Annotated in this window: 48 protein-coding genes (2 of these 48 cut by a window edge); 20 read left to right on the top strand and 28 right to left on the bottom strand. The window is 74.4% G+C overall.

Translation table 11 applies throughout. The features are described 5' to 3' along the window. Together ACGF0J_RS13460 and ACGF0J_RS13455 are read left to right on the top strand one after the other, a co-directional pair. A protein-coding gene (locus tag ACGF0J_RS13460; RefSeq protein ID WP_393145287.1) for a hypothetical protein crosses the window boundary here: on the top strand, positions 1–589 show its end. It extends 836 nt beyond the left edge of the window; the window shows 589 of its 1,425 coding nt (coding positions 837–1,425); the start codon falls outside the window, past its left edge; its stop codon occupies positions 587–589. Between the two features lie 141 nt (positions 590–730). Next, entirely contained in the window at positions 731–1,633 is a 903-nt protein-coding gene (locus tag ACGF0J_RS13455) for a hypothetical protein (protein ID WP_393145285.1), read from the top strand. A 24-nt stretch (positions 1,634–1,657) separates the two neighbouring features. On the opposite strand, the gene ACGF0J_RS13450 is transcribed toward ACGF0J_RS13455, so the two are convergent. Beyond that, the gene (locus tag ACGF0J_RS13450) at positions 1,658–2,791 is read right to left on the bottom strand and encodes a glycosyltransferase (protein ID WP_393145283.1); all 1,134 of its coding nucleotides are present in this window, start codon (positions 2,789–2,791) and stop codon (positions 1,658–1,660) included. A gap of 4 nt (positions 2,792–2,795) precedes the next feature. Continuing rightward, positions 2,796–3,611 carry a formylglycine-generating enzyme family protein gene (locus ACGF0J_RS13445; protein ID WP_393145847.1) on the bottom strand — a complete coding sequence of 272 codons (816 nt, stop codon included), beginning with the start codon at positions 3,609–3,611 and terminating at the stop codon, positions 2,796–2,798. Between ACGF0J_RS13445 and ACGF0J_RS13440 the strand changes: the two genes are divergently transcribed. From ACGF0J_RS13440 to ACGF0J_RS13430, 3 genes are all read left to right on the top strand, one after another. Then, a complete protein-coding gene (locus tag ACGF0J_RS13440; RefSeq protein ID WP_393145859.1) occupies positions 3,580–3,783 on the top strand; it encodes a hypothetical protein in 204 nt (67 codons plus the stop codon). The genes ACGF0J_RS13445 and ACGF0J_RS13440 overlap by 32 nt on opposite strands. Positions 3,784–3,917: 134 nt before the next feature. Then, entirely contained in the window at positions 3,918–4,868 is a 951-nt protein-coding gene (locus ACGF0J_RS13435; RefSeq protein WP_393145281.1) for a Ppx/GppA family phosphatase, read from the top strand. Between the two features lie 58 nt (positions 4,869–4,926). Beyond that, on the top strand, positions 4,927–5,124 hold the full coding sequence (locus tag ACGF0J_RS13430) for a hypothetical protein (RefSeq protein ID WP_393145279.1): 198 nt from the start codon (positions 4,927–4,929) through the stop codon (positions 5,122–5,124). Here ACGF0J_RS13430 and ACGF0J_RS13425 read toward each other — a convergent pair. Both ACGF0J_RS13425 and ACGF0J_RS13420 read right to left on the bottom strand, forming a co-directional pair. Further along, positions 5,119–5,607 carry an ATP-binding protein gene (locus ACGF0J_RS13425; RefSeq protein ID WP_393145277.1) on the bottom strand — a complete coding sequence of 163 codons (489 nt, stop codon included), beginning with the start codon at positions 5,605–5,607 and terminating at the stop codon, positions 5,119–5,121. The two genes, ACGF0J_RS13430 and ACGF0J_RS13425, sit on opposite strands and share 6 nt — an antisense overlap. 64 nt (positions 5,608–5,671) lie before the next feature. Beyond that, the gene (locus ACGF0J_RS13420) at positions 5,672–6,217 is read right to left on the bottom strand and encodes a TetR/AcrR family transcriptional regulator (protein ID WP_393145275.1); all 546 of its coding nucleotides are present in this window, start codon (positions 6,215–6,217) and stop codon (positions 5,672–5,674) included. 122 nt (positions 6,218–6,339) lie between these two features. Between ACGF0J_RS13420 and ACGF0J_RS13415 the strand changes: the two genes are divergently transcribed. Continuing rightward, positions 6,340–7,911 (top strand): MDR family MFS transporter, encoded by a 1,572-nt coding sequence (locus ACGF0J_RS13415; RefSeq protein WP_393145273.1) that lies wholly within the window; start codon positions 6,340–6,342, stop codon positions 7,909–7,911. A 45-nt stretch (positions 7,912–7,956) separates the two neighbouring features. Here the strand turns inward: ACGF0J_RS13415 and ACGF0J_RS13410 are convergent, their stop codons facing one another. Continuing rightward, entirely contained in the window at positions 7,957–8,277 is a 321-nt protein-coding gene (locus tag ACGF0J_RS13410) for an STAS domain-containing protein (RefSeq protein ID WP_393145271.1), read from the bottom strand. 69 nt (positions 8,278–8,346) lie between these two features. Here ACGF0J_RS13410 and ACGF0J_RS13405 point away from each other — a divergent pair, with 69 nt between their 5' ends. After that, positions 8,347–9,276, top strand: a complete 930-nt coding sequence (locus tag ACGF0J_RS13405) for a GNAT family N-acetyltransferase (RefSeq protein WP_393145269.1) — start codon at positions 8,347–8,349, stop codon at positions 9,274–9,276. An 82-nt stretch (positions 9,277–9,358) separates the two neighbouring features. Here ACGF0J_RS13405 and ACGF0J_RS13400 read toward each other — a convergent pair whose 3' ends face one another. The 9 genes from ACGF0J_RS13400 to ACGF0J_RS13360 are packed head-to-tail and all read right to left on the bottom strand — an operon-like array spanning position 9,359 to position 26,930. After that, positions 9,359–10,702, bottom strand: coding sequence for an AAA family ATPase (locus tag ACGF0J_RS13400; protein WP_393145267.1), 1,344 nt, complete (start codon positions 10,700–10,702; stop codon positions 9,359–9,361). Next, positions 10,699–12,126 carry a hypothetical protein gene (locus ACGF0J_RS13395; protein ID WP_393145265.1) on the bottom strand — a complete coding sequence of 476 codons (1,428 nt, stop codon included), beginning with the start codon at positions 12,124–12,126 and terminating at the stop codon, positions 10,699–10,701. Before ACGF0J_RS13395 ends, ACGF0J_RS13400 begins: the two co-directional genes overlap by 4 nt. A gap of 40 nt (positions 12,127–12,166) precedes the next feature. After that, positions 12,167–13,267 (bottom strand): hypothetical protein, encoded by a 1,101-nt coding sequence (locus tag ACGF0J_RS13390; RefSeq protein WP_393145263.1) that lies wholly within the window; start codon positions 13,265–13,267, stop codon positions 12,167–12,169. Beyond that, the gene (locus tag ACGF0J_RS13385) at positions 13,264–14,202 is read right to left on the bottom strand and encodes a hypothetical protein (protein ID WP_393145261.1); all 939 of its coding nucleotides are present in this window, start codon (positions 14,200–14,202) and stop codon (positions 13,264–13,266) included. The genes ACGF0J_RS13390 and ACGF0J_RS13385 overlap by 4 nt, the downstream gene beginning before the upstream one ends. A gap of 50 nt (positions 14,203–14,252) precedes the next feature. Then, the gene (locus ACGF0J_RS13380) at positions 14,253–15,203 is read right to left on the bottom strand and encodes an alpha/beta fold hydrolase (RefSeq protein WP_393145259.1); all 951 of its coding nucleotides are present in this window, start codon (positions 15,201–15,203) and stop codon (positions 14,253–14,255) included. Continuing rightward, entirely contained in the window at positions 15,200–16,207 is a 1,008-nt protein-coding gene (locus tag ACGF0J_RS13375; protein WP_393145257.1) for an NAD-dependent epimerase/dehydratase family protein, read from the bottom strand. The genes ACGF0J_RS13380 and ACGF0J_RS13375 overlap by 4 nt, the downstream gene beginning before the upstream one ends. After that, the gene (locus ACGF0J_RS13370; protein WP_393145256.1) at positions 16,204–18,009 is read right to left on the bottom strand and encodes an AMP-binding protein; all 1,806 of its coding nucleotides are present in this window, start codon (positions 18,007–18,009) and stop codon (positions 16,204–16,206) included. The genes ACGF0J_RS13375 and ACGF0J_RS13370 overlap by 4 nt, the downstream gene beginning before the upstream one ends. Positions 18,010–18,013: 4 nt before the next feature. After that, positions 18,014–19,033, bottom strand: coding sequence for a 3-oxoacyl-ACP synthase III family protein (locus ACGF0J_RS13365; RefSeq protein ID WP_393145254.1), 1,020 nt, complete (start codon positions 19,031–19,033; stop codon positions 18,014–18,016). Positions 19,034–19,070: 37 nt separating this feature from the next. Further along, positions 19,071–26,930: an SDR family NAD(P)-dependent oxidoreductase gene (locus ACGF0J_RS13360; protein WP_393145252.1), complete on the bottom strand. Its 7,860-nt coding sequence runs from the start codon at positions 26,928–26,930 to the stop codon at positions 19,071–19,073. Positions 26,931–27,226: 296 nt separating this feature from the next. Between ACGF0J_RS13360 and ACGF0J_RS13355 the strand changes: the two genes are divergently transcribed. After that, positions 27,227–27,847: a DUF6230 family protein gene (locus tag ACGF0J_RS13355; RefSeq protein ID WP_393145250.1), complete on the top strand. Its 621-nt coding sequence runs from the start codon at positions 27,227–27,229 to the stop codon at positions 27,845–27,847. 5 nt (positions 27,848–27,852) lie between these two features. Further along, positions 27,853–28,839 carry a DUF6114 domain-containing protein gene (locus tag ACGF0J_RS13350; protein ID WP_393145248.1) on the top strand — a complete coding sequence of 329 codons (987 nt, stop codon included), beginning with the start codon at positions 27,853–27,855 and terminating at the stop codon, positions 28,837–28,839. Between the two features lie 134 nt (positions 28,840–28,973). On the opposite strand, the gene mctP is transcribed toward ACGF0J_RS13350, so the two are convergent. From mctP to ACGF0J_RS13335, 3 genes are all read right to left on the bottom strand, one after another. Then, positions 28,974–30,584, bottom strand: a complete 1,611-nt coding sequence (mctP, locus tag ACGF0J_RS13345) for a monocarboxylate uptake permease MctP (RefSeq protein WP_393145246.1) — start codon at positions 30,582–30,584, stop codon at positions 28,974–28,976. Then, a complete protein-coding gene (locus tag ACGF0J_RS13340) occupies positions 30,581–30,790 on the bottom strand; it encodes a DUF3311 domain-containing protein (RefSeq protein ID WP_101789366.1) in 210 nt (69 codons plus the stop codon). Before ACGF0J_RS13340 ends, mctP begins: the two co-directional genes overlap by 4 nt. Positions 30,791–30,928: 138 nt before the next feature. Further along, the gene (locus ACGF0J_RS13335) at positions 30,929–31,885 is read right to left on the bottom strand and encodes a helix-turn-helix transcriptional regulator (RefSeq protein WP_393145244.1); all 957 of its coding nucleotides are present in this window, start codon (positions 31,883–31,885) and stop codon (positions 30,929–30,931) included. A gap of 156 nt (positions 31,886–32,041) precedes the next feature. Between ACGF0J_RS13335 and ACGF0J_RS13330 the strand changes: the two genes are divergently transcribed. Next, positions 32,042–32,284: a DUF6289 family protein gene (locus ACGF0J_RS13330; RefSeq protein ID WP_393145242.1), complete on the top strand. Its 243-nt coding sequence runs from the start codon at positions 32,042–32,044 to the stop codon at positions 32,282–32,284. Positions 32,285–32,287: 3 nt separating this feature from the next. On the opposite strand, the gene ACGF0J_RS13325 is transcribed toward ACGF0J_RS13330, so the two are convergent. Continuing rightward, positions 32,288–33,733: a glycosyltransferase family 39 protein gene (locus ACGF0J_RS13325; RefSeq protein ID WP_393145240.1), complete on the bottom strand. Its 1,446-nt coding sequence runs from the start codon at positions 33,731–33,733 to the stop codon at positions 32,288–32,290. A gap of 204 nt (positions 33,734–33,937) precedes the next feature. Between ACGF0J_RS13325 and ACGF0J_RS13320 the strand changes: the two genes are divergently transcribed. The 4 genes from ACGF0J_RS13320 (at position 33,938) to thyX (ending at position 39,539) form a co-directional block, all read left to right on the top strand. Further along, positions 33,938–36,097 (top strand): anthranilate synthase component I, encoded by a 2,160-nt coding sequence (locus tag ACGF0J_RS13320; RefSeq protein ID WP_393145238.1) that lies wholly within the window; start codon positions 33,938–33,940, stop codon positions 36,095–36,097. 330 nt (positions 36,098–36,427) lie between these two features. Further along, a complete protein-coding gene (locus ACGF0J_RS13315) occupies positions 36,428–37,243 on the top strand; it encodes an SGNH/GDSL hydrolase family protein (protein WP_393145236.1) in 816 nt (271 codons plus the stop codon). A 123-nt stretch (positions 37,244–37,366) separates the two neighbouring features. After that, positions 37,367–38,512: an amidohydrolase family protein gene (locus tag ACGF0J_RS13310; RefSeq protein WP_393145234.1), complete on the top strand. Its 1,146-nt coding sequence runs from the start codon at positions 37,367–37,369 to the stop codon at positions 38,510–38,512. 244 nt (positions 38,513–38,756) lie between these two features. Further along, positions 38,757–39,539 carry an FAD-dependent thymidylate synthase gene (gene thyX, locus ACGF0J_RS13305; RefSeq protein WP_393145232.1) on the top strand — a complete coding sequence of 261 codons (783 nt, stop codon included), beginning with the start codon at positions 38,757–38,759 and terminating at the stop codon, positions 39,537–39,539. 13 nt (positions 39,540–39,552) lie between these two features. Here the strand turns inward: thyX and ACGF0J_RS13300 are convergent, their stop codons facing one another. Next, positions 39,553–39,861 (bottom strand): hypothetical protein, encoded by a 309-nt coding sequence (locus ACGF0J_RS13300; protein ID WP_393145230.1) that lies wholly within the window; start codon positions 39,859–39,861, stop codon positions 39,553–39,555. A 3-nt stretch (positions 39,862–39,864) separates the two neighbouring features. Continuing rightward, on the bottom strand, positions 39,865–40,944 hold the full coding sequence (locus ACGF0J_RS13295) for a WD40/YVTN/BNR-like repeat-containing protein (RefSeq protein ID WP_393145228.1): 1,080 nt from the start codon (positions 40,942–40,944) through the stop codon (positions 39,865–39,867). Positions 40,945–41,158: 214 nt separating this feature from the next. Here ACGF0J_RS13295 and ACGF0J_RS13290 point away from each other — a divergent pair, with 214 nt between their 5' ends. The 6 genes from ACGF0J_RS13290 to ACGF0J_RS13265 all read left to right on the top strand — a co-directional run bounded on the left by ACGF0J_RS13290 (position 41,159) and on the right by ACGF0J_RS13265 (position 46,382). Continuing rightward, complete coding sequence (locus ACGF0J_RS13290) at positions 41,159–42,766, top strand: FAD-dependent oxidoreductase (RefSeq protein WP_393145226.1); 1,608 nt, start codon at positions 41,159–41,161, stop codon at positions 42,764–42,766. Between the two features lie 21 nt (positions 42,767–42,787). Beyond that, positions 42,788–44,044 carry a cytochrome P450 gene (locus tag ACGF0J_RS13285; RefSeq protein ID WP_393145224.1) on the top strand — a complete coding sequence of 419 codons (1,257 nt, stop codon included), beginning with the start codon at positions 42,788–42,790 and terminating at the stop codon, positions 44,042–44,044. Between the two features lie 237 nt (positions 44,045–44,281). Further along, the gene (locus ACGF0J_RS13280) at positions 44,282–44,770 is read left to right on the top strand and encodes an RNA-guided endonuclease InsQ/TnpB family protein (RefSeq protein WP_393145222.1); all 489 of its coding nucleotides are present in this window, start codon (positions 44,282–44,284) and stop codon (positions 44,768–44,770) included. Then, a complete protein-coding gene (locus tag ACGF0J_RS13275) occupies positions 44,767–45,261 on the top strand; it encodes an RNA-guided endonuclease InsQ/TnpB family protein (protein WP_393145220.1) in 495 nt (164 codons plus the stop codon). The genes ACGF0J_RS13280 and ACGF0J_RS13275 overlap by 4 nt, the downstream gene beginning before the upstream one ends. After that, positions 45,230–45,469 (top strand): zinc ribbon domain-containing protein, encoded by a 240-nt coding sequence (locus ACGF0J_RS13270; RefSeq protein ID WP_393145218.1) that lies wholly within the window; start codon positions 45,230–45,232, stop codon positions 45,467–45,469. The genes ACGF0J_RS13275 and ACGF0J_RS13270 overlap by 32 nt, the downstream gene beginning before the upstream one ends. Positions 45,470–45,569: 100 nt before the next feature. Next, entirely contained in the window at positions 45,570–46,382 is an 813-nt protein-coding gene (locus ACGF0J_RS13265; protein WP_393145216.1) for a helix-turn-helix domain-containing protein, read from the top strand. Positions 46,383–46,422: 40 nt separating this feature from the next. Here ACGF0J_RS13265 and ACGF0J_RS13260 read toward each other — a convergent pair whose 3' ends face one another. The 8 genes in view from ACGF0J_RS13260 to ACGF0J_RS13225 are tightly spaced (at most 4 nt apart) and all read right to left on the bottom strand, a layout consistent with a single transcriptional unit that may run on beyond the window. Then, a complete protein-coding gene (locus ACGF0J_RS13260; protein WP_393145214.1) occupies positions 46,423–47,988 on the bottom strand; it encodes an amidohydrolase family protein in 1,566 nt (521 codons plus the stop codon). Further along, positions 47,985–49,886, bottom strand: coding sequence for a prolyl oligopeptidase family serine peptidase (locus tag ACGF0J_RS13255; protein WP_393145212.1), 1,902 nt, complete (start codon positions 49,884–49,886; stop codon positions 47,985–47,987). Before ACGF0J_RS13255 ends, ACGF0J_RS13260 begins: the two co-directional genes overlap by 4 nt. Next, complete coding sequence (locus tag ACGF0J_RS13250; RefSeq protein WP_393145210.1) at positions 49,883–51,271, bottom strand: serine hydrolase domain-containing protein; 1,389 nt, start codon at positions 51,269–51,271, stop codon at positions 49,883–49,885. The genes ACGF0J_RS13255 and ACGF0J_RS13250 overlap by 4 nt, the downstream gene beginning before the upstream one ends. Then, entirely contained in the window at positions 51,247–52,266 is a 1,020-nt protein-coding gene (locus ACGF0J_RS13245; RefSeq protein WP_393145208.1) for an ABC transporter ATP-binding protein, read from the bottom strand. The genes ACGF0J_RS13250 and ACGF0J_RS13245 overlap by 25 nt, the downstream gene beginning before the upstream one ends. Further along, complete coding sequence (locus ACGF0J_RS13240) at positions 52,263–53,228, bottom strand: ABC transporter ATP-binding protein (RefSeq protein WP_393145206.1); 966 nt, start codon at positions 53,226–53,228, stop codon at positions 52,263–52,265. Before ACGF0J_RS13240 ends, ACGF0J_RS13245 begins: the two co-directional genes overlap by 4 nt. Beyond that, entirely contained in the window at positions 53,225–54,097 is an 873-nt protein-coding gene (locus ACGF0J_RS13235) for an ABC transporter permease (protein ID WP_393145204.1), read from the bottom strand. Before ACGF0J_RS13235 ends, ACGF0J_RS13240 begins: the two co-directional genes overlap by 4 nt. After that, a complete protein-coding gene (locus ACGF0J_RS13230) occupies positions 54,094–55,062 on the bottom strand; it encodes an ABC transporter permease (protein WP_393145202.1) in 969 nt (322 codons plus the stop codon). Before ACGF0J_RS13230 ends, ACGF0J_RS13235 begins: the two co-directional genes overlap by 4 nt. Positions 55,063–55,066: 4 nt before the next feature. Beyond that, positions 55,067–56,692, bottom strand: the 3' portion of a protein-coding gene (locus tag ACGF0J_RS13225; protein ID WP_393145200.1) for an ABC transporter substrate-binding protein. The gene runs 18 nt beyond the window's last position; the window shows 1,626 of its 1,644 coding nt (coding positions 19–1,644); its start codon lies off the right edge, out of view; the stop codon is at positions 55,067–55,069.

Below are 56,692 nucleotides of genomic sequence, written 5' to 3'. Positions count from 1 at the left end.
CTGGGCGCCCACCGCCTCGCTCAACCGGCTGCCCGGCGGCCGGTTCGCCCACAACGACCTGGCCAGGTCCTTCGCCGTGCGGGTCATCACCGCCCAGCCGCTCGACTACCTGGCCGAGGTCGTCAAGGACACCTCCCTCGCCTTCACCTGGGAACCGGTGCCGCACCCGCGCCGGATGAACCCCACCACGTCCTTCCCGCGCGGCTCCTGGGCGCTGCCCGAGCAGCACGCCCTCATCGGCGAGGTGCGGCGGGCCTACGACACCGACATCCGCGGCATGCGCTCGGTCGAGCCGTTCGCCTCCCTGCTGGCCGCCTACCCCTACCCGTGGTTCCTGCACGGCACCCTGTTCGGCGTGCTGCTGCTCGCCGGCGGCATCGGGTCCGTCGGCCGCCGCCGGCCGGCGCTGCTGCCCTGGGCGTTCGCGATGTTCCTGCTCGTCGCCCCCGTCGCCGCCCTCGACTTCGACCACCGCTACGTGCTGCCCGCCATCCCGCTCGCCTGCGTCGCCGCCGCCCTCGCCCTCGCCGGGACGCCGCGTCCGCGCCGTCGCCCGGCCCCGCGGGAGGAGACCACCGCGCCGCGGTGAGAGGGACGCTCGCGCTGCCCGGCGGCCGGCCGCCCCCGCGATCGCCGAGCCGCCGCTCACGCGGGACTGTCCCTCGCGAGGCTGACACTGGCGCGCAATCTTCCGTACTATTCGGACATCACGAGCGTTGGGGGCGCCAGGGTGCCGAGGCAGAGCGTGGGTGTGGTCGTCGATCCGGGAGTGCCCCCGGAGATCGCCGGGTTGCTGCGCGCGAACGCCCCCCTGCTGGTCCGGATCAGGTCCGGCTGGACGCCGCCCGCCGAGCCGCCGCAGCCGCCGCGGCGCGGCCCGTCCAGCGTGGCGCTGCTCGCCGCCACCCCCGTGGTGCTCGCCCTGATGACCCTGCTGCTCGAATCCCCGCTGGCGCCGCTCGGCTTCGTCCTGCTGGGCGGCTTCGTCTTCGTCGTCCTGCTCAGGATCGCCTCGATGAGCGAGACCGTCGAGCGGGAGCGGCCCCACGCGCGCGGCGTGTACGAGCAGGCCCGCCTGCACGACGGCCGCTACCTGCTGCCCGAGGACTTCGACGAGGAGGCGGCGGACGTGCTCGGCCGGGCCCAGCGGGCCATCGGGACCGTGCTGCGCTCCCACGTCAACGCCGAAGGGCTGCTCGACGGGCCCCGCAACGCCATCCTGCTGCCCGAGCAGGAGTGGGAGGTCGCCCGCCTGCTCGCCAAGCTGTCGGCCCTGCGCGCCGAGCATCGCGCGCTGCTGGCCCGCGGCGTCGCACCCGAGGTCGCCGCCGTCGTGCGGCCGCTCGAACGGGCCCTGGCCGACAGCGAGGCGGCGGTCGTCGCCCGCGTCGAGGCGCTGGAACGGTACGCGGCCCACGTCACCGAGGCCGAGCGGGCCTACCACGCCCGCGACCAGATCGAGGAGCTGCGCGCCCGGCTGCCGCGCTACGAGGAACTGCTGGCCGAGTCGGGCGCCGACGCCCTGTCCGTGCCGGAGATCGAACGCCTCACGCAGGACGCCGACCAGCTCGAACGGCTGCTCAGGCGCAGCGTCAGCTCGGCGCACGAGGCGTTCCGCCACCTTGAGGGCTGACCTCCCCGCGCCGCCGGCCGCACGTCAGTGGGACACCGCCGCCGTCTCCAGCAGCAGGTCGCACAGCACGTCGGCCGCGTCGAGGCGGCCCAGCTTGCGCGCCGCCTCCGCCATGGCCGCCCGCAGCCCGGGATCGGCCAGCAGCGGCATCAGCTCGGCCAGCAACTGCTCGGGCCCCGGACGCGGCTCCAGCAGCGCCCGCGCCGCGCCCGCCGACACCAGGTAGGAGGCGTTCTTGCGCTGCTCGTCGCCGCCCGTCGGGATGAGCGGCACGAGCACCGACGGCTTGCCGATGGCCGTCAGCTCCGAGACCGTGCCCGCGCCGCTGCGCGAGATCACCACGTCGGCCGCGGCGAACAGGTCGGCCAGCTCCGCTCCCACGTACGGCACCGGGTGGTAGCGCTCGGCCAGCTCCGGCGGCAGCCGCACGGCGCGCATCTGGTCGATCCACGCCGGACCGCACTGGTGCACCACCTGGGCGTGCGGCAGCAGCCGGGGCAGGATCTCCGCGATGAGCGTGTTGATCTGCTTGCTGCCCTGCGCACCGCCCGTCACGTAGACCAGCGGCACCTCGAACGTCAGCCCGAACAGGTCGTAGGCCGCGGCCCGGTCGCCGCGCAGCAACTCGGGCCTGATCGGGTTGCCGGTCACCACGGCCCTGGCCCGCGCCGACGGCGGCAGGTGCTCCAGCGACGACTCGTGCGACAGCGCGATCCGCGTCGCCAGCCTGGCCAGGATGCGGTTGGCCAGCCCCACGACCGTCGTCTGCTCGTGCATGACCAGCGGCCGCCTGATCAGCTTGGCCGCCACGCCGATCGGCACGGCCACGTAGCCCCCGGTCGACAGCACCACGTCGGGCAGGTAGCGGGCCGCGTGCCCCACCGCCTGCGCCACCCCCACCGGGATGCGGAACAGGTCGGCCAGGTTGGTGCCGAGCTCACGCAGGTTGGGCCGGCGGCGCAGCTTGCCCGTCGTGATCGCCTTGAACGGGATGCCGTGCTCGGCCGTGATCCTGGCCTCCAGGCCGTTCGCGGTGCCCACCCAGAGCACGTCGTGCGGCACCTGACGCCGCTGGACGGCCTGCAGGGTCGTCAGGGCCGGATAGGTGTGACCGCCGGTGCCGCCGCCGGTGATCAACAGTCGCAGGGTACGAGACATGCGATCAGGGTATGGCCGCGCAGCGGAAACCCGTGTGTCCGGTCGAGGAGTCAGGGGTGTTCGACGTGCGCGCCGCCACCCGGTAGCGGTTGCAGTAGGAGTCGTGGCACAGGTAGGAGCCGCCCCGCATCACCTTCGCCGTGCCCTCCGCCGGGCCCGCCGGGTCCTCGGCGAACGCCTCCCACGCGGTGCCCCACCAGTCGGCCGTCCACTCCCACACGTTGCCCACGACGTTGTGCAGGCCGTACCCGTTCGGCTGGAACGACTTGACTGGCATCGTCCCCTTGCTGGGCGCGGCGGGGAAGGGGCCCCGCCAGATGTTGCACCGCTGCCTCCCGTTGGGGGACAGCTCGTCGCCCCACGGGTAACGCGCCCGCTCCAGGCCGCCGCGGGCCGCCATCTCCCACTCCGCCTCGGTCGGCAGCCGCTTGCCCGCCCACGCCGCGTAGGCTGCGGCGTCGTGCCACGACACGTGCACCACCGGATGGTTCTGCCGGTCGCCGATCGACGAGCCCGGGCCCTCCGGGGAGCGCCACGTCGCCCCCGCCACGCCGGCCCACCACGGCGCCCCCGGCACGCCCGCGTCCATGACGCCGCCGGTGGCGAACCGCCGGAACACGAACGACCAGCCGATCCTCTCGGCCTGCGTCACGTACCCGGTCTCCTTGACGAACCTGGCGAACTGGGCGTTGGTCACGCACGCCGGGTCGATGAGGAACGGCCGCAGCCGCACCTCGCGCACCGGGCCCTCACCGTCGGCGGGGTGCCCGTCGGGGTCGTCGCCGCCCATGCGGAACGTGCCGCCGGGCACCCGCACCATCCCGCGCGGCGGCTCCCGCCGCGCCGGTGCGGCAGGTGCCCCCGGCACCGGACGCGCCCCCGACACGGTCGCCGACACGGTCGCCGGCGCGGTCCCCGGCGCGGTCCCCGACACGGTCTCCGGCCGGCTCGGCCCGCAGCACGCGCTCAACGCTTCCCTCCCCGCTCGGTGACCTCTGTGCCGCCTCGTGGCATCTGAAGCCTCGCGACATCTGGAAGGGTAGTGGCCCCCCAGGACGGGCCGGCCGGGTTCGCCGGTCAGGTCCCGCCTTCGCGGTGCCGGGCGGCGGCCTGTAGCGTCGTCCCCATGCGACTCGGCGTGCTGGACATCGGCTCGAACACGGTGCATTTACTGGTCGTCGACGCCCACCGGGGCGCCTGCCCGATCCCCGCCTACTCCCACAAGGAGGAGCTGCGGCTCACCGCGCACCTCGACGCCGCCGACGAGCTGTCCGCCGAGGGCATCGAGCTGCTGGGCGCGTTCGTCGAGGAGGCGCTGCGGCTGGCCGAGGACAAGGGGGTGGAGGAGTTCATCGCCTTCGCCACCTCGGCCGTGCGCGAGGCCGCCAACGGCGAGCAGGTGATCACCCAGATCGACGCGCGCTGCGGCGTGGACATCGAGGTGCTGTCCGGGCCCGACGAGGCCAGGCTGACGTTCCTGGCGGTGCGGCGGTGGTTCGGCTGGTCGGCGGGCCGGCTGCTCGCCTTCGACATCGGCGGCGGCTCGCTGGAGATCGCCGCGGGGGTGGACGAGGAGCCCGACGTGGCCGTGTCGCTGCCCCTCGGCGCGGGCCGGCTGACCCGCGACTGGTTCACCGCCGACCCGCCGCCCGCCACCGAGGTGCGCGCGCTGCGCAGGCACGTGCGCGCCGAGATCGCCCGCACGGTCGGCAGTATCGCCCGCTACGGCGGGGCCACCCGAGCGGTCGCCACGTCCAAGACGTTCAAGCAGCTCGCCCGGATCGCGGGGGCCGCCCCGTCGAGCGACGGGCCGCACACGCCGCGCTCGCTGGCCCGGCAGGACATGGCCTACTGGGCCGGCAAGCTCACCACCATGGACTCCGCCGCGTGCGCCCAGCTCCCGGGCGTCTCGCCGGGCCGGGCGGCGCAGCTCGCGGCCGGCGCGCTGGTCGCCGACGCGGTCATGGACCTGTACGAGGTGGACCGGCTTGAGGTCTGTCCGTGGGCGCTGCGCGAAGGGGTCATCCTGCGCCGGCTGGACCTGCTCCCCGGTCCGGGGGATCTTCCCTCCCGGTGAGCCGGATCTATCGCCGCGTCAAGGCATAGGCCGGGCCCGGGCGGGAACGTCTGGGCGGATGTTGGAAGCTCTCGGCGCGCTCGCCTCCGTGGCGATCGCCTTGTCCCTGGTGTTCCTGGCAGTGGTGCTCATCGCGGTGGTGTTCCTGCTCGCGCTCGCGTGCATGGTGGGGGCCACCACCCGGCTCTCGCACGGTCCGGGCCGCGCGGTGTTCAGCCGTACGGCTCTCCGGACGGTGCTCAGAGGGGTCTCATAGGGGCCTGCCCGGGCGCGGCCCCGCCGCTTCGCCGTTCATGGGGGCGGCACCCTCCGCCTCCATGAACGTCGAGGCCGCCGCCCCGGGCAGGAAACGCAGTCGCTTCTCCAGGCACACCACCGCCCCGTGCTCGGCCCTGTTGGTGAACCGGATGTCGTCGGCGAGTGCCCGCATGATCTGGATGCCCCGGCCGTGCTCGGCCTCCGGCGGCGCCTGCCCCACCAGCCGGGGGTCGAAGCCGTTCCCCATGTCGATCACCTTGATCACGCACAGGTCGTCGTGGACCCCCGCGCTGACCGTGTACTCGTCGCCGGCGCCGGCGTGCCTGATCACGTTGGAGCACGCCTCGCTCAGCATGAGCTCGATGTCGTCGCGGATCTGCTCCTCGACGCCGAGGGTGTTGAGGGTCGCCTCGAGGATCTGCCTGATCAGCGGGACGCTCGCCGCATCCCTGGGCAGCCGGAGCGCTATCGTCGCCTCCACCTGCTTCTCCTCCCGTTCGGATGCGTGACAGCCCCATGCCCGCGATCGATCGTCCCAATCGCCACTACGGCTCCACCAGCTTGAGCGCCACCTCCACCGCCGCCTCGCTCAGCTCCTCCTCCGGCAGTTTCTCGCCCTGCATCAGCCACTTGCCGGCGTGCAGCGCGAACAGCGACATCGCCCGGCTCAACTTGACGGCCGGCGGGTCGTCGGGGTCGCTCAGCTCCACGGTGATGTCGAGCAGCGCCTCGCGGATGCGGGTGAACGTGGGGTTGTCGCGCAGGGCCGTCTGGTTGCGCTCCAGGAAGCGGGTGATCTGCACGTAGCGGCGCTCCTGGAGCAGCCCGGCGTAGCGGACCACCACCTCGTGCCGCGTGCGCGGCGTCCTCGGCTGCGACCGGACCCAGGTGAGCAGCTTCTCGAGCTCCTGCACGCGCACGTCGACGAGGCTCGTGAGGATGTCGTCCTTGGTCTTGAAGTGGTAGTACAGCGCTGCCTTGGTCACGCCGAGCTCCTCGGCGATCTCGCGCAACGACGTTGCCTCGTAGCCCTGCTCCGTGAAGAGCCTGAGCGCTATGTCCTGGATACGGGTCCGGGTGTCTTCGGGCACTGTGCACCTGTTTCCCACTGAACTACCGCTGAGAGAGTCAGCTTGACGGCCGGCTGGTAAGTACCTAGCTTAGTGGACGCTTGCCGGTCGGCAAGTAAGGACCAGCGAATCATGGGGGTCACATGTCGGAAGCGGGAGGACGTCGCCGCGAAGTCATGGTGGTGCTGCCCGGGCTGATGCTGACGATGATCCTGGCCATGCTCGACAACATGATCGTGGGCACGGCGATGCCCCGCATCGTGGGCGAGCTCGGCGGGTTGTCGCAGCTCTCCTGGGTCGTCACCGCCTACGTCCTGGGCACGACCGTCTCCACGCCCATCTGGGGCAAGATCGGAGACCTCTACGGCCGCAAGACCATCTTCATGGTCTCCATCGTCGTCTTCATGGCCGGTTCCGCCCTGTGCGGCATGGCCGGCTCGGCCCTACTCGGCGGCCCCGAGAACGGCATGGCGCAGCTCATCGCCTTCCGCGCGCTCCAGGGCCTCGGCGCGGGCGGGCTGATCGTGAACGTCATGGCGATCATCGGCGACCTCGTCCCGCCCCGCGAGCGCGGCCAGTACCAGGGCCTGATGGCGGGCACCATGTCCCTCGCCATGATCGCGGGACCGCTCGTCGGCGGCTTCATCACCGACCACCTCGACTGGCGCTGGGCCTTCTACGTGAACCTGCCCATCGGCGCCGTCGCGCTGGCCGTGCTCGCCGTCAGGCTGAAGCTGCCCCGCCACGACCGCGGGCCGGTGCGCATCGACTGGCCGGGCGCGATCCTGCTGTCGGTCAGCATCACCGCCATGGTGCTCGTGACCACCTGGGGCGGCACCGACTACGCCTGGAGCTCCTGGCAGATCCTCTCCCTGGCCGCCGTCGCGGTCGTCACGCTGGCGGCCTTCGTCCACGTCGAACGCGGCGCCGCCGAGCCGATCATGCCGCTCCAGCTCTTCCGCAACCGCAACTTCACCCTCGTCTCCGCCATCGGCTTCCTGCTCGGCTTCGCCATGTTCGGCGCGATCAACTTCCTGCCGCTGTTCCAGCAGACGGTCCAGGGCGCCTCGGCCACCGACTCCGGACTGCTGCTCCTGCCCATGATGGGCGCCGCCATGGTGATCTCCCTGGTCGTGGGCCGGGCCATCACCACGACCGGCCGCTACAAGATCTACCCCGTGATCGGCGGCGCCGGCATGGTCGTCGGCATGTGGCTGCTGTCGACCATGGGCGTCGGCACGCCGAGCTGGCAGACCGGCCTCTACATCGCCGTGCTCGGCTCCGGCATGGGCTTCCTCATGCAGACCACCGTGCTGATCGCCCAGAACAGCGTCGAGCAGAAGGACCTCGGCGTCGCCAGCAGCACGTCCACGTTCTTCCGCTCCATCGGCGGCTCGTTCGGCGTGTCCCTGTTCGGCGCGGTGTTCAACCACGGATTCGCCGAGGGGCTCACCGAACGGCTCGGCCCGCAGGCGGCGGACCGGCTCGTGCGGGGCGGCGGCCGGATGGACCCCGCCACCCTGGCCGCCATGCCGCCCCAGGGCCGCTCGGCGATCCTGGAGTCCCTGACCTCGTCCCTGTCCACCGTCTTCTGGTGGGCGATCGTGTTCGCCGTGGCCGTGCCGGTGCTGGCGGCGTTCGTCAAGGAGATCCCGCTGCGCGGCGCCGCGCCCTCGCCGGACGGGGACAAGGAGCCGGTCGCCCCGCCCGCCTGAATGGCGGGACGCGGCGCGTGCGGGAGCCGCGTCAGTCGGGCCGCGTCAGTCGGGCGGCAGCGCGAACAGGCGGTCCATCGCCGTCATCCGCAGCACGTCGCGCAGGTAGGGCGTCAGCGCCACCACCCGCATGGCGCCGCCGTCCTGCTCGGCCCGGCGGTGCAGGCGGATCAGCGCCGCCAGCCCCGAGGAGTCGAGGAACGTCACGCCCGACAGGTCGACGTCGAGCCGCCGGTAGCCGGCGGGCAGCTCCAGCCCCGTCAGACCGGCGACCGTCTCGTAGTCGAGGTCGCCGCCGAGCACCAGCCGGACGACGTCCGGCTCCGGCGCCTCGACGCCGATGCTCAGCGGCGTCTTGTCGAGCATCTCTCCAGCCTAGCCAGCGGCGCCGAAAATGAGCGGCGCGCCCCGGCCGGTCCGTGCACAATCCTCCTCATGACCTCACTGAGCCGGCCGCGGGCGGCGGACGCCGCCGCCATCCACGAGCTCGTGGCCGCGTGCGACCTGGCCGTCCTCGGCAGGGTCGACACGACCCTCGACGACATCGCCGACGAGCTGGCCGAGCCCGGCTTCGACCCCGGCCGCGACGGCTGGCTGGCCCACGACGCCGGCGGCCGCCTGGTGGGCTGGGCCTCGGCCTACGCGCCGGGCGACGACGACCTCGTGCAGATCGACGTGTACGTCCGGCCGGGCGCCGAGAGCCGCGCCGACGAGCTGTGGGGGCTCGTCCTCGGCCGGGCCCGCGAGCTGGGCGCCGAGCGCGGCCGCGACCGCGTCACCGTGGACGTCGGCGTCCACCGGGTGGACGAGGCCAAACGCGCGCTGGCCCACCGGCACGGGTTCGGCCCCGGCACCACCTACCACCGGCTGCGCATCGACCACGACGGCCCGGCCGCCCCGCCCGCCCCGCCGCCCGGGATCACCCTGCACACCGGCGAGGGCGACGAGGTGCGCAGGCAGGCCCACCAGGTCCACCAGGCCGGCTTCGCCGACCACTTCGGCTTCGTCCCCGTCTGCTACGACGACTGGTACGAACGCCGTCAGGCGCGCAGCACCACCGACTGGAGCCGGCTCACCCTCGCCCGGATCGACGGCCGCCCCGCGGGGGTCGTCATCGGCAACGACCAGTTCGTCGCCGACGAGGGCTGCGGCTACGTCGCGACGCTGGCCGTCCTGCCCGAGTTCCGGGGCAGGGGCCTCGGCCGGTTCCTGCTGCTGCACGCGTTCGCCGCCGACGCCGACCGCGGCCGCCAGGGCACGATCCTGCACGTCGACTCGCACAACACCACGCCGGCCCTCGATCTCTACCTGTCGGCGGGCATGCGCACGATCATGGTCATCGACGTCCTGCGCCGCCGCCTGTGACCCGCCGGGCCCGCGCGGACCGGCCTGCGACCCGCCGGGCCCGCGCGGACCGGCCTGCGACCCGCCGGGCCCGCGCGGCGGGTCAGACGCGGTGGGCCGCCAGGTGGTCCAGGACCGACTGGTTGGCCTCCCAGCCGTCCGGAAACTTGACCGGCACCCCCAGCTGCACCGGCTCCGCCGACGGGTGGGCGTCCAGCAACTCGGCGATGCCCGCCCGCGCCACCACCACGCACGCGTGCCGGTGCCGCGAGGCGAGCACGCACAGCCGCCCCGACTCCAGGTGGAAGGCGGTCGCGTCCCGCCGCCCCGACAGCGGGTGCAGCACGATCGTCACGTCGTACTCCCGTCCCTGCAGCCGGTTGGCCGTGTCCACGGTGATCTCGGGCGGCAGCCCGGCGTTCCTGATCGCCGCCACCTGGTCGCGGTGCGCGGCGCCCACCGCGATCCGGCCGGCCGTCACGGGCCGTTCGCCCTGCTCCGAGCTCGCGACCGCGCCGCGTTGCAGCAGCCGGGCCGCCAGCAGCGCCACGGCCCGCACGGCCTCGCCGTCGGTGCGCACGGTGTGCCGGTTCGGCAGCTCCAGCAGCGCCCACCCGGACCGGGCCGCCTCCTCCAGCGCCCGGTCGTGCACCGTGCCCATGCCGCCGGTCGCCAGCTCCAGCCGCCGCTCGCCCGGCCCCGTGCCCGAACGGAACCCGGTGAACGGGTAGAACGCCCGCGACACCACCGGCGCCGCCGACGCGGGCAGCCGCCACGACACCGGCAACCGGTGCACCGGCAGGTCGGGGTTGTGCCGCAGCAGCACCGAAACGGCGCTCTGCAGCGGGTCCCACGAGAGCCCGGACCAGCGGTCGCCGTCCACGATCGAGAACGGGTCGAGCTGTCCCGGGTCGCCCACGAACAGCGCCCGGTCGAACAGCCCGGCGATGCGCAGCAGCTTGTCCGAGCGCATCTGGTACGCCTCGTCCACGATCGCCCACGGCCACGTCCGCCCCGCGATCCACGCCCACTTGTCCGCGGTCGCGATGACGATGTCCGGGTCGCCGAGGTCCTGCACCCGGGTGCCGACGGTGACGCCGGGCAGCTCCAGCATCCGCCGCGGCGCCACGTACCCGCTCGCCGACAGCCGGCCCACGGTCAGGTGCGGATGCCGCTCGCACAGGCGCGCCACCAGGTCGTCCACCTGCTCGTTGGTCTGGGCGACGATCATCAGCGGCTCGCCGGTCTCGGCGATGTGCGCCGCCGCCCGCACGACGAGGGTGGACTTGCCCGCGCCGGGCGGCGAGTCGACGACCACCCCGCGATGGCGCGGCAGGTCGGCGAGCACGTCGCGGACGACCTGCTCGGGGCTCGCGGCCGGCTCGGCCTCCTGCGGAGCCTCCCCTGCGGCCCGCCCGGCGGGCCGCGCGGCGGCCTGTCCTGTCACGACCACTCCTCCTCGGCGTCCTCGTCGGTGGGCACGTACGCGTGGGGCGGCCCGCCGTGCGTCCACGGGGTGGCCTCAGCCTCGGGCAGCGCGGCGGAACCCTGGAAGTCGTCGGTCAGCGACGAGTAGCAGACCCGCTCGCCCACCTCCGGCACCGACCCGGGCGTGGGCGTCCTGCCCCGGCCCATCCCCTTGGTGATCTTGATGGTGACCAGGCCGTCGCCCGCTGACACGAGCTGCGCGCCCTGGCCGCGCCGCTGCGGCGTGCCCAGCGCGGTGCCGGGCGCCAGCCGTACCGGGTCGTCGGTCTTGACCACCACGAGGGGGCGGAGCTTGCGTGAGCGGCCCTCGCCCTCGGCGTGCTCGGGGTCGGTCTCGACCACCTCACCGGCGAACGCCTCGCCGGTCAGCCGGTACTCGGCCATGACGAGCGGGTCGTCGTAGGCCCGCTGCACGTCGTAGGCGGCCTGGGCGCGCTCCATGCGCGCCAGCCGGGACGCGGCGGCGACCGCGCCGTCGCGGCGGGCCTGCGGCGGCCCGCCCTCGGCGAGCTGCGCGGCCATCCCGGAGAACGAGCCGCGGTCCTGCTCCCACCGCTGCGCCACCGAAGCGCCCTCCGGCAGGCCGGCCAGCAGGTCGATGGCCTGCCACATGAGGCGCCAGGTGGGTTCGAGCTGGGTGCGCAGCGCCTCGGTGATCCGCTCGGCGGAGCCGCTGTCGATGGCGGGCGCCAGCACCTCGGCGTCGAACCCGGGGTCGGTCGCCGGGCCGGCCGGCGGCCAGACGAGCGGGTCCTCCGCGTCGGCGCGCGGCCCCTCGGTGATCCAGCCGAGCAGCGCAGCCAGGTTGGCGTCCTCCAGCCCGCTCTGCCCGCTCGCCCAGTGCCTGCCGAGCTCCTCGGTCGCGGCGAGCATGAGCGACGAGCCGGGGAACGCGGCCCGCTCACCGAAGTAGGTGAGCCAGCGGCCGAGCAGCGGCACCGTCTCCGGCACCGGGTACGGCCCGTCGGACCGCCGGAAGCGCGTGGACCGGCCGAGGAGCCGGGTGAAGGCCACCCCGGCCGTGTTGGGCACGACGAGCTGCGGGGCGTCCAGCGCCCGCTCGTACGGGTCGGCGTTCCTGCGCTCCACCGTCTCGGTGCCCGACAGGAACCCCTCCACGTACGGCAGCAGCACCCCGGCCAGCTCGGCGGCCCAGGCGAACCGCAGGTCCCGGTTGCGCGGTTGGGCCACCACGAGCAGGTGCGGCCGGTCGCGGTCGGCGCCCAGCATGGCGGCCAGCGGCGCGGCGGCCTCGCCGGAGAGCTTGAGCGGGACGAACACCATCGGGCGTGCCGACAGGTGGCAGTGCCGCACGGTCGCGACGGGCTGGGCGATGCCCTCGTCGAGCGCCCGCAGCCGGGCGAGGGAGGTCAGCAGGCTCACGACGGACGCTCCCGGAACTCGGGACGGTCAGGTGCGGGCGTCACGCCAGGCACTCCCGGCGCAGGCGTTCGGCGTTGCGGAGCAGGCGGGCGATCTCCTCCTGCCCGGCGGCGGGGGCGCGGGTGCCGTCGGCCAGGCCGAGCGCCTCGCCGACGGAGCCGACGCCGCCCAGCTCGTCGCGGACGTGCCGGCCCAGCAGGTCGGTGGCGCCCTCCTGGCGGGCCTCGTCGCGGCAGAAGAAGCACAGGTCGCAGGTCGACAGACAGTCGGGGGCGTAGCGGGCGGTGGCCCGGCGCAGCGCGTCGGCCAGCTCGGCGGCCGGCCGGGTGGGCAGCCCGTCCTCGCCCGGCACCAGGTCGAACGTCAGCTCCTCGGGCAGCCCGTCCAGCAGCCGGTCGAGCGCCGTCATCCGGGCGAGCTGCCGTTCGAGCACGCCGAGCTGCCTGCGCACGTCGACCAGGGTCGCCACGGGCCGGTTCGCGAAGTTCTCCGGGCAGACGAGCACCACGTCGTGCGCCACCCGCAGCGGGTCGTGGCCCAGCTCGGCGAGCATCCGGCGCAGGGCCAGCACGTAGACGGCCGCCTGCCGCGCCGCGGCCGCCACCGCCGACGGGTCGGCCTGCCCGTCGATGACCGCGAACGACTTGATCTCCACGATGTGGAAGCGGCCGCCGAGCTGGAAGGCCACCACGTCCGGCTCCAGGTAGGCGGTGTGGCCGGCGATCTCCACGCTGAGCAGCGGATGGTCGTAGACGGTGCCGGCGTCGTCGCCGTCGCGGGCCGCCCGGTCGAACAGGGCGCGCGTGTGGGCGTGGCGCAGGTGCGCGCCGACGTTCTCCACGTCGTGGTAGGCCACCTCGGCGATCGGCAGGCCGAGCAGCTCGCGCAGCATCCGCAGCAGCTCCGCGCATCCGTCGGCCTTCACCAGCGCCTCGAACGCGTTGCCGCGCGTGATCGCGAACGGCGACTGGCCGAACGGGGCCGGGAACCCCAGGTGGCGGGCGGCGGCGTCCTTGTCGATGCCGGCGCCGTCCAGCAGCGCCCGGCGGGTGCAGCCGGGGTTGGCGGCGAGCGCGGCGATCGCGCGCGCGTCGTGCGGCTTCGGCGGCGTGGTGCCCCGAAGCGCGTCGAGCCGGTTCATCGGCGGCCTCTCGTGGCTGTGCCCCCGGCGGTGCCGGAGGTGGTGACGGTGCCGCCCGCGACCGCGCCGCGGGCGACGCTGATCAGCGTACTGGCGCCGAACAGCCGGGCCCGGTCATCGAGCTGGGATGTCGCGCGTCCGGCCAGCGCCGCGCGGTCCCGCGTGTCGCGGCCGGCGTGCACGGCCAGCTCCCGGGCCGCGGCGTCGGTCACCCGCGCGGGGTCGGGCGGGCCGAGGTCGGCGGCGGCGGCGCCCGGGATGTTGCGTGCCATGCGGGAGAGCAGCCGCAGGGCGCGCGGGTCGAGGGCGGCGACCGGGTCGGCGTCGAGGTGCCGGGCCACGGCCATGGCGCAGGTCAGGAAGTCGACGCGGGGGCTGAGGGGACCCACCACGCGCCGTTCCAGCGGCCAGGTGCTCACCGTGAGCAGGCCGCGGGCGGGGGAGAGGCGGTCGGTCAGCGCGGCGCACAGGTAGTAGGGCCGGCCGTAGGGGGAGGAGGCGAACGAGCGCTCCTCGTCGCGGCGCAGGCTGGTGAGCTGGGCGCCGCGCAGCGCGCCGCCGAGCAGCGCCTCGCTCACGGCCGCGACCAGCCTGGGCTGGGCGGGCGCGCCGAGCAGGGTGAGCGCCTGGTGCACCTGCTCGCGCACCGTGACCAGGCGGCCCCCGCGCGGCTTCGCCCGCCCCGCCGGCCCGGGGGCGGCGGGTGCCTGGGCGCCGTGGGCGGCGGGGACGGCATCGCCGGGAGGGGCGGGGACGAGGGAGGTGTCGCCGGGGGCGGCTTCCCCGGCCACCAGCGTGTCCCAGGCGCGTTCGGCGGCGCGCAGTTCGGCGCGCAGGCCGCGGGCCGTGACGGTGTCCCTGGCGCGCATGGCCCTGCGCACCCCGGCCCGCAGCCTGTCGATCCGCCTCTCCAGCTCGTCCAGCCGGTCACTCATGGCCGGAAGCGTAACAGGAGTTCCAGTATTTCCCAGTAATTCGCATGAATCTACGCTGTAAGGGTGGTCGGTGGATCGCCGGCCGCCACGGTGTCCAGCAGGAAGGCGCGCAGGGCCGGCACGAGTTGCTCGTGAGCGTCCTCCAGCACGTAATGGCCGGCGTACGGATACAGGACCGTGCGGGCCGCGGGCAGCCGCCGCCGCCACTCGTCGAGGATCCCCCGGTCGAAGACCGGGTCGCGCAGCCCCCACGCGATGAGCGCCGGCAGCCCGGCGAACCCCTCCAGGGCCTCGCCCGTGGCCCGCAGCACCGGCCACGCGGCGTCGCCGGGCCGCAGCGGGATGTCATGGACGAAGCGCTGGACGGCCACGCGGTGCGCGGGCCGGTCGTACGGGGCGAGGAACGCCGCCCGCACCTCGGCCGGCATCCGGCGGCGCACCCCGAGCGGCCGCCAGGTGGCACCGCGGGCGAAGACGTTGCGACGGAACAGCCAGCCGCCCAGCGCGGTCTCGCGCAACAGCCAGAGCGGCAACCGCAGCGGCGCGCGCACCCGCTCGCCGTGCGGGTTGGGGAAGGCGGCGGTGTTGAGGATCACCAGGCGCGCCACCCGTCCGGGACGGCGGGCCGCCCACGCCAGGCCGATCGGACCGCCCCAGTCGTGCACGACCAGGGTCCAGCCGCGCTCCGGCGCGCCGTGCGCCCCGACCAGGTGGCCGACCAGCGCCTCCAGGTCCGCCACCCGGGAGGCCAGGGTGTGCGGGTAGCGGTCCTCTGCGGGCTTGTCGGACAGGCCCATGCCGATGTGGTCGGGCACGACGCAGCGGAACGAGTCCCGCAGCGCCAGGACCGGCCGCCGCCACAGGTAGCTCCACGACGGGTTGCCGTGCACGAACAGCAACGGCGCGCCCGACCCCTCGTCGAGGTAGTGCTGGCGCAGCCCGCCCCGTGCCGGCGGGGCGAACCAGCGGGAAGTGAACGGGTAGCCGGGGTGTCCGGTCACGGGGCGACCTCCGGCGGATGGGTGGAAAGGTGGGCGGTCAGGCGGGCCAGGCCGTCGGCGGTGCCCACCCGGGGCTCGTAGCCGAGGTCACGGCGGGCCGCCGAGATGTCGAACCAGTGCGCCGTGGAGGCCTGCTCCACCAGGAACCGGGTCAGCGGCGGCTCCCCGAGGTCCAGCCCCAGCCTCCCGGCGAGGCGCCAGCCGCCCTCCAGCAGCGCCGCCGCCAGCCACGCCGGACGGGCGGGCAGCCGCCGCCGCACCGGCGCCACACCGGCGGCCGCGAGCAGCGCGTTGACCCACGCGCCGAAGCCGCAGGGCTCACCCTGGGTGATGAAGTACGCCCGGCCGCACAGCGCCGAACCCGGGCGCAGCCGGTCGAGCGCCAGCACGAGGGCGTCGGCGGCGTTGTCGATGTAGACCGTGTCGACCGTCCTGTCGGCCAGGCCGAGCAGCCACAGCCGGCGGCGGTTGGCCACCAGGCCAGGCAGGAAGTGCGGGTCACCGGGCCCCCAGACGAGGTGCGGGCGCAGCGCGACGACGGGCACCGTGCCCGCGGCGGACAGCACGAGCCGTTCGGCCGCGGCCTTGGACCGGGGATAGGCCGCGGTGAAGCGGCGGGCGTAGGGCGCCGACTCGTCCACGCCCTCCAGGTCGCGCCCGTCGTGCACGACGCTGGGGGAGGACGTGTGAACCAGCCGCGCGCCGGTGCGCGCGCAGGCGTCCAGCACGTTGCGGGTGCCGTCCACGTTGATCTCCAGGTACTCGCGGTCCGGCCCGTACGCGCCCGCCTTGGCGGCGCAGTGCACCACGGCCTCGCAGCGGCCCACCGCGGCCCGCACCGCCGCGGCGTCGCGCAGGTCGGCGAGGTGCTGGATCACGCCGAGCTCGTCGAGGCCCGGGTGGCGGCGGCGGTGCAGGGCGTGGACGGTGTCGCCGCGCGCGACCAGCCGCCGGCACACCGCCCCGCCCAGGAACCCGCCCCCTCCCGTCACCAGGACGTTCACCGCGGACCCTCCCGCAGCCGGCGGGCCGCCCACCCCGCCAGCACCCCTCTGCGGATCTTGCTGTTGTGCCGGGCGTCCACCGGGAACCCGGGATGGAACAGCACCGCGCGCAAGTCGGCGGCGTGCGGGTGCCGGGCGGCCGTCGCGAGGATCGCGGACCGCACGCGGTCGCGGTCGGCGCGCGGCTCGGGTTCCACCACGAGGACCGGGCGCTGCGCGCCCGGCGGCCCGACGCCGACGAGGGCGGTGCGCCGCACGCCGGGCACCGCGGCGAACAAGGTCTCGACGTGGTCGGTGTACAGGTCGCCGCCGGCCGTGCTGACCCGTTCGGACTTGCGCCCGGCGAACCACAGGCGGCCGTGCTCGTCGAGGTGGCCGAGATCGCCCATGCGGTGCCAGACCCGCCGGCCGTCGTGGATCCGCGCCAGCGCGGTCGCGGCGGGGTCGCCCAGGTACGGCTCGCTCACCGCCGGGGAGGCGACGACGATCTCGCCCACGGTGCCGGCCGGCACGGACAGCTCGTCGCTCCACCGGTCGATCGGGCCGTCGGTCACCCTGATCACCCGCACCCGCGTGCCCGGCAGCGCAAGCCCCAGGCAGGTCCCCCGCGCCTGCGCCTCCGGCGGCCCGAGCCCGGCGGGTACCGGGCGCGTGAGCCCGGCCGGCGCCGGGGCTCCGAGTCCGGCCGAGGCCCGGCCGGAGTGGGCGGCGGCCAGGTCGCGGCCCGTGATCGCGGCCACCGGCAGGCACTCCGTGGCTCCGTACACCGACAGCACCCGCGCCCCGGCGGGCAGGCAGGCGCGCACCCGGCGCAGAGTCGGCAGCGGCAGCGGCGCCCCCGACACGGCCACGTCCCGCACGGACGACAGGATCAGACCCCGGGCCACGCAGTGGCGGGCCAGCCGGTCCAGCAGCGCCGGGGCGGCGAACACGCCCGCCACGCCGTACCGCTGGATGTCGGCGGCCAGCCGGGCCGGATCGGCGCGGACCGGCCGCCGCGGGTCCAGGTCGGGCAGGACAGCGGTCGCCCCGAGCGCCGCCGCCCCGAGCGCGAACGGCACGAAGGTGGACAGCATGGGCGTGCCCGGCAGGAAGAGGTCGAGCGTGGCGAGCAGGTCGAGCTGCGCGGCGAGGTGGCGGTGCCGCAGCGGCACGCCCTTGGGCGGGCCGGTGGAGCCGGAGGTGTAGGCGATCAGCGCGAGATCGTCAGGCGACGGCCGCCGCGCCCCCACCCCCGCCGACGCCGGCGCCTCCGGCTGGGCCGCCGCCCGGGACGCCGTCGGCACCGACGCCGGCGCCTCCGGCCGCGACACGGCGGCGCGCAGGCCCGCCAGGGTCTGCCCCGGCCACAGCCGTCGCGGGCCGACCGTGATGCTCACCCGGTTGCCGCGCCTGGCCCACCCCAGCACCAGCCTGGCCGCCTGGGCGAGCGGGACGCCGATGAACGCCTGCGCGCCGGCCCGGTCCAGGCAGCGCCTGATCGCGGCCCACGGCAGGCCCGGATCGACCATGACCGGCACCGCGCCCATCCGCAGCAGCGACAGCGCCAGCACCCCCAGCTCAACGCCGGGGTACACGAGCAGCACGGCCCGCGTGCCCGGCCGCACGCCGGCCCGCGCCAGCGCCGCCGTCGTGTGCTCCACGGACCTCGCCATCTCCAGGTAGGTGATCGCCTCCGGCGCGCGCCCGCCCACCTGGCAGGCGATCACGCCGGGCTGTTCCCGCGCCCAGCGCTCGGCCCGCAGGACCACCTCGCTCACCGGCTCGTGCGGAACGGTCCCGGCGGGGATGTCGGGCGTCATCGCCTCACCACCGCACGACCACGACACCGGCGCTGAACCCGCTGGCCAGCCCCACCATGGCCACCAGGTCGCCGCGCCGCACCAGGCCCGTGCCCACCGCGTGGGCGAGCTGCGCCGGCAGCGTGGCGGCGACGAGGTTGCCGTGCTGGGCGATGGTGACGACGACCTTGCCCGGCGGTATCCCGGCCTGCTCGCAGAACTTCCACAGCGCCGGCAGCGACGCCTGGTGCACGCAGATCGCCGCGAAGTCGTCCCAGGTCAGGCCGAGGTCGCTGAGCAGCTTGTGGAACACGGTGAGGTCGATGCGCCGCATGCCGCGCAGCAGGCCGGCCGCGTCCACGGTGAGCGGCCGGAGCTGCGGCCAGGCGGACGCGGGGTCGCTGGTGAGGTTCGTCAGGTCCACGGTCGCCGCCTGCCAGCCGGCGGAGTGCGCGGCGAACCGGTGGCCGAGCACGCCCGGCTCCGTTCCCGGCTCCAGCAGCAGCGCGGCGCCGGCGTCGGACACGGTGTAGGCGGCGGCCACGGCGAAGAACTCCGCCGCGCCGGTCAGCGTCCACGGCATGAACGCGCTGGCCAGCTCCCCGCAGCAGACCAGGACCCGGCGGTGCCGGCCGGCGCGGATCAGCGCGTCGGCCACCTGGATCGCGTTCAGCATGCCGTTGCAGGCGTTGCGCACGTCGAAGACGGGACAGCCGGCGCCGAGCTTGGCCGCCACGACGTGCGCGGTGGCGGGCTCGACCAGGTCAATCGTCACGCCCGCGTAAACGATCAGGTCGAGGTCGTGCGGCTGGAGCCCGGCCTGCGCCAGCGCCCGGCCGGCGGCGTGCGCGGCCAGGTCCGACGGCTTCTCATCCGGCGCGGCGAGGTGGCGGCGCCGCACCCCGCTGCCGTTGTGGATGACCCCCCGCGGCAGGTCGAGGCCGGGATTGCGGGCGGCCAGCCGGTCCTCCAGCTCCGTCGTGGTCATCGTGGTCTCCGGCAGGTGGGCGGCCACCGCGGTGATGCGGGTGTGAACCGTGGTCATGCGCGTCTCCTTCGTCGGTACGGCCGGCCGCACCCGGTCATCCGGCGGCCGCCCGGGCGGTCCGGAGGCCGAGGCGCAGCAGCACCGTCCGGGCGATGTCGGCGATCGTCCCCGCGCCGCGGATCAGCTCCATCGGCGGGATGTCCACGCCGAACCGGTGCCGCAGGGACAGCAGCAGTTCGGTGGCCATGAGCGAGTCCATCCCGTACTCGTCCAGCCGCCGGTCGGGGTCGAGCTGGTCGGCCGGGACGAGCAGCACCGCGGCCAGCAGGGCGGTGATCTGCTCCAGGACGAAGGCGTGCGCCTGCTCGCCCGTCATGGCCGCGAGCATCGCCGGCACGTCGCTCGTGCCGGAGCCCTGCTCGGCCCCGGGCGGGAGCACCGCCGACAGCCACGGCCGGCGCAGGCCCGGCAGGACCTGCCGCAGCCGGGCCCAGTCGCACCGGCCCACCATCGCCACGCCCGCTCGCTCGGCCAGCATGTCGTCCACGGCCGCGAGGGCCTGACCGGGACGGACCGCCTCGATGCCGAGCCTGGCCAGCGACTCCGCCTGCGTGCCCCGGCTCAGCACGCCGGTGCCGGCGAGCGCGCCCAGCCCCACGGCGAGCGCGGGGCGGCCCTGCCCGCGGCGCCTGCGGGCGAGCGCCTCCACGTGGAGGTTGGCCGCCACGTACGAGGTCTGGCCGATGTTGCCGATGGTGGTGAGCGAGGAGTACAGGACGAACCGCTCCAGCGGCAGGTCCCGGGTCAGCTCGTCCAGGACCAGCGCCCCGGCGACCTTCGGGTGCAGGACGGCGCGGACGCGGTCGTCGTCCAGGTCGGCCAGCGGGCCGTCGTCCAGGTGCATGGCCGCGTGGACGACGCCGCACACCGGGCGGCCCGCCGCGGCCGCCTCCGCGAACACGCGGCGCATCGCGTCGAGGTCGCCCGCGTCGGCGGCGTGGACGCTGACCCGGGCGCCCAGGCCGGCCAGCTCCTCGACCAGCGCGGCCGTCCCCGGCGTGCCGGCGCCGCGGCGCCCGACCAGCGCCAGGTGGCGGGCGCCCCCGGCGGCCAGGTGGCGTGCGGTGGCCGCGCCGAACCCGGCCAGCCCGCCGGTGACCAGGTAGGTGCCCGCGGCGTCCGGCCGGGGCGTTCCCGGCCGCGCCCGTACCGTGAGGGGCTCGTCGCGCGGATCCAGCGAGATGATGATCTTGCCGATGTGCCGGGAATGGCGCATCTGGGCGAAGGCGTCGGCGACCCGGTCGGCGGGGTAGACCGTGTGCGGCAGCACCGGGCGGTGGGCGAGGCGGCTCAGCACCGTCATGTGGCCGGCGACCAGACCCGGGTCCCGCCACATCAACGTGCCGATGTCCACCCCGTGGAAGGAGATGTTGTCGCCGAACGGCCGCAGCGCCAGATGCCGGCTCTCGAAGATGTCGCGTTTGCCGAGCTCCACGAACCGGCCGCCGTGTCCCAGGCACTCCAGGCCGCGGGTGATCGCCTCGCCCGCCAGGGAGTTGAGCACGACGTCCACGCCCCGGCCGTCGGTCAGCTCCCTGACCTGTTCGGCGAAGCGCAGGCCGCGCGAGTCGAGCACGTGGTCGGCCCCCATCACACGCAGCAGGTCGCGTTTGGCCTCCGTCCCCGCCGTCGCGATCACCCGGGCTCCGGCGAGCCGGGCGTAGTCCAGCGCGGCCATGCCGACCCCGCCCGCCCCGCCGTGCACCAGGACCGTCTCGCCCGCCTGGAGACGCGCGCAGTGGTGCAGCGAGTGGTAGACCGTCGAGAACGCCATCGGCAGGGTGGCCGCCTCGGCGAACGTCGTCTCCGCCGGCACGGCGATGGCCGCCCACTCCTCGAACACCGCGTGGCTGCCGAACCCCACCGGCCCGGCGGCGGCGACGCGGTCGCCCGGCCGCATCCTCGTGACGCCGGGGCCCACGGCGGCGACGATCCCGGCGCACTCAAGGCCCAGCTCGTGGCCGCCGAAGACCGCCTCGACCGCCTCGGAGGGCAGCAGGTTGACCGCGCGCATCACGTCGCGGTAGTTCAGGCCGATCGCCCGGACCTCGATCACCACCTGGCCCGGCCCCGGCTCCGGCACGTCCGCCCGTTCCCATTCCAGGCCGTGCGCCAGCCCGGGATCGCGCACCGCGAGCCGGTAGGCGCCGCCCGCGGACACGGGCCCGGCCTGCTCCCCTCTCTCCACCAGCTCTCCGGTCTCCACCAGCCGAGGCACGAACCGCCCCCGGCGGGTGAGCAGGATCTCGTCCTCCTCCCCGGGCTCCACCAGCTCGGCCACCAGGCGTTCCGCGTCGCGCGCGGGCGGACCACCGCGGTGCAGGCACACGCGCCGTACGGCGAGCCGGGGCAGCTCGTTGCCCAGGGAACGGGCCGTCCCCCAGGTGGCCGCGTCCTCGGGATGGAGCGGCGAGCCGGCGGCGTCGGGCTCCGGCAGCGCGCCGCACGGCCGCGTCACCACCCACAGCGAGACGCGGACGTCCTGGGGAAGCTGCTCGCAGGCCAGCGCCACAGCCCGCAACACCGCCGCTCGACGCGTGATCCGCTCCACCACCGCAAGGGGCGCCGCGTCGGGTCCGCTGCCTGCGGCGCCGTCCGGGACGTCCGGGCCGTCCGTCCCGGACGTCCCGCCGAGGACGAGCGTGAACGTCACCGCGTCCGCCTCGCCGGGCACCCGGCCGGTCCAGTCACCGGGATCGTCGCTGAACGGCGACCGGACCACCCGCCCGCCGCGCGCCGCGAGCGACGATCCCGCCGCCGCCGCCAGCGCCTCGCCGTCGTCCTCGCCGGCGACGATCCACACGCCATCGGGCCGCGCCTCCGGCGACGGCCGCGGCTGCGCGTGCGCCCCGGCGGCCGTGGCCAGCAGGAGGGAGAGGTCGCCCGCCTCGCCCTCGGGCTCCGGCCCGGTACGCACGACCTCGGTGAAGCCGGTCGCGGTCAGCAGCTCCGGCCACCTGTCCGCCGCCAGGAGCGGCGACACCGGACGCAGGTCCCGGTCGGCGACGTCCCAGAAATCCTCCGCCAGCCCCAGGAACGGCAACAGCGGCTCCACCCGGTGCGGCTCGACCGCGAGCAGCTTGCCGCCGGGAGCCAGCAGCCGTGACACGCGGCGCAGCGCGGCGGCCAGATCGCGGGCCCGGTGCAGGCACCCCACCGCCACCACCAGGTCGAACCCGCCGGCCTCCAGCGCCGCCCCTACCGGCTCCGTCTCCGCGCCCGCAGGTTCCGTCTCCGCGCCCGCAGGTTCCGTCTCCGCGCCCGCAGGTTCCGTCTCCGCGCCCGCAGGTTCCGTCTCCGCGCCCGCAGGTTCCGTTTCCGCGCCCGCAGGTTCCGTCTCCGCGCCTCGGTCCGGCGGCCCCGCATGGGGATCCGTGTCCAGGTCGAGGACGCCGTACTCGACGAAGTCGTAACCCGAGAAGCGCCGCCGCAGCCGGGCCAGCGCCGTCGCGTCCGCGTCCGTGACCGTGTAGCGGGCCCGGTCGGCGGGCAGGATCGGCAGCAGCGCGGCGGTCGCCCCGCCGGTCCCGGCGCCCACCTCCAGGATCCGCAGCGGCCGGTCCGCCGGCCACTCCTCGACGATCCGCGCGACGAGCGCCCGAGCCATCCGGTGCCCGCACAGGCTGACCGGCCCGACGTCGTGGAACTGGTCCAGCAGCTCCCCGCCGCCCCCCGAGTGCAGCACGTCCGCCGCCGCGCGCTCGCCCCGCAGCAGCTCCGGCAGATGCAGGCAGCCCCGCACCGTCAGCGCCGTCTGGGCGGCGAAGGACGCCCCCTCGGCGACCAGCTCGCGCAGCGGCTCGGCGGGGTCGCCCGCGAGCGACCCCGCCAGCCGCAGCTCCCGCTCGCCGCGGCGCTCCACCAGGCCGTGCCGTTCGAGCAGCGGCAGCGCCGCCTCGACCATCCGCCGCAGCCGCCCCTCCCGGCAGGCGCCCGGCAACTCGTCCGTGCCGAACCACCGCCTCTCTCCTCCGGCCCGGCCGACCTCGCCGGTCCCGTCCGCCGGGCCGGGCCCGTCCGCCGGGCCGGTCAGCTCCGCGAGCGCGGACGCCAGCGCGTGGGCGAAGGTCTTCGCCGACCGGGCGGCGTACGCCGGATAGTCCAGCTCCCGCCACGCCGACCGGACGCGCGCCAGCCGCTCGTCCGCGCCGGCCAGGAGCTCCGCCGGGGAGGACGCCGGCCACGGCGCGGCCGGCTCGCCGGGGCGGGGCGCCGCCCGCAGCTCGACGTGGTAGCGGCGGACCGGCGTGCCGTGCCGGCCCGGCATCCGGCGCAGCCGGCAGCCCTCCATCTCGGCCGCGACCCGGCCGTCCGGACCGGCGACCGTGATGTCCCAGCGCACCTCGTCGGAGGTGCGCGACCGTTGCCGGACGAACACCAGCCCCTCGGGGTCGGGCGTGCGCCACAACCGGACCGCGCCGATCGCCGACGGCATGTACCCCTGGCCCGACAGCAGCTCGTCGACCAGCCACAGCACCCCGGCCTGCAGAGCGCTGTCGAGCACCACGGGATGCGCCTGGTAGCGCCCGTCGCGCTGGTCCGGGCAGGAGTACGTGCCCAGCACCTCGCCCTCGCCCGTCCACAGCCCCGTCAGCACCTGGAACGCCGGACCCCACACCATGCCGCCCTCGGCCGCCCGCGCGTAGTAGCCGGCCACGTCCACCGGTGTGGCGACGCGGTCCCGCAACGCCCCGACGTCCAGCGGCGGCGGCGCCGGGCACAGCAGCGGCCGGACCCGGGCCCGGAAGTGCTCGCGAACGTGCCGGCCGCGCCTCGTGCTGCTGGCCACCGTCACCACGCCCGTCTCGGCCGACAGCGTGGTCTGCACCCAGGCCTGCTCGGCGCCCGGGCCGGGCACGACCAGCGCCCGGCTGATGGCGGCCCGGTCCACCTCGACCGCGTCGGCGGCCTCCGGCAGCGCCTGCCGTCCCGCGGCGAGGGCCATCTCCACGTAGCCGGTGGCGGGCATCACGGCGGCGCCGCCGGCCCGGTGGTCGCTCACCCAGGGCGCCCGTACCGGGTCGAGCTCGCCGAACCAGGCCGGGTCCAGTGTCGGGAGCCGCTGGCCGAGCAGCGGATGCGTGATCGCCGGGTCGCCGAGCGCGTGCGCCCAGGCCGTCGGATCGCCCATCCAGTGCCGCTGCCGCTGCCACGGGTAGGCGGGCAGCGCCCGGACCACGCCGGGGCGGGGGAAGTGACGTTCCCAGTCGAGCTCCGCTCCCGAGGCGAGCACCCCGGCGACGGCCGCGCCGACCTGGACCGGACCGGATTCGCCGCGCCGCAGCGTCGGCACGACGGCGGTCCTGACGCGGGCGGCGGCGGAGACGCGGCGCAGGTAGGTGCTCAGGACCGGGTGCGGGCCCACCTCCAGCAGCACGTCGAAGCCGTCGGCGAGCAGCCGTTGCACCGCCGCCGCGAACCGCACCGGCCGGCGCACGTTGTGCCACCAGTAGCCGCCGTCCAGTTCGCCGCCGGTCACGGGCTCGCCGGTCACCGTGGAGATCATCGGGACGCGGGGCCGGGACGGCCGCAACCCCGCGAGCGCCTCGCACAGCCGCTCGCGGATCGGGTCCATCGCGCTGCTGTGGAACGGGTAGTCCACGTCCAGCTCGCGGAAGAACACCCCGCGCGCCGTCAGGTCCTCGCCCAGTGACTTCAGCGACCCCTGCGGCCCGGCGACCGTCACGTCCCGGTCGGAGTTCACGGCCGCCACCTCCACCTGCGGATAGTCCGCGAGGATCTGCCTGGCCGCCGTCTCGGACAGGCCCACCGCGGCCATGCCGCCCTGCCCGCGCGTGGCCGCCTGCGCCAGCCCGCGCTCGGCGATCACGCGCGCCGCCTGCGCCAGGGAGAGCGCCCCGGCCGCGTACGCGGCGGACACCTCGCCCACGCTGTGCCCGGCCACCGCGCCCGGCCGTACGCCCGCCGCCCTGAGCGTCTCCACCAGCCCGGCCTGCACGGCGAACAGCAGCGGCTGCGCGACCTCGGTCGCCGACAGCCGCCACCGGCCGGCAGGCAGCGCCAGCTCCTCCAGCACCGACCAGCCCAGCCTGGGCGCCAGTTCGGCGTCCACCGCCTGCACCGCCCGCCGGAAGGCGGGGTCGGTCAGCAGGTCGGCGCCCATCCCGGCCCACTGCGACCCGTTGCCGCAGAACACCAGCGCGACCTGACCGTGCCCCACGACCTCGCCGCGCACGGCGCGCGGCCCGGCCACGCCGGCCGCCGGCTCGTGCGCGCCGGTGGCTTCGCCGCCCGTGGCGCTCAGGGCCGCCAGAGCGCCGGCCGCCTCCGCCGGCGAACCAGCCAGGACCACGGCGCGGTGCCGGTGCCGGGCGCGCCGCCGGGCCGCGGTGTAGGCCAGGTCGTAGAAGTGGCGGCGGTCCGCCGACGCGAGCTGCCCGGCGGCCCGTTCGACGGCGTCGGCCAGCGCCGCCGGGCTCCGCGCCGACACCACGAACGGCACCCCGGGCACCGCGGACGGCACCGCGGACGGCACCGCGGACGGCACCGCGGACGGCACCCCGGACGGCACCGCGCCGCCGTGGGGGGCGGGCGCGGACGGCGGGGGCGGCGGGGGAGCGGCGGCCAGGGCCACGTGCACGTTCGCGCCACCGAACCCGAACGAGTTGACCCCCACCACCGGCCGCCCGCCCGCCGCGTCCAGCGGCCGCGGCCGGGTCACCACGCTCAGCCCGAGCCCGTCGAAGTCGATCGCCGGGTTCGGCACCTCCGCGTGCAACGACGCCGGGATCATCCGATGCTTGAGCACCAGCAGCGCCTTGAACAGCCCCGGCATGCCGGACGCCGGCTCCAGATGCCCCAGGTTCGTCTTGACCGACCCGATCGGCAGCGGCCCACCGGTCCGCGCCCCGCCGAGGACCCGCCCCAACGCCAGGCACTCGGCCGGGTCGCCCGCCTGGGTGCCCGTGCCGTGCGCCTCCACGTACGCGACGTCGTCGAGCGCGATGCCGGCCGTCCGGTAGACCTGCCGCAGCAGCGCCTCCTGCGCCTCGCTGTTCGGCAGGGCCAGCCCCATGGTGCGGCCGTCGTTGTTGGCCGCGGCCCCCATGATGACACCGTGCACGCGGTCGCCGTCGGCGAGCGCGTCGGCCAGCCGCTTGAGCACCACCACCCCGCCGCCCTCGGCCCGGACGAACCCGTCGGCGTCCGCCGAGAAGGCCCGGCACCGGCCCGTCGGCGACAGCATCGAAGCCTGGCTGAACCCGACGAACCCGTTGGGGCTGAGCAGCACGTTGACGCCGCCGGCCAGCACCACGCGGCTCGACCCCTCGGCCAGCGCCCGGCACGCGCGCTCCACCGCCTGTAACGACGACGAGCAGGCGGTGTCGATGCTCATGCTCGGTCCGCGCAGGTCGAAGGCGTGCGAGAGCCGGTTCGCCGCGATCGACAGCGCCGCGCCGGACATCGTGTACGGCCCCATGGCTCCCGGCTCCAGCCCCTGGAGCACCCCGTAGGAGGGGTCGGAGATCCCGACGAACACCCCGGTGTCCGACCCGGCCAGCGTCGCCGGGTCGATGCCCGCGTCGTCGAACGCCTCGGCCGCCATCTCCAGCAGCAGCCGCTGCTGCGGGTCCATGGCCGCCGCCTCCTTGGGTGAGATCCCGAAGTAGGCCGCGTCGAAACCCGCGACGTCGTCGAGGAAGCCGCCGGCCCGGGTGTAGCTCCGGTCGGGCCTCGGCGTGCTCTCGTCGACGTACCGGTCGGTCTCGAAGCGGTCCGGTGGAACGTTCCCGACCAGGTCCTCGCCGCGCAGCAGCGCCCGCCACAGGGCGTCCAGGTCGTCGATGCCGCCCGGCAGGCGGCATCCGACGCCCACCACCGCCACCGCCTCCCGTGGCCACGCCCGCCCGTTCGCCGCACCGCCTGCGCTCATGTGGTCGCCTCTCGCTCGGGGTCCCTCCGTGGCGCCGGCGCCTCGGCCGGGCCGCATTCATGGCATCACAGCGGGGAGTGACCTGATAGCGACTGTTCGTGTTTCTCCGTGGTAAGCATGATGACTCCCGTTTAGGGATGGTGTGCCGGGACGATACGGCGACGCCTGTGGTCCAGGGGAAGATGCTCTGTGTAGTCAAACGCATGCAAAGAGTGTCTATACTTGTCGCGGCCCGCCCCTTGCGGGCGCATCTGTCGGCGGTCGTGGCCGCCGGCCATCGGCGAAGGGAGGCGCGCATGACCACCACCGACACGGCCGTCGAGCCCGCGTGCGGCGGCACGAGGTGGCGCAGATTCGCGCTCGCGCTGCTGCCCGCGCTGGTGGCCGCCGCGGTCCTGGCGGGCGTGACCGGGCAGGGCGGGGTCGCCGCGTCCTTCGCGGTCTCCGGGCAGCGTTTCAAGGTCTCCGCCGACCTGCTGGAAGGGGAGGGGTTCGCGCAGCACGGCGCCGTCGCCGTCACCGCCGGGAAGGCGCGACACCCGGTCCTGCTGTCGGTGATCCGCCGGGCCAGGATCACCGGCCTGTGCCAGTCGGTGCTCATGCCCACGCCCGCCGGCGAGGTCACGTTCCTCGTCGAGGCCGGCCACGGCGAGCGCCCGGTGCTGGCGACCGACCTGGTGATCGACCTGCAGCAGCTCTCCGGCGACGCCGCGTTCGAGGACATCGAGATCGGCCGCGACGCCTCCACCCTCGACGTGCCGGCCGGCCTGGCGGGGCGGCCCGGCGCCGTCGGCCAGCAGGCCCGCACCGTCCGGATCACCCGGCTGCGGCAGACGGCCTACGCGGTCAACGCCGGCACCTTCCGGCTCGACGGGCTCCGGCTGAGCCTCAGGCGCGGTGACCACGAGTGCTTCTGACCGCGATGACGACGTCACTTTGCGGCATCGCGGCCGGGTTCCGGCGGTGGCGCCGCAGCCGGCCGTTCTGGGGCGGCCTGTGGGTGACGCTGGGCGGGCTCGCCGTCCTGCTCGCGCCCCTCGCGCCGCTGCCGTTCATCGTCCACCAGGGGGTCGCCGGAGTCTCCGGCTACCTCGTGGGCGGCCTGCTCGCGACCGCGGGCGTGCTGAGCTGGTGGCGTCACGAGCAGCGCTGCTTCCTCGGCGTCGTCGCCACGGGGCTGTCGCTGGCGTCGTTCGTCACGTCCAACCTCGGCGGGTTCGGCCTCGGGATGGCGCTCGGCGTCGTCGGAGGCGCGCTCCTCGTCGCCTGGCATCCCACCGCTCGCGCGGACGCCCCGGCTCGGGGCGGCGGGGGTGCTCCGCCCACCGGGAGTGACGCCGCGGCCGACGGCGGGCGGTCCCCGGACAGGTGGCGGGGCGTGGCGGCGCTCTCCACCGCTCTCCCCCTGCTCCTGCACGGACAAGCCGCCATGGCCCCCCACGCAGGACCGCCGTCACCCACCTCGGCCGAGCCGGGGGCCGCCGCCACGGGGGAGGCCACGCGCGGGGGCCGGGGCGCGGAGGGCGAGTCGGGGCTCCGCGCCGCCACGCTGACCATGACCGGGGCCCGGTTCCACGGCGTGACCGACCGGCCCACCCCGTACGGGCCACGCGCCCATCTCAAGCTCTCCATGGACACCGTCGCGATCACCGACGGCGAGCACTGGTTCCGCCGGCGTGGTGTGCTCGTCCGCCAGCGGTTCGCGCACCTGCGACTGTCGGGCGGTGTCGTCATGTACGTCACCCGGCTGCGCATGCGCCTGGCGGGCGTCGGGGTGACCGTCACGCCCGCCCTGCCACCGCCGGTGGTGCCACCGGCCGTGACGGTGAGCGACCTCGAAGCCGGACGGCCTCTGGTCGTCGCGTCCCGGGCCGCGGCGGGTCGCCTGGCCCAGGACGCGCGTACCTGAAGCCGTCCGGGCGCGGACACCGGAGGCCTGCCCCTGTCGGGGCGCGGAAGTCGGGGCGTGCACCCCCTGTCGGGGCGCGGACGCCGGAGGCCCGCACCCCGGTCGGGGGCGCGGGCCTCGGAAGGGGGAGCCGGTCAGTGGGGGGCCGACAGGTCCAGTTCCTTGACCTTCGGGTCGCCCTCGTCGGCGAAGTAGTCCCCGCGCGACGTCGCGTCCTCGCCGTCGGCCACCTTCATCGCCCGGAACGCCAGCGTGCCGAGCGCCGCCACGGCCAGGTTGACGGCCAGCGCGAGGAAGCCCGCGTAGATCGTCATGGTGGTGTCGAAGCCGAGGTTGGACAGGCCGAACGCCGAGCCGCCGAAGTGCGCCTTGCCGGTGGCGGGGTTGGGGATGAGGTAGAGCATCCACATGCCCGCGGCCAGGCCGAGCGCCCAGCCCGCGAGCAGGCCGCCCTTGTGGAACCAGCGGGTGTAGAGGCCCAGTGCCACCGATGGCAGCGTCTGCAGGATGATCACGCCGCCGATGAGCTGCAGGTCGATGGAGAACTGCGGGTCGAGCGCCAGGATGCACAGCACCGCGCCGACCTTCACCACCAGCGACACGATCTTCGACACCTTCGCCTCCTGGGCGTCGGTGGCGTTCTTGTTGAGGTACTCGCGGTAGATGTTGCGGGTGAACAGGTTGGCCGCCGCGATCGACATGATCGCCGCCGGCACCAGCGCGCCGATGCCCACGGCCGCGTACGCGACGCCGGTGAACCAGTCGGGGAACATCTGGTCGAACAGCACCGGCACGATCGTGTTGCCGTCGGGCTTGCCGTTGGCCCCGACGACCGGCTTGGTGCCGGCGGCGATGGCCATGAAGCCGAGCAGCGCGATCAGGCCCAGCAGGAAGCTGTAGGCGGGCAGCGCGGCCATGTTCCGCTTGATGACGCCGCGGTTGCGGGCCGCCAGCACGCCGGTGAGGCTGTGCGGGTACAGGAACAGGGCCAGCGCCGAGCCGAAGGCCAGGGTGATGTACTGCAGCTGGTTGGCCCCGGTCAGCAGGATGCCGTCGCCCGGCGCCGGTGTCGCGTCGAACTTGGCCTTGGCCGCGTCGAAGATGGAGTCCCAGCCACCCAGCCGCGCCGGGATGTAGATGACGGCGGCGAGGATCACGATGTAGATCAGCGTGTCCTTGACGAACGCGATGAGCGCCGGGGCGCGCAGCCCCGACTGGTAGGTGTAGGCCGCCAGGATGGCGAACGCGATGACGATCGGCAGGTGCCCGGTGACGCCCATCGCCTTGAGCACCGCCTCGATGCCGACGAGCTGCAGCGCGATGTACGGCATCGTCGCGACCAGCCCGGTGATCGCGACCGCCAGCGCCAGCGTCGGCGAGCCGAACCGGGCCCGGACGAAGTCGGCCGGGGTGACGAACCCGTGCACGTGCGACACCGACCACATCCGGGCCAGCACGAGGAACACCAGCGGGTAGACGACCACGGTGTACGGCAGCGCGAAGAAGCCCATGGCCCCGGCCCCGAACACCAGGGCGGGCACGGCGACGAACGTGTACGCCGTGTAGAGGTCGCCGCCCACCAGGAACCAGGTGATCCACGAGCCGAAGTTGCGCCCGCCGAGGCCCCACTCGTGCAGGCTCTCGATGCTCTCGGGCCGCCGCCACCGGGCCGCCACGAACCCCATGCCGCTGACGACCAGGAACAGCAGGGTGAAGATGACCAGCTCGGTCGTGTGCCCGCTCATCGCGTCATCCTGTAGACGATCGTCGTGCAGACCACGCCGACGACGATGAACGAGAGCTGGAGCCAGTAGAACGTCGGGAAGCCCAGCAGGCGGGGCTCGTCGGAGTTGTACAGGAACGTCAGCAGGGGCAGCACGATCGGCACGACCAGCAGCCAGTTCCATGGGCTGCGGTCGGTGCGTGGCCGCCCGGGGTCCGGGGTAGTCATTCGACCCTCCGTAAAACAGATCAGGAGCCGACCGCTGACCGGCTCCTGGCTCCTCGTCAACGACGGGGAGATTATCTTTACGGTGGAATCAAACCCAATGTCCAGATCGCCGAGCGGTAGCTCTGCCGCGCCGAACGGTCATTCTCCGGAGGGCTCGCCGTACAGCCCGGCCATCCGGGCGGCGGCCCGAGCGAGCAGAGCGCGCAGCTCGGGCGGGTCCAGCACCTCGGCCTCGGGCCCGAACCGCAGCACCTGGCTGTAGGCCACCTCGATCGACTCCACGGCCAGCCGGATGGTGCCGTCGGGCCGCAGCGAGGCCAGCGCGTCCGGCACCGCGGCCGGGTCGGCGACGTGGCGGAGCATCCGCACGCCCCGCTCGGTCAGCCGCAGCGTCACGGTGGCGCGCAGCAGCGCGCGGCTGAACGCCGCGGCGTGCTCGGCCCAGAAGGCCGCCAGGTCGAAGCCGGGGTCGCGGTCGAACGTCTCCTCGCCCGCGCGCACGCCGCCGAACCGGTCCACCCGGAAGATGAGGAGCCGCGACCCGGCGCGGGCGGCCAGGTACCACGCCCCCGCCTTCAGCACCAGCCCGTACGGTTCCAGCGTGCGCTCGCGGCCCTTGTACGAGGCGGTGACCACGCGGTCGCTCCACACGGCGCGGGCCAGCGGCGCGAGCGCGGGCGGCGGCGGGTCGCCAGGGGCGAACCAGCCGGGCGCGTCCAGGTGGAAGCGCTGCGCGGCGGTGGCGGGCGCGTCACGCAGCGCGGGGGACAGCGCCGCGGCGGCCTTCAGCCGGGCGGTCGCCGCCACCTCCTGCAGCCCCATCTCGCGCAGCGCCTCCGGAACGCCGGACAGGAACAGCGCCTGCGCCTCGGCCCGGTCGAGCCCGGTCAGCCGGGTCCGGTAGCCGTCGAGCAGCCGGTAGCCGCCGCCCCGCCCCCGGTCGGCGTAGACGGGGATGCCCGACTCGGCCAGGGCGAGCACGTCGCGGTGCACGGTCCGCTCGGACACCTCCAGTTCCCTGGCCAGTTCGGCCGCCGTCATCCCGCCGCGATGCTGCAGCAGCAGGAGCAGCGACATCAGCCGCGACGCGCGCACGGCCGGCTCACCACCGCGGAAGAGGACGACGTTGCTTGAGCTGGTCGCATGAGCTACCAGTAACAGATGGGGGCGGGGGCGCGGCAACCCGCCCCTTGAGTTCCCGGCGGCGCCGACCGATGATCCGGTTGTCCCCCCTCCGAAGGAAGGACCGCCATGCTCCGCCGCACGCTTCTGGCCGCCACGGTGAGCACCGCGCTCACGCTCGTCACCGTCACCGTGGCCAGCGCCCCCGCGCAGGCCCGGCCCTGCAGGATCGACCACTTCTGCGACACCGTCTACTACTCCGACTCCTCCCACACCAGCGCCGTCGGCGGCAAGCGCGAGGACTGCGACGGCACCGTGCAGACCTGGGGCCGTCGCACCGGGTACCTCACGTTCAGCGAAGTGCCCTGCTGACGGTCAGCTCAGGTGCCGGTACCGGGGCCAGGCGGCGCTCCACGGCTGTTTGAGGCCCCGGCACAGGTGCACGGTCATGCCCTGCAACTCGTTCTCCACGCCGACGCCGTTGTCGATCGTGGCCCGCTCCTCGCAGGCGGCGTACTGGAAGTCCATGCCGCGCCGGCCGATGTTCACGGTGACCGCCACCGTGCCGGTCTCGGGGGGCGGGCCGTAGGCGTGGAGCTGGTTGTGGCCGCTGTAGACGCGCGGGACGCCGGCCCTGACCAGCTCGCCGTGCTCGCCGTACGAGCCGGTCAGCACGATCGCGCGGGCGCGTTCCTCGGGAGGCAGCGTGTCCAGCACGCCGCGTACGGCGGCGGTGAACCGCGGCCAGCCGACCGACTCCCGCGCCACCTCGTTGATCGCCGGGATGGGGGTGGACCCCAGCACGGTCACCGGGACGAGCGGCAGCGCCAGCAGCGCCCCGCCCGCGGCGTTGAGGGTGAGGGAGACGGCCGCCGAGCGGGGCCGGCCGGCACCGGCCGCCTCGACGCCCACGCAGCCCGCCGCGAACAGCAACAGGATCAGCCCGCCCGTGTAGTCGAACCGGCCGCCGGTCACCAGCGTCACCACGGCGGCCACCGGGTAGGCCACGGCCGCGGCCCGCACCCGGCGGTCACGCCACAGCCGCCACCAGCCGAACGCGCCGATCACCGCCACGACCGGGCCGAACAGCAGCAGCTGCATCGGCGCGAACAGCACCCGCATCTCGTCGCCCTCGTCGGCCCTGAGCGCCTCGGCCATCGCGAGCTGCGGCCAGCCGTTCGTCACCTGGTAGACCAGGTTGGGGGCGGCCAGCACGGCCGCGACCAGCGCGCCCGCCCACAGCCACGGGCTCGCCAGGACCCGGCGCGGCCCCACCGCGAGCAGCCCTGCCGCCAGCCCGGCGAACAGCAGCACGATGAGCAGCTTGTTGTACGTCGCCAGCCCGGCGACCACCCCCACCGCGAGCCACCACCGCGGCCGGCCGCGCAGCGCCCGCACCGTGAACAGGATCGCCGCCAGCCAGCACGGCAGGTCGAAGCTCACCGTCAGCATCGTGTGCCCGGCGATCAGCGTGTAGACGCCCCCGGCCGTGCCGAACGCCGCCAGCGCCTGCGCCGTGCCGCGCCCGCCCAGCTCCCGCGCGACCAGCGCCACCAGCACGACCAGCAGCCCCGCCGCCAGCGCGGGCAGCACCCGCAGCCCCGGCAGCGTGTCGCCGAACACCGCCCGTGACAGGCCGGCCAGCAGCGGCGTGAGCGGCGGCTGGTCCACGTACCCCCACGCCGGATGCTCCGACAGCGCCCGGAAGTACAGCTCGTCCCGGTGGTGGCCGTAGCCGCCCGAGACGAGCAGCAGCAGCGCGACGAGCGCGCCGGAGACGGCGGCGACCGGCCGCCACGCCAGGGGAGGGGGGAGGTCCATGAGCGCAAAGTTAACCGCTGCGCCCCCGCGGGTCACGTTGCGAGATCTTGTGCGCGACGGTTACCCTGTGGCCATGCGAAACCGCGTCGAGCTTCAGTGGTGGCGCCGCTCCTAGGCGGCGCGGGTTTCGCATCTCTCGACGGACGGCCGCCCCGGATGGCGGCCTTTCTCGTGTCCGCCCCCGGGGCGCATCAGGTTACAGCGATGGTCGGCAAAGGGGCACAGGTGGAGACGAGCGGATATACCAGCGGTTACGTCACGGCCGGGGGCATCGGGGTCGAGCGCGAGACGCGCGAGACGTCGGAGGCGGCGCTGGAGGAGATCGTGACGGCGCTCGGCGAGCGGCGCGGCGGCGCGTTCTCGTCCGGCATGGACTATCCCGGCCGCTACAGCCGATGGGCGTTCGGCTACGTCGATCCGTGCCTGGAACTGGTCGCCAAGGGCCGCGTCATCTCCGCCACCGCGCTCAACGAGCGCGGCCGTGTCGTGCTGCCCGCCGTCGCCTCCTGCCTGCTGGCCGCCGGCAAGCCGGTCACCGAGCCGACGGCGGGCCGCGTCGAGGTGTACGTGCCCGAGTCGGAGGACCTGCTGCCGGAGGAGATGCGCAGCCGCCGGCCCACCGTGTTCACCGCGATCCGCGAGGTCATCGCCGCCTTCCGGGGCGACGACCCGCACCTGGGGCTCTACGGCGCCTTCGGCTACGACCTGGCCTTCCAGTTCGAGCCGATCCGGCAGGAGCTGGTCCGCCCCGACGACCAGCGCGACCTCGTGCTGCACCTGCCCGACCGGCTCGTCGTCATCGACCGGCAGCGTGAGACCTGCGTCGAGCACCGCTACGAGTTCACCGTCGACGGGGCGAGCACCCGCGGCCTGGAGCGCACCGGCGCCGCCACCCCCGTCGTGACCCCCACCCGCATCCCGGACAACCCGCCGAAGGGCGAGTACGCCGAGGTCGTCGCGGCGGCCAAGGAGAAGTTCAAGCGCGGCGACCTGTTCGAGGTCGTGCCCGGCCAGGTCTTCCACGCCGCCTGCACCGACCCCGCCGCCTTCTACCGCGGGCTGCGCCACAGCAACCCGGCGCCGTACGAGTTCATCATCAGCCTCGGCGAGGGCGAGCACCTCGTCGGCGCCTCGCCCGAGATGTACGTCCGCGTCACCGGCGACCGGGTCGAGACCTGCCCCATCTCCGGCACGATCGCCCGCGGCAGCAACCCCGTCGAGGACGCCGAGGCCATCCGCACCCTCCTGTCCAGCGTGAAGGAGGAGTCGGAGCTGACCATGTGCACCGACGTCGACCGCAACGACAAGTCGCGCATCTGCGTGCCCGGCTCCGTGCAGGTCATCGGCCGCCGCCAGATCGAGCTCTACTCCCGGCTCATCCACACCGTCGACCACATCGAGGGCCGGCTGCGCCCCGAGTTCGACGCGCTGGACGCCTTCCTCACCCACATGTGGGCCGTCACCGTCACCGGCGCGCCCAAGACGTGGGCGATGCAGTTCATCGAGGACCACGAGGCCACCACCCGCCGCTGGTACGGCGGCGCCATCGGCTTCATCGGCTTCGACGGCTCCATGAACACCGGCCTGACCCTGCGCACCGCCCAGATCAAGGACGGTGTGGCGACGGTCCGGGCGGGGGCGACGCTGCTGTTCGACTCCGACCCGGCCGCCGAGGAGCGCGAGACCGAGCTGAAGGCCAGCGCCCTGCTCGGCGCCCTCGCCACCGTCAACGAGCCGTCCGCCGTGGCCGTCACCCCGGCGCGGGAGCAGCCCGGGCTCGGCATGAAGGTGCTGCTCGTCGACCACGAGGACTCCTTCGTCAACACGCTCGCCGACTACTTCCGGCAGGAGGGGGCCGACGTGGTGACACTGCGCCACGGCTTCCCCGCCGAGATGATCGACTCCATCGGCCCCGACCTGGTCGTCCTGTCTCCCGGCCCCGGCTGGCCGTCCGACTTCGGGATGTCCGCACTGATCGACCAGGTGTACGCGCGCGGCCTGCCCGTCTTCGGCGTCTGCCTCGGCCTGCAGGCCATGGTCGAGCACGCGGGCGGCTCGCTCGAACTGCTCGACCACCCCGAGCACGGCAAGCGCGGCCAGGTGGGCCGGCTGGGCGACAGCGCGCTGCTCGACGGGCTGCCCGAGGAGTTCACCGCGGCCCGCTACCACTCGCTGCACGCCAAGCGGCCCGGCGTCGTCGGCTTCGCCGCCACCGCCGTCACGCCCGACGGCAACGTGATGGCGATCGAGGACACCGTCAACCGGCGCTTCGCCGTCCAGTTCCACCCCGAGTCGATCCTCACCGCCGAGGGCGGCGCGGGCGCCAGGGTCATCGCCAACGTCCTGCGCCTGGTCCGCCGCTGACGTCCTCCCGGCACCGCCCCTTGCCTGCTCGGGGCCGGCTCGGGGGCGCGCCGCCGCCCCCCGCCGGCTCGGGGGCGCGCCGCCGCCCCCCGCCGGCTCGGGGGCGCGCCGCCGCCCCCCGCCGGCTCGGGCGCGCCGCCGCCCCCCCGCCGGCTCGGGGCCGTCGCTCCCGCACGACCTGCGGGAGCGGCGGATTCTCGCCCCGGCCGCGGCTCGCGGCCGGGCATGTCACCCGCGAGTCAGAAAGCGTAATTGGGTCTTGTCAGGGCAGCGCCGCGGGCCGACATTCTGAGCGACAGCGCCGATCGGGGACGACCTCAGGAGGCCCGCTTGCCCACCCCCCGCCGCACCCTCACCCTGCTCGCAGCCGTCACTCTGGTCTTCGTCCCGGCCACGACCGAGGCGCACGCCGCCGAGGTCCCCGGCTCGATGGCCGCCCTCGGCGACTCCATCACCCGCGGCTTCAACGCGTGCGGCTTCTTCGTCGACTGCACCTCCAGGTCCTGGTCCACCGGGTCCAGCTCGTCGGTGAACAGCCACTACCTGCGCTTCCGGGCGGCCAACCCCTCCGTCGTCGCCCACAACGACGCCCGGTCCGGCGCGAAGGTCGCCGACCTGCCGGGCCAGGCCGACCGGGCCGTCTCCCAGGGGGTGGACCACGTCACGATCCTGATGGGGGCCAACGACGCCTGCACCTCCTCGGAGGCGGGCATGACCACGGTCGCCGACTTCGAGGCCAGGTTCCGCACGGCGATGCAGCGGCTCGCCACCGGCCTGCCCGAGGCGTCGGTCTTCGTGTCCAGCATCCCCGACGTCAAACGGCTGTGGGAGGTCGGCAGGAACAGCTCCTCGGCCCGCGCCGCCTGGTCGGCGTTCTCCATCTGCCAGTCGATGCTGGCAGACCCCCGCTCCACCGACCCGTCCGACGCCGACCGGCGGGAGCGGGTCCGGCAGCGGGTGTCCGACTTCAACGCGGTGCTGGCCAGGGTGTGCGCGGAGCAGGCCCGGTGCCGCTACGACGGCGGCGCGGTCTTCGCCTATCCGTTCGCGCTGTCGCACCTGAGCACCTGGGACTACTTCCACCCCAACACCTCCGGCCAGCGGCTGCTCGCCGAGATCACCTACACCGCGCTCTCCGACCTGTGACGGCCGGGCCCGGCCCGCGTCCGGGGGTACGGGGCGGCCGCGGGCCCGACTCCCGGGCCCGCCCGGGAGTCGGGGTGGGCAAAACGCGGGCGGCGGCGTGCGGGCGCGCCGTAGAGTCTCCGCATGCTCCCCGTAGACCTGCCCGACACGGTGCGTGAGGCCCTGCACGCCCCGCTGGTCGACCACCACTGCAACGGGGTGCGTCGCGACGAGCTGTCACGGTCCCGGTTCGAGCTGCTGATAGGCGACGGCGGCGGTCCGGCGCCCCCCGGCACCACCCACTTCGACACCCCGTTCGGCGCCGCGGTGCGCCGCTGGTGCGCCCCGGTGCTCGGGCTCGCCCCGCACGTGACCCCGTCCGTCTACCTGTCGCGCCGCGCCGAGCTGGGCCCCGGCGAGGTCAACCGGCGGCTGCTGCGGGCCGCCGGGGTGGCGGCGTTCCTGGTGGACACCGGGGTGGAGAGCGGCGAGCTGCTGTCGGCGGCCGAGATGGGCCGGCACGCCGACGCCGCGGCCGACGAGATCGTCCGCATCGAGCAGATCGAGCACGACGTCGCCGAGATGGCGCGGATCGCCGTCGACTACATGGACAGCCTCGCCGAGGAACTCGTCGCCCGCGCCGCGCGGGCCGTCGGCATGAACACCGTCATCGGCCACCGCTGCGGCCTCGACTTCGACCCGTCACGGCCCAGCCGCGGCTCGGTGATCGCCGCCGCCAACCGGCGGCTGTCCGACCCCAAGGAGCGCCTGACCGACCCCGTGCTGCTGCGCCACCTGCTGTGGACCGCGGTCGACGTGGCGCGCGAGCGTGGCCTGCCGCTGCAGTTCCACACCGGGGCCGGTGACGCCGACGTCGAGCTGCACCGCGCCGACCCGGCCCGGATGACGGGGTTCATCAAGGCGCTGCAGCCGGTCGGGGTGCCCGTGGTCCTGCTGCACTGCTACCCGTTCCATCGCCAGGCCGCCTACCTCGCCGCCGCGTTCCCGCACGTGTACGTCGATGTCGGCCTGGCGCTGGCCCGCACCGCCGCCGGGGCGTGGCGGGTGATGGACGAGGTGCTGGAGCTGGCGCCGTTCCACAAGCAGTTGTTCGGCTCCGACTGCTCGGGCCTGGCCGAGAGCTGCCACCTCGCGGCGGTGTACTTCCGGCGGTCGCTGGGCGCGGCGCTCAAGCCGCGCCTCGACGCGGGCGAGTGGACCCCTGCCGACGCCGCCCGCGTGGCGCACATGGTGGGCTCCGGCAACGCCCGCCGGATCTACCGCCTCTGACCGTCCGTACCCCCGCGACCCCACCGGCCGCCACCGCGGACTCCACCGCGGACAGCCACCGCGGACAGCTACCGCCGATCCCACCGCGGACCGCCACCGCCGACCCCACCGCCGGCGCCCCTGCGGCGTCACCGCAGCACCACTGCCGCTCCGGCGACGCTCCGTGGCCACCCCGAAGTCGCGCCCCGGGCCGCGACCTGGTTTGCTTGGGCCGTCACATCGCCTAACCGAGCGGGGGCTCGCCATGCGCACCGTCGAACCCGAGGTCTTCCTCGTCGCCCGACCGCAGCTCGACTACGACGAGCTCGCCCGCTACCTGCGGGACGTCGGCGGCGAGAGCTGGCTGGAGCGGCTCGACCGGGGCGACCTCGACGCGCAGAACCTCGCCGAGTTCGCCGGTCGCCTGTGCTACCGCTCGTTCGAGCCCGGCCTCAACCCCAACGTGGTGCGCATCCGCGGCCAGCAGGACGAGTACCTGCGCAACATCCTGGCCAGCGCCCACGGCTCCGTGCTGGAGCACGTCAGCTTCAGCTTCGTGCTGCACAACGTCAGCCGGGTGCTCACCCACGAGCTCGTCCGCCACCGGCCCGGCGTCGCCATCTCCCAGGAGTCGCTGCGCTTCGTCCGGCTGGACGAGCTGCCGTTCTGGTTCCCGGAGTGGGCGAAGGAGGACGGCGAGCTGATGGAGCGGGCCACGGCCGTGCTTCGTGAGTTGGAGACGTTCCAGCTGTGGATGGCCGAGCACTTCGGCCTCGACGAGGAGGGCGTGCCGTTCTCGGAGAAGAAGCACCGCACCTCCTTCATGCGCCGCTTCGCCCCCGAGGGCCTGGCCACCGGCCTGGTGTGGACCGCCAACGTCCGCACGCTGCGCCACACCATCGAGGCGCGCACCGCCGCCGGCGCGGAGGAGGAGATCCGCCTGCTCTTCCAGCGCATCGGCGAGCTGATGGTCAAGGAGGCCCCCGCCCTGTTCGGCGACTACACCGTCGAGGACGGGGCGTGGGTCCCGGGCTGGCGCAAGGTCTGAGCGACGGGCGCCGCTACGCCAGCGTCGGCAGCACGTACACCTCGGCGCCGGGGGGCAGCGCGAGGTCGAGGCTGCCGAGGCCGCGCGCGTTCTCCCCGGAGACGATCATGCTGATGTGGCGGCGGATCCGCCCGTACTCGTCGCGCAGCCGCTCCTCCAGCAGCGGATGCGTACGCCGCAGCTTGTCGAGCGCGCCGCCCAGCGTGGGCGGGGTGTCGGTGTCGGCGCCCACGGCGAACACCTTCACCTCGCTCAGGCCGCTCACCCAGCGGCGCAGCGAGCCGGGGAGCACGAACACGACCATCGTCACGGGTTTGGCCATGATCTACAGCACCGCCGCGCGCACGGTCAGCACGTCGGGCAGGTGGCGGGCGACCAGCGTCCAGCTCTCGCCGTCGTCGCGCGAGCAGTAGACCTCGCCGTCGCGGGTGCCGAAGAACACGCCCGCCTCGGAAGCGGTCATCGCGTCGCGCAGCACCCCCACGTGCACCGGCGACCCCGGCAGGCCCCGGTCGAACGGCCGCCAGCAGCCGCCGCCGTCGTCGCTGCGGTAGACGCGCAGGTGGTGGTCGACCGGGGCGCGGTCGAGGTCGGCCCGCAGCGGCAGCACGTAGACGGTGTCGGGCCGCTCCGGGTGCACCGCGACGGGGAAGCCGAAGTCGGACGGCAGCGACGAGCCGATGTCGGTCCAGGTGCCGCCGAAGTCGTCGCTGCGGTAGACGCCGAAGTGGTGCTGCAGGTAGAGCCGGTCGGGCCGGGAGGGGTGCAGGCTCACCTTGTGCACGCACTGCCCGAACTCGGGGAACTGCTGCCCCTCCGGCAGGAACGGCGCGCGGATGCCGCGGTTGGCCGCCTCCCACGACAGGCCCCCGTCGGCGGTGCGGTAGAAGCCGGCCGCCGACACCGCCACGCCCATGATCCGCGGGTCGGACGGGTGCGGCACGATCGTGTGCAGGCACAGGCCGCCGCCGCCCGGCTGCCACCGCTCCCGGTGCGGGTGCTCCCACAGCCCCTCGACGAGGGTGTAGGTGACGCCGCCGTCCTCCGACCTGAACAGCGCGGCCGGCTCGGCCCCCGCCCACACCACACCAGGCTCCACCGGTGACGGCAGGATCTGCCAGACCCGCTCCAGCGTCACCCCCGTCTTGTCGGGGAACGCCACCGGCGGACGGGACGCCTCCTGCCAGGAACCGCCCAGGTCGTCGGAGTACATCACGGACGGACCGAAATGGCCGTACTCGATGCCGGCGAGGAGGCGGGGAGTGTCACCGCGGGTGTCGATCGCCACGGAGGGCACCCCGATCGTGGCGAACCGGACCGGCTCCATCTCGAACGGCCCGCCGCTGGTCGAGTGGGCGAGGAACAGCCCCTTGCGGGTGCCGATCGCGAGCAGCGCGTCAGTCATGCCCAAGCTCCCATCGCTTCGGGTGCGCCTTGCGGCCATCGTGCCACGCCGGGCGGCCCCCCGCCCGTAACTGGCCGATTCCCCGCCGAGGGGCAGCCGTTTTGCCGAGATTTGACGCCGTCCGGCCGTACCGCTGGGACCGCGACGGTGGACGGCCGGGTAGGCCCCGGATGCGCCCGGGGACTCCCCCCGGGCAACCGGGTGGGGAGGGGCGGTGCGGGTCCTCATCGATCTGACGCGCTGCCAGGGCTACGGGCAGTGCGCGTTCCTGGCGCCGGACGTCTTCACCATGCACGGCGACGAGGCCGTCCTGTACGACCCCGATCCCGACGACGCGCAGCGCGAGCACGTCCTGCGCGCGGCGGCCGCCTGCCCGGTCCAGGCGCTGCACGTGGACCGGATGGCCATGCGGCACCGGACCGCCGCCGGGCCGGAGCCGGGCGGCGACGGCGACGCCTTCAGACGCGACGGCCGCATCGTCATCGTCGGCGCCTCGCTGGCCGGGGCGCGGGCGGCCGCGGTGCTGCGCCGCGAGGGCTTCACCGGCTCGCTCACCGTCATCGGCGACGAGCCGCACCCGCCCTACGACCGCCCGCCGCTGTCCAAGCGCATCCTCACCGGCGGCGTGCCGGCCGAGCACACCCTGCTGCCCCGCCTGCGCCAGGAGATCGGGGCCGAGTGGCTGCTCGGCACAGCGGCGACCGGCCTGGATCTGGCCGCCAGGCGCGTCCTGCTGGCCGACGGCCGCGAGGTCGGCTTCGACCGGGTGCTGATCGCCACCGGCACCCGCGCGCGGCCCTGGCCGGACCCGGCCGAGGCCGCGCTGCGCGGCGTCCACGTGCTGCGCACGATGGAGGACGCGGGCCGGCTGCGCGCGGCCCTGGCCGCCGGTCCGAGCCGGGTCCTCGTCGTCGGCGGCGGCTTCACCGGGTCGGAGGTCGCCTCCGTCTGCCGCGAGCTGGACCTGCCGGTCACCCTCGTCGAACGCGGCCCCGCCCCGCTCGCCGGCGCGCTGGGCGGCGTGATCGGCGAGGTGGCGGCCGGGCTGCAGCGGGCGCACGGCGTGGACCTGCGCTGCGGGGTCACCGTCACCTCCCTGGAGGGCGACGCCGACGGGCGGCTGCGCCGCGCCCACCTGTCCGACGGCGGCGTCGTGGACGCCGACGTGGCGGTGGTCGCGCTGGGCGCGGTCCGCAACGTCGAGTGGCTGCGCGGCTCCGGCCTGGCCGCCGGCGTGTGGGGCGTGGCCTGCGACGCCGGCTGCCGGGCGGTCGACGCCAACGGGCTGGTCACCGACGACGTGTTCGTGGCCGGCGACATCGCGCGGTTCCCGCACCCGGTCTTCCACTACCAGTTCATGTCGCTGGAGCACTGGGGCAACGCGGTCGACCAGGCCGAGATCGCGGCGCACAACATGGTCAGCGACCAGACGCGGCGCTGGCCGCACCTGTCGCTGCCGGTGTTCTGGTCCACCCAGTTCGGGGTGAACATCAAGTCCGTGGGCGTGCCCACCTTCGCCGACGAGATCGTCGTCACCCAGGGGTCCGTCGCCGAGCGGCGCTTCGTCGCCGTGTACGGGCACCGTGGCCGGATGACGGCCGCGGTGACGTTCGACCAGGGCATGTGGCTGGAGTTCTACCGGGGGCTGATCGAGCGGGCGGCGCCGTTCCCGCCGGACTTCCCGCACGTGGACCGGCGGGAGGAACCCCGGCCGGTGCCGGCGCGGGCGCCGGAGCGCATCGTCGCCGCCGCGGGCGCCACCGTGGTGGTGACCGGTCACGACCCGTCCGAACGGCGCGCCTCGCTGGCGCCCGGCCAGTGACCCGAGGAGCTGACACCGTCCATGACGTCCCCGACCGCGTCGCCGAGCGCGTCCCAGAGCGTCTTCCAGCGCATCCTCGACCCGGCCAACCGGGCCGACCCGTACCGGCTCTACCACGAGCTGCGCGAGGTGCCGGTGCGGCGCGAGGCCGACGGCACCTACGTCGTCAGCACCTACCGCGAGATCGTCGAGCTGCTGCACGACCCGCGCATCAGCTCCGACCGGCGCAACCTGGCCCGCCCGCCCGGCGCGGACGCCCTCGCCGACGCCCCGCCGGCGCTCGCGTTCATCGGGCTGGACCCGCCCGAGCACGACCGGCTGCGCCGCCTGGCCATGCGCCACTTCGGGCCGCCGCACACGCCGTACCGGGTGGAGAGCCTGCGGCCGGAGATGAGCGCCATGGTCACCCGGCTGGTCGACGGCCTGGCCGGCCGGCGCCGCGCGGACCTCGTCGACGACGTCGCCTACCCGCTGCCGGTGACCGTGATCTGCCGGCTGCTCGGGGTGCCGCGCGCGGACGAGCCGCGCTTCCACGCCTGGGCCGACGCGATCGTCGAGACGCTCGGGCCGGGGGAGGAGGACCGCGCCGAACGGGAGCGCGCCCGCCTGGAGACCACCCTGCACCTACGCGGCTACCTGCAGGAGCTGGTCGCCGCCCACCGCCGCGACCCCGGCGACGACCTGCTGTCCGGGCTGGCGACGTACGAGGGGCCGGACGGGTCGATGGCGCCGGCCGACGTCGTCGCCACCGCCGGGCTGCTGCTCATCGCCGGGCACGAGACGACGGTCAACCTCATCGCCAACGGCATGCTCACCCTGCTACGCCACCCCGAGCTGCTCAAGCGGCTGCGGAGCGAGCCGGACCTGGTCCCCAGGTTCGTGGAGGAGCTGCTGCGCTACGAGCCGCCCGTGCAGTTCCTGCCCCAGCGGGTCGCGCTGGCCGACATCGAGATCGCCGGGACGACCATCACCGCGGGCTCGCCCGTCGTCCTGGCCCTCGCCTCCGGCAGCCGCGACGCCGCCCACGTCCCCGACCCCGACGTCTTCGACCCCGACCGCCCATACACCGAGCACCTCGGCTTCGGCGGCGGCGTCCACTACTGCTTCGGCGCGGCGCTGGCCCGGCTGGAGACGCAGCTCGCGCTGCGCGAGCTGGCCGGCCGGCTGCGCGCCCCCCGCCTGGTCGCCGACCCGCCGCCCTACCGGCCCAGCGCCACGCTGAGAGGGCCCCGTCACCTGCTGGTGGACTACGACGGCGTGGACCCGGCCACGCCCTGACCCGCGGTCCTGGAGGTGCGGCCCCCGCCCGGACGGCCGTGGCCGACGCCGTTGCCGCCATCAGAGCCTCCCGAGGGGACCGGCGGCTTCAGCCGCCGGGGGAATCGGGAGCGGGAGGGCCGTCAAGGCCCGAGCGTGCCGTGACCTGTCGGGTCTGCGCATCACGGGTCTCCTTCCGGGTTTTGTCGGTGCCTGCCGGTACCGTGGTCGCGTCGTTACCGAGCGTGGGAGGTGGGTGTGCGCAGGTCGTTCAAGTTCCTGCTGCGCCCCACCAGCAGGCAGGCCGCCGCGCTGGCCGCTTGCCTGGAGGATCACCGAATCCTGTACAACGCCGCGTTGGAGCACCGGCGCACCGCCTACGCCAAGGCGGGTGTCACGGTCCGGTACGGCGATCAGTCGGCGGAGTTGAAGCACATCCGCGCCGACGATCCAGATGGTCAGGGCCGGTGGTCGTTCTCGTCCCAGCAGGCCACGCTGCGCCGGCTGGACAGGGCGTTCCGGGCGTTCTTCGACCGGGTCGAGGCCGGGCGCACGCCCGGGTTCCCGCGTTTCAAGGGGCGGGGCTGGTTCGACGCGGTGGAGTGGCCGAAGGACGGTGACGGCTGCCGGTGGGATTCCCAGCCCGAGTATCCGGCCGCGACGTTCGTGCGTCTTCAGGGCGTCGGCCATGTCCGGGTGCACCAGCACCGGGCCGTGAAGGGCCGGGTGAAGACGATCAGCGGGTGAAGCGCGAGGGCTCGCGCTGGTACGTGGTGCTGTCGTGTGACGAGGTGCCCGCGCAGCCGCTGCCCGCCACGGGTGTGGTCGCGGGGATCGACCTGGGTGTCGCCTCGCTGGTCACGACCAGCGACGGCCACCATATCGACAACCGGCGGCGCCTGGCCGCCTGCGCCGGCCGTCTGGCGTCGGCCCAGCGAGATCTCGCCAGGAAGAAGCGCGGGTCCAGGCGTCGCCGTAAGGCCGTGGCCCGGGTGGCGGCGTTGCACGCCAAGGTGCGGCGGCAGCGGGTGGACGGCGCGCACAAGACCGCGCTCGCCCTGGTCTGTGGCTATGACGTGATCGTGCACGAGGACCTGCGGATCGCGAACATGACGCGCTCGGCGTCCGGCACGATCGACGCGCCCGGTCGTAACGTCGCCGCCAAGGCCGGGCTCAACCGAAGCATCCTGGACGCGGGTTGGGGGGGTGTTCCTGACGATCCTCGCGCACAAGGCTGAAAGCGCCGGTCGAGAGCTGATCGCAGTCGATCCCCGCAACACCTCCCGCACCTGCGCCCGCTGCGGGCACGTGGCGAAGGACAACCGCCTCACCCAAGCCGCGTTCGCCTGCACGGCGTGCGGGCACACCGCGCACGCCGACGTGAACGCGGCGACCAACATCCTCAGGGCAGGGCTTGCCCTTCGCCAGGCCGCCCAAGCGGCTTAGCGAGAAGCCGCTCCCTCCAGGGAGCGGAGGAGTCACTGCGTCGGTCCACTACCTCAGAGGTAATCGTGCCGCTTCCCGCCGTCCCGTAACGTACCGGGGCATGGGAGCACTCGCGCTGACAGAGGAGTCCTTCGGCGACCTGCTGCGGTCATGGCGGCAGCGGCGCCGGGTGAGCCAGCTCGACCTGGCGATCGAGGCCGGCGTGTCGGCCCGCCACGTCAGCTTCCTGGAGACCGGGCGGGCCCGGCCGAGCCGCGAGATGGTGATGAGGTTGGCCGAGGAGCTGGAGGTGCCGCTGCGCTACCGCAATAGGCTGATGGTGGCGGCCGGCTTCGCGCCGGTCTTCCCCGAGCGGGAGGTGCGCGCGCCCGAGATGCAGGCGGTACGGCAGGCGCTGGACAAGATCCTGGCCGGCCACGAGCCGTACCCGGCGCTGGTCGTGGACGCCGCCTGGAACCTGGTCGCGGCCAACTCCGCGGCCGCCATGTTCATGGACGGCGTCCCGGCCGAGCTGCTGAAGGAGCCGATCAACGTGATGCGGCTGTCGCTGCACCCCGACGCCATGGGCGGCCGGCTGGTCAACCTGGCCGAGGTGCGCGCCCACCTGCTGCACCAGCTTCGCCGGCAGGCCGAGGCGTCGGCGCACGGCGAGCTGGCCGAGCTGCACGACGAGCTGGCCGCCTACACCTACCCCGGGGTCGACCTGAACGTGGCGCACGTCCCTGGGCCGGCGGACATCCTGGTCCCGCTGCGGATCAGGCACGGCGACCGCGTGCTGTCGATGTTCACCACGATCGCCACGTTCGGCACGCCCGTGGACGTGACGGTGTCGGAGCTGGCCATCGAGACGTTCTGGCCCAACGACGAGGAGACCGCGACGGCCTTCGCCCGCGGGGAGAGGCCCACAGGATGATCCCTGCCGTGGCCCGCCTGTCCTCTTTGTCGTGGCCCGCCTACGCCGGACGGTCGCGGAGGACGAGCCCGCGACGCTGCCCGGTGAAGGCGCCGTCGTGGACGACGGGCTCACCGTCCAGCAGCACGGTCAGCACGCCCGTCACTCCGGGATCGGGCGTGAGCGGGCTGCCGTCATGCCCGATCGTCGCCGGATCGAAGACGACGATGTCGGCGCGGCTCCCCGGAAGCAGCGTTCCCCGGCCGCGCAGCCCGAACTGGCGGGCGGTGAGCGAGGTGGCCTTCCTGATCGCCTCCGGCCAGGACAGCACGTTCAGCTCGCGGACGTAGCGGCCGAGCAGCCGCGGAAAGGTGCCGTAGGTGCGCGGGTGGACCGGCCCGGGGCCGGGCAACGCGTTGTCGGAGCCGATGCCGATCAGCGGGCTGGACATGATCTCGCGCACGTCTGCCTCCGCCATGGCGGAGATGACCATCCCCGCCGCCGGATCGCGGGCCAGGACCTCGCAGAGCACGTCGAACGGGTCCCGGTCACCGGCCAGCGCGGCAAGGGTGCGGCCGGACACCGCCGGATCGGCGTGCGCGGTCACCAGGATCCCGTCGGGCTCGGCCTCGCCCCAGATGCCGTCGCCCGGCTCGCCGCCGCCGATCTGCTCGCGCAGGCGGCTGCGGAAGGCCGGATCGGCCAGCCGGTCCGGCAGGCCGGCCGGGCCGCCATCCAGGGCGCTGTCCGGGAGCAGCGCCGCCAGCATCGTGGCCGCCGCGGTGTAGGGATACACATCGCCCAGGGCGTCCACGCCCGCGCGCCGGGCCGCCGCGATGCGCGCGAGCAGCTCCCCGGCACGGCCGTGGTTCTCACGACCGGCGAGCTTGCAGTGCGACACCTGCAGGCGCAGCCGGCCCGCCCCGGCAACCGCCACCGCCTCGTCGATCGCGTCGAGCACGCGCCTGCCCTCGTCGCGCAGGTGCGTGGCGTAGACCGAGCCGTACGGGGCGGCGGCCCGGGCGAGCGCCTGCAGCTCGGGCAGATCGGCGTAGCAGCCCGGCGGGTAGATCAGTCCGGTGGAGAAGCCGATGGCCCCGGCCTCGAAGGCTTCGACGGCGAGCCGTGTCATCCTGTCCAGCGCACCCGGCGCCAGCGCCTTGCCGGGTCCGTTGGCCGTCAGCCGCAACGTGCCGTGCCCCACGAGGTAGGCGACGTGGTTGACCGGCCGGGCCCGCTGTACCGCGTCGAGGAACGCGCCGAATCCCATCGGCCGCACCTCGACGCCGCGCACGACGTCGTGCAGCGCCGCGGCGAGCAGGCCGGCGGCCGGCCCGTCCGCCGGGGCGAAGCTGATGCCGCAGTTGCCGTTGATCTCCGTCGTGACGCCCTGCAGCAGCTTGAAGGGCTGCGGTTCGGGCATGAACGCGGCCAGGTCGCTGTGGGCGTGGGCGTCCACGAAGCCGGGAGAGACGAACAGGCCGTCGCAGTCGAGGACCCGCGCGCCGGACGGCACGTCCACCGGGCCGACCTGCCGCACCAGCCCGCCGGAGACGAGCACGTCGGCCGGGACGCCCGGCGAGCCGAGCCCGTCGAAGACGGTCCCGCCTCGCAGCACGACGGTCATGGCGTCCTCCCGGTGACCCAGCGCACGATCTGCCTGCTGTAGTCGACGCGGTTCGACGGTCGCCCGTCCGCGAGGAACTGGTGGGACTCGTCCGGATACAGGACCATCTCGGTCGGCACTCCGAGGGTGCGCAGCGCGGTGAACCACTCCTCGGACTGGCCGACCGGGCACCTGTCGTCGTTGACCGCGTGCACCAGCAGGGTCGGCGTGCTCACCTGGTGCACCCGCTCGATCGGAGACTGCGCGCGCAGCAGCTCAGCGCCCGCGTAGACGTCGCCGCCGAACTCCAGCGAGGCGAAGACCAGGGCGTCGTCCGAGCTGCCCGCCATGCTGAGCAGGTCGGTGACCGGACCGCCGGCGACCGCGGCGGCGAAGCGGCCGGTGCGCGTGGTCAGGTGGCAGGTGGTGAAGCCGCCGTAGCTGTAGCCGCAGACCGCCAGCCGGTCGGGGTCGGCCAGCCCTTCGGTGACGAGCCGCTCGACGGGTTCGAGGAAGTCCCGCTCGTCGCCGATGCCCCAGCGGCCGACGCTGGCGGCGTAGAACTCCTCGCCGTAGCCGTCGCTCGCGCGGACGTTGAGCAGCAGCACGGTCCAGCCCTGCGCGGCCAGGAGCTGGTGGTAGGGGTGGGCGGGTTCGAGGTTGGGGGCCCAGGCCAGGTGCGGCCCCCCGTGGGCGTCCAGCAGCAGCGGCCCGGCGCCGGTGGTGGCGGGGTCGCGCACGATCCAGCCGTGCACGACGGTGCCGTCGCTGACGGTGAACTCCCGCTCCTCCGGCTGGATGAACTCCACGTCGGGCAGCGCCCGGCGGGTGTGGTCGGTGAGCTGCCTCGCCTCCCCGGTGCCGAGGCCGATCAGGGAGATCTCGCCGTGCGAGACGCCGGTGACGGTCACGGCAGCCGCGAGGTCGCCGGCCAGGGACAGGCCCGCGACGCTGGTGCCGGGTGGCAGCGGAACCGGGTCCGTACCCCGGTACAGGAGTGTGCTGCCCCGGTCACGGACACAGAACACGACCGTGCCGTCCGCGGCGAACTGCGGTGTGCCGCCCGGCCACTCCGGGCCGCCGGGCATGACGTTACGGTCCAGCGCCCCGGCGAGGTCGGCGGGTTCGCCGCCGTCCAGGGGCAGGCGCAGGAGCTGGACGTGGCCGATCCTGACGGCGGTGGAGCCGGTCGCCAGCAGGGCGCTCGCGTCGGGGAACCAGCTCACCCCGCCGATCCAGCCCTTGCCGTCGCCCACGGCCCGGGTGAGCCCGGTCTCGACGTCGACGACGTGGACGCCGGAGGTGAGGGTGAGGTCGGCGTCCGGTCCGGTGGCCGAGGCGTAGGCCAGGAGCCTGCCGTCGGGCGACCAGGCCGGATCGCCCGCGTCCCACTCGCCATCCGTGAGCTGCCGCACGCCGCCGTCGGCGAGGTCGAGCACGTGCACCTGCATGCGGGCGCGGACCCGCAGCCCCACGCCGTCGGCCTTGTGGCCCAGCCGCCGGATCACGACCGGTCCGGTCAGCGGGGCGACGGCGACCGGAGCGCTGAACGCGATGCGCAGGCCGTCGGGACTCCAGCGTGGGGCTCCGGCGCCCATCGGCAGGTCGGTGACCTGACGCGGCTCGCCGCCGGCCGCCGGGATCAGGTGCACCTGTGACGGCCCGTCGCCGGAGCGGAGGAAGGCGATGCGTGAGCCGTCCGGGGACCAGGCGGGCGCGGTGTCCGCCCAGCCGGTGGTCAGGGGGGTCGGCGCGGCTCCGGGAGCCGTGCCGACCGACCACAACGCCCTGCGGTTGCGGTCGGCCTCGCGATCGGCGGTGCGCAGCACGTAGACCACCCGGGAGCCGTCCGGGCAGAGCGCGGGAGAGCTGGGGATGGCGAAGGACCACAGGTCGTCGAGCCGGAGCCGCCGCGTCATGCCGCACCTCCGGCGCGCACGAAGACCCGGCCCGCGAGGCGCAGGCCGAACAGCTCGCCGCCTGCCGTACGCAGGAACGTGAGCGGCTCGTCCCGCCACGGCCCGTCCAGGACGGCGAAGTCGTCGGTGGCGGCCTGACCGGCGCCCATCGTCAGCGGCTCGTCGACGTGCGCGCTGGTGAACCGCAGTCCGAGTGTGCCGGATCCGGCCGTGACCTCGACGCGCGCGTTGTCGTCCGCCCGTTCGGGTGTGCTGTAGAGACCTGCGAAGGAGGTCAGCGTCGTCGCGTCCACGTGCTCGTCCAGCTTTCTGTCGGGTTTGCGGAGTCCGGCCAACTCGGCGAGCAGGTGATCGGAGACGGCCCGGTGGACCGACTGGCCGTCGTCGGCGTTCGTGAGCACCACGACGGCAAGCCCGGCTTCGGGCACGAAACGGCAGACCGTGGCGGTGCCGCGCAGGCTGCCCTCGTGGTAGACCGCGCGGGCGGAGCCGAAGTGGTCGACATGCCAGCCCAGGCCGGTCGAGGCGAACCCGGAACCGATGGGCACGAGCTCGCCGATCATGCGTTCTCGGGTCTTCGCGGTGAGCGGTCCGTGCGCGTCCAGGGCGCCGAGCCACCAGCGCAGCCAGACGAGCTGGTCCCTGGCCGAGGAGATCAGCCCGCCCGACGGGTTGACGCCGCGGGGGAGCAGCCACGCGTCCTGTGCCGGCCGCGCGCCGCCGTCCGCCGCCCGGACGTGCCCCGCCGCCGCGGGGGCGGAGATGACGCGCTCGGCGAAGAAGGTCGAGTGCGCCATGCCGAGCGGCTCCAGGATGACGCGCTGGACCACCGACTCGTACGGCTCGCCGTACACGACCTCGACCAGCCGCCCGGCGACGTCCAGCCCGGTGTTGCCGTAGGAGAAGGTGGTGCCGGGCGGGAGGACCTGCGGCAACGTCTCGAAGGCGGCGACCTGGGCGGCCAGGGCGTCCTCGCCGCGACTGTCGATCAGGTCGGGTTCGTCGCCGAGCCAGCCGGTCTGGTGGATGAGCAGGTGCCGGACCGTGGTGTTCTCGGTGGCCTCCCGGTCGGCGACGCGGAAGCCGGGCAGGTAGTGCCGCACGGGCATGTCCAGGTCGACGGCGCCGGACTCCACCAGAGTCATGACGGCGGTGGCCGTGAAGGGCTTGGTCATCGAGGCGACCGGGATCCGCGTGTCCGGCAGGAAGGGCAGCTCCGGTTCCCGGCGGGCCAGCCCGTAGGAGCCGTGCCAGTGGTGGCCGCCGTACGACACCGCCACCGAGCAGCCGGGGACCCTGTGGTCCGTGAGCGCGGTCACCACGATGCCGTCGAGATCGACGGGCAGGGAGTGGGGTGCGTTCAGCGCGGAAGGGGTTGGTGACACGTGGTCTCCTGGTTGCGGGTGATCGGGCAGGCGGCTCGGTGGGCGGCCGCTCCGGCCACGGCGAGCAGGGCCGGGTCGGTGCGCGTGCACGCGTCGATCGCGATCGGGCAGCGGGGGTGGAACCGGCAACCGCCGGGCACATCGGCCGGGTCCGGCGCGTCCCCCGCGGGGATGCCGACGTCCCGGCGGGTGCCGCCGGCGCGGGGGACGGCGGCGACGAGGGCCCTGGTGTAGGGGTGGGACGGGTTGCGCACCACCTCGGCCGCCGGACCCTCCTCGACGACGCGGCCCAGGTACATGACCGCGATCCGGTCGGCGTGGTGCGCGGCGGTGGACAGGTCATGGGTGATCATCAGGATGCCGAGCCCGTCCCGCCGCAGCTCGTCGAGGACGCCGAGCACGCCTGCCCGGACGGAGACGTCGAGCATCGAGACGGGCTCGTCGGCGATGAGCAGGTCGGGCCCGAGCACCAGAGCCGCGGCGATGGCCGCACGCTGGCGCTGTCCGCCGGACAGCTCGTGCGGGTAGCGGCCGGCGAAGGTCTCGGCGGGCGTCAGCCCCGCGCGTTCGAGGGCGGCGAGCACCAGCTCGCGGCGCCCGGCGCGGGTGCCGACGCGGTGCACGACCAGCGGTTCGGCCACCGACCGTCCGATGCGGAATCGTGGATCCAGGGACTCGTAGGGGTCCTGGTAGACGACCTGCATGTGGCGGCGCACGGGCTTGAGCGCCCGGCGGCCGAGGGCGGTGATGTCCTGGCCGCGGAAGCGTACGGTGCCCGTGCTGGGATCGACCACCCGCAGGACGGACTGCGCCGTGGTGGTCTTGCCCGAGCCGGATTCCCCGACGAGGGCCACCAGCTCCCCGGCGCCGACGGTGAACGAGACACCGTCGACCGCGCGGACCACCCGCCGCGGGGCGCGGCGCAGCGCGCCGACCGGCCCGCGGGGGAGCGGGAAGTGCGTGGCCAGCCCGTCGACGTCGAGCAGCGTCGTCATCGGCCCTCTCCGATCAGATGGCATTCGGTGATCCGCCCGGTGGCGACGGTCACGGGCAGGGGGGTTTCGGTACGGCACCGCGCGTCGGCCCGGCCGCAGCGGGGCGCGAACGAGCAGCCGCACCACTCCTCGTCGAGCCGCGGTGGCGCGCCCGCGATGGACGCGCCGGTCCCGGTCTGGTCGATGTCGGGCGCGGCGGCGAACAGCGCGCCCGTGTAGGGGTGGCTGGGGGTGCTCGTCAGCGCGTCGACCGGGCCGCTCTCGACGACGCGTCCCGCGTACATGACCGCCGCGCGGCCGCAGACGTAGCTCACCACGGGCAGGTCGTGGGTGACCAGGACGACGGCGAGGTCCAGCTCCCGGCGCAGCCGGTCGAGCAGGTCGAGCACCTGGGCCTGGACGATCACGTCGAGCGCCGTGGTCGGCTCGTCGGCCAGCAGCACCTTGGGCCGGCAGGCCAGGGCCATCGCGATGGCCGCGCGCTGCCGCATGCCGCCGGAGAACTGGTGGGGGTAGCGGTCGGCCCGGTCGGGGTGGATGCCCACCAGCTCCAGAAGTTCCCGCGCGCGCCGGATGGCTGCCTTGCCCTCCGCGACGCGGTGCAGCCGCATCGGCTCGGCGATCTGCTCGCCGATGGTCGCGACGGGGCTGAAGGCGTTCATGGCGCCCTGGAAGACCATGGCGATGTCGGTCCACCGGTGCGGGCGCATACCCGCCTCGCCGCCGGCGAGGATGTCCTGCCCCGCGATCCGGACCTCCCCGGACACGGTCGCCGAGGGCGGCAGCAGCCCCATCATGGCCAGGATCGCGGTGGTCTTGCCGCAGCCCGACTCGCCGACCAGCCCGAGCCCCTCGCCGGCGGCGAGGGTGAGATCGAGGCCGCGCAGGGCGTGCGCCCGGCCGCCGCGCTCAAGGTCGAACCAGACGTGCAGATCGCGGGTCTCCAGCAGCGGGGTGTTCATCGGCGTTCGCCTCCCGTCACGACGCGGAACGTGCGCACCGACAGGTGTCCGCTGCGCAGTCGCGGGTTGAGATGGTCTTCCAGCGCGCGGCCGATCAGCGTGCACGCGAGGATGAGGAAGCCGACCGCCAGGCCGGGCGGGACGATCGCCCACCACGCGCCCCGTGAGACGGCCTGCCCGGTGAAGGCGTTCTGGATCAGCCGGCCCCAGGAGATCGCGGCCGGATCGCCGAGGCCGAGGAAGGCGATGGCGGTCTCGACCAGGATGGCGTTGCCGACCGCGAAGATCGCGAGGGTCAGCAGCAGCGGCACGACGTGGGGGAGCACGTGGGTGGCGATGACGCGCAGGCTGCTCGCGCCGATGGTGAGCGCCCGCTTGACGTAGGCGCGCTCGCGCACGCTCAGCGCCTCGGCACGCACGACCCTGGCCAGGCGCGGCCACGAAAGCAACCCGATGATCAGGATGACGCTCGTCATGCTGCGTCCCCAGAGGGCCGCGATGATCAGCAGGAGTGGAATGTCCGGGATCACCAGCATGTAGTCGGTCAGCCGCATCAACACGGCGTCGGTCCGGCCGCCCGCGTAGCCGGCGGCCAGCCCGATGGCGCCGCCGACGACCACGGCGATGAGGGCGGCGGTGAACCCGACGAGCAACGACGTCCGCGCCCCCCACAGGAGCAGGGTCACCATGTCGATGCCCGCGTCGTCCAGGCCGAGCGGGTGCGGCAGGGACGGCGGCTGGTAGACCGCGCCGACCTTGTCGCGGCTGCCGTACGGCGCGATCAGGGGTGCGAGCACCGCCCCGATCACGATGGCGGCGAGCACGGCGCCGCCCAGTGCGCCGCCGGTGTGCCTGCGCAGTACGCTCATGTCCTGATCCTCGGGTCGAGCTTGAGGTAGAGGAGGTCCGCCAGCAGGTTCGCCAGCACGATCGCGACGGTCAGCAGGAGGAACCCGCCCTGAAGCACGGCGTAGTCGCGGTTCTGGACCGCCTCGTAGAGCGCCAACCCGATGCCGGGGTAGGAGAAGACGGTCTCCACCAGGAGCGAACCGGCGACGATGTACCCGAAGGTGAGGAAGACCAGGGTGGCGATCGGCAGCAGCGAGTTGGGCAGCGCGTAGCGGCGGACGATGCGCCACCTCGACAGGCCCTTGGCGCGGGCGGTGAGGATGTAGTCCTCGGCCAGCGCGCCGACCAGGGCCGAGCGCGTGATGAGCGCCCACGAGCCGGACCAGGCCAGCCCGATCGCCAGCGACGGCAGCACCATGTGTTCCAGCCGGTCGGCCGCCACCTCGAACCAGGAGGGGTCGGTGAAACGCAGGTAGGGATCGGCGACTCCGCCGGTCGGCAGGATGCCGCCGAACAGCAGCAGGAGCATCAGGCCGATCCACTGGATGGGCAGCACCGACAGGAACATGGAGGCCGACAGCGGGGCCCAGTCGGCCGCGGTGCCGCGCCGCCAGGCCGAGACCACGCCGATGAGCAGGCCGAGCGCGAGTCCGAGCGCCAGCCCCAGGCCCACCATGGGCAGGGTGTCGGCCAGCGGGCCCGACAGTTCCTCCCAGACCGGTCGCCTGGTCTGGAAGGAGTAGCCGAGGTCGCCGCGGAGCAGCGCGGTGACGTAACGGACGAACTGCTCGGCGAGCGGGCGATCGAGGCCGAGCTCCCCGCGCAGGTAGTCGCGGAACTCGGCGCTGCACGTACGGCACATCTGGTACTGCGTGGAGGCGTCACCGGGCGCGGCCCGGAACAGGACGAAGTTGATCGTCGCCGCGGCGGCGATGGTGACGACCGCGGATCCCACCCGCCTGATGAGGTATTCGCCGCGGTTCATCGGCTCACTGGCCCCGGTGGATCTGGGTCCACAGGTCGGGACCGAACCGGTCGGTGTCGATGCCGTTCCATCCCTTGGCGACCACGTGCACGGTCTCGGAGTGGTAGAGCGGCAGCACGGCTCTGGACTGGCTGACGAGCATCTTCTGCAGCGTCCCGACGGCGGTGGTCCGCTCGGCGCGGTCGAGCATGCCGCGCTGCTTGGCCAGCAGCGAGTCGAAGTCCTTGTCGCAGTAGCCGGCGAAGTTCACACTGCCCCAGCTGGAGCAGCTGTAGATGCGGAGCATGCCTCCCGGGTCCGGCGCCTCGGTCCAGTAGGAGAAGGCCAGGTCGAAGTCCAGGTACTTGCCGTCGGGCCCGGTCACTGCCGCCGTGTAGTCGGGCGCGATGTCCGGCTTCAGCTCGATGCCGACCTCGGCCAGGTTCTTCTGCAGGATCTCGGCGACGCGGGTGATCTCCTCCCAGACGACGACGGAGTAGGCCATCCGGTCGCCCTTCGGGGTCACGCGCACGCCGTCGGTGCCCTTCTTGTAGCCGAGCTCGTCGAGGATCGCGTTGGCCCGTGCCGGGTCATGGGGGTCCGGCTGCAGGTCAGCGGGGATCCAGGCGTCCAGGAAGGGCGCCAGCAGGCTGCGGCCGGGCTTGCCGTACCCGTTGAGCGCGACCTCGACGAGCTCGTCGCGGTCGATCGCGAGGGAGACGGCCTCGCGGACCTTGGGGTCCAGCAGCTCGGGGTTGCCGGACTTCTTGGGGTTGGAGTTGATGTTGAGCAGGGCCACCTCCTGGGAGGGTGAGGTGACCACCTCGACGCCGGGCGTGCTCTTGACCGAGGCGGCCACGGTGGATCCGCCGCCGTAACCCCAGGTCACGTCGCCCGCCCGCAGGGCCTGCGAGAGGCCCTCGTCGTTCTGGAACACCCGCAGGCCGACGGCCTGCACGCGCGGGGCGCTGCCGTAGTAGCCCTTGTTCGGTTCGAAGATGGTGGTGCCGTCGGCCTGGAACTCGGTCATGGTGAAGGGGCCGCCCGCCACCACCGGCAGCTTGTCCTCCGGCTTGAAGGCGAGGATCTTGGAGCCGTCACCGCCGGCGTGCGGCTCGTACACGTGCTTGGGCAGGACGTGGAAGTTGGCCAGCAGGGTGAGCACCGTGTCGGCGACCGGCTCGGTGTAGGTCATCACCAGCGTGCGGTCGTCGGTGGCCTTGACGCTCTCCACCCCCTCCAGGGCGAACGAGACCAGCCCGGCGGCCTTGTCGGCGTGTTCGAGGATGAAGGTCGCGGTCCAGGCGGCGTCGTGCGCCGTCATCGGCCTGCCGTCGGACCAGGTGCCCGGCTGCAGGTGGAAGGTGTAGACCTTGCCGTCGCCCGACACGTCCCACTTGCTCGCCCAGGCGGGCTTGAGCTCGGTGCCGTCGAGCTGGACGAGCGCCGGATAGATGAGCTGCCGGGCGATCCACGAGCCGTAGAGGTTGTCGGCCAGCGGGTTGAGCGAGGTGAGCTTTCCCAGCGAGGCGGTGACGCCGACGCTGAGGATGCCGGAGGCGGTCTGGGGCTTCTGCGCGGCGGGGGTGCTGCTTCCGCAGGCGGTGGCGACCGTGGCCGAGATGGCCAGTCCGCACCACAGCAGGGATGC

The organism is Nonomuraea sp. NPDC047897, from assembly GCF_043204415.1.
In the GTDB taxonomy this organism is placed as follows: Bacteria; Actinomycetota; Actinomycetes; order Streptosporangiales; family Streptosporangiaceae; genus Nonomuraea.
Note: the sequence above shows the minus strand (reverse complement) of the source record. Positions and strands in the feature narration are given on the sequence as shown.

Excerpts from the sequence above, each read along its gene's own strand:
- ACGF0J_RS13450 (WP_393145283.1), bottom strand. The coding sequence starts at position 2,791 with ATGTCTCGTACCCTGCGACTGTTGATCACCGGCGGCGGCACCGGCGGT.
- ACGF0J_RS13440 (WP_393145859.1), top strand. The coding sequence starts at position 3,580 with ATGCGGAACGTGCCGCCGGGCACCCGCACCATCCCGCGCGGCGGCTCC.
- ACGF0J_RS13445 (WP_393145847.1), bottom strand. The coding sequence starts at position 3,611 with ATGGTGCGGGTGCCCGGCGGCACGTTCCGCATGGGCGGCGACGACCCC.
- ACGF0J_RS13435 (WP_393145281.1), top strand. The coding sequence starts at position 3,918 with ATGCGACTCGGCGTGCTGGACATCGGCTCGAACACGGTGCATTTACTG.
- ACGF0J_RS13430 (WP_393145279.1), top strand. The coding sequence starts at position 4,927 with ATGTTGGAAGCTCTCGGCGCGCTCGCCTCCGTGGCGATCGCCTTGTCC.
- ACGF0J_RS13415 (WP_393145273.1), top strand. The coding sequence starts at position 6,340 with ATGTCGGAAGCGGGAGGACGTCGCCGCGAAGTCATGGTGGTGCTGCCC.
- ACGF0J_RS13410 (WP_393145271.1), bottom strand. The coding sequence starts at position 8,277 with ATGCTCGACAAGACGCCGCTGAGCATCGGCGTCGAGGCGCCGGAGCCG.
- ACGF0J_RS13405 (WP_393145269.1), top strand. The coding sequence starts at position 8,347 with ATGACCTCACTGAGCCGGCCGCGGGCGGCGGACGCCGCCGCCATCCAC.
- ACGF0J_RS13390 (WP_393145263.1), bottom strand. The coding sequence starts at position 13,267 with ATGAACCGGCTCGACGCGCTTCGGGGCACCACGCCGCCGAAGCCGCAC.
- ACGF0J_RS13385 (WP_393145261.1), bottom strand. The coding sequence starts at position 14,202 with ATGAGTGACCGGCTGGACGAGCTGGAGAGGCGGATCGACAGGCTGCGG.
- ACGF0J_RS13370 (WP_393145256.1), bottom strand. The coding sequence starts at position 18,009 with ATGACGCCCGACATCCCCGCCGGGACCGTTCCGCACGAGCCGGTGAGC.
- ACGF0J_RS13365 (WP_393145254.1), bottom strand. The coding sequence starts at position 19,033 with ATGACCACGGTTCACACCCGCATCACCGCGGTGGCCGCCCACCTGCCG.
- ACGF0J_RS13360 (WP_393145252.1), bottom strand. The coding sequence starts at position 26,930 with ATGAGCGCAGGCGGTGCGGCGAACGGGCGGGCGTGGCCACGGGAGGCG.
- ACGF0J_RS13355 (WP_393145250.1), top strand. The coding sequence starts at position 27,227 with ATGACCACCACCGACACGGCCGTCGAGCCCGCGTGCGGCGGCACGAGG.
- ACGF0J_RS13350 (WP_393145248.1), top strand. The coding sequence starts at position 27,853 with ATGACGACGTCACTTTGCGGCATCGCGGCCGGGTTCCGGCGGTGGCGC.
- mctP (WP_393145246.1), bottom strand. The coding sequence starts at position 30,584 with ATGAGCGGGCACACGACCGAGCTGGTCATCTTCACCCTGCTGTTCCTG.
- ACGF0J_RS13340 (WP_101789366.1), bottom strand. The coding sequence starts at position 30,790 with ATGACTACCCCGGACCCCGGGCGGCCACGCACCGACCGCAGCCCATGG.
- ACGF0J_RS13330 (WP_393145242.1), top strand. The coding sequence starts at position 32,042 with ATGCTCCGCCGCACGCTTCTGGCCGCCACGGTGAGCACCGCGCTCACG.
- ACGF0J_RS13325 (WP_393145240.1), bottom strand. The coding sequence starts at position 33,733 with ATGGACCTCCCCCCTCCCCTGGCGTGGCGGCCGGTCGCCGCCGTCTCC.
- ACGF0J_RS13320 (WP_393145238.1), top strand. The coding sequence starts at position 33,938 with ATGGTCGGCAAAGGGGCACAGGTGGAGACGAGCGGATATACCAGCGGT.
- ACGF0J_RS13310 (WP_393145234.1), top strand. The coding sequence starts at position 37,367 with ATGCTCCCCGTAGACCTGCCCGACACGGTGCGTGAGGCCCTGCACGCC.
- thyX (WP_393145232.1), top strand. The coding sequence starts at position 38,757 with ATGCGCACCGTCGAACCCGAGGTCTTCCTCGTCGCCCGACCGCAGCTC.
- ACGF0J_RS13300 (WP_393145230.1), bottom strand. The coding sequence starts at position 39,861 with ATGGCCAAACCCGTGACGATGGTCGTGTTCGTGCTCCCCGGCTCGCTG.
- ACGF0J_RS13295 (WP_393145228.1), bottom strand. The coding sequence starts at position 40,944 with ATGACTGACGCGCTGCTCGCGATCGGCACCCGCAAGGGGCTGTTCCTC.
- ACGF0J_RS13285 (WP_393145224.1), top strand. The coding sequence starts at position 42,788 with ATGACGTCCCCGACCGCGTCGCCGAGCGCGTCCCAGAGCGTCTTCCAG.
- ACGF0J_RS13265 (WP_393145216.1), top strand. The coding sequence starts at position 45,570 with ATGGGAGCACTCGCGCTGACAGAGGAGTCCTTCGGCGACCTGCTGCGG.
- ACGF0J_RS13260 (WP_393145214.1), bottom strand. The coding sequence starts at position 47,988 with ATGACCGTCGTGCTGCGAGGCGGGACCGTCTTCGACGGGCTCGGCTCG.
- ACGF0J_RS13255 (WP_393145212.1), bottom strand. The coding sequence starts at position 49,886 with ATGACGCGGCGGCTCCGGCTCGACGACCTGTGGTCCTTCGCCATCCCC.
- ACGF0J_RS13245 (WP_393145208.1), bottom strand. The coding sequence starts at position 52,266 with ATGACGACGCTGCTCGACGTCGACGGGCTGGCCACGCACTTCCCGCTC.
- ACGF0J_RS13240 (WP_393145206.1), bottom strand. The coding sequence starts at position 53,228 with ATGAACACCCCGCTGCTGGAGACCCGCGATCTGCACGTCTGGTTCGAC.
- ACGF0J_RS13235 (WP_393145204.1), bottom strand. The coding sequence starts at position 54,097 with ATGAGCGTACTGCGCAGGCACACCGGCGGCGCACTGGGCGGCGCCGTG.
- ACGF0J_RS13230 (WP_393145202.1), bottom strand. The coding sequence starts at position 55,062 with ATGAACCGCGGCGAATACCTCATCAGGCGGGTGGGATCCGCGGTCGTC.